Here is a 57,671-nt window from a genome sequence, read left to right on the forward strand (position 1 = left end):
AATGGTTCTTTTGAATAAAGAAAGAATTTTCTCGGGTAAAAGAGAGGTGGTGAGATCAAATTCTTTTGGAACTTTAGAAAGTACTAAATCTCGTACGGAACCTCCTACCAGATAACATTCTCCGCCTTCTTTGCGAATGGTTTGTGTAATATGAAGTAAATCTTCCAGAAAAATTTTAGGAATTTTTTGAATCAATAAAACTGGATCTACGTTAGTCATTTTGAATCATTTTTTTCCAGAGATTTCCGTATCGACTTTTTAAAGTTTGATCGTTTTCAAGAATGGTATCGATTTTCTTTTTCCATTCTGGATCTACTGTGATCTGACTGAAGGGAAGTTCGATTTTTTCGGAAAGGATTTTATCGATTTCATAAGTAGTCTTTTCCGTTGCGAGTTCACAAAGTTTTTTTGTATCTTGTGTTTCTTTTTCGGAAAGGCAGAGTAAAAGCATCTCTTCGAATTTTTCCTCTTTTTGTAGAGTAAGTAGTTTATCCTTTAGGGATTGTCCACAATGAAAGATCGGATAAAATAAAACTATATAAACCAACAACGTTTTTACCCAAAGAAAAAACGTCTGTTTGAATTTGTTTTTTGTTTTAAAACGAAAGTTTATCAAGAATTTCTCCTAAAACTTTTTTAATGTAAGAGTTCCCACAGATTAAGTCTCTTACGGTGGATTATATCTTTTTAAATCATTTATTCGTTGTTATATCCGTATGAGTTCCCACATTTATTACTCGGACGTATGAAAATAATACGATTCTTAAGTCTGTTTCAAACTTAAAATGTGGGATCTCGCACAAAAAAAACAACGATTTCAAGTTAGATATAATTTTTTGAGTCTTTGTAAAATTGCTCATTCATTTTCTGGTACTATTTTCATACGTTTGAGTCGTAAGGACCAGATAAATTCCAAACCATACTTCAATTTCAAAGTAGTTTTTTATTTTCGAAAGGCTTCGTTTGCGAGTTTATCTGCGACCGAATTTTTTTCGCGAGGAACATGGGTGATCTGGAAACTTTGTAAGGAAGAAATGAGTTTGTCCACTTCCTTTTTATATTCTAAAAGATTGGGATGTTTTACTTTGTATTTTCCATTTACCTGTTTGACTACAAGTTCAGAATCCATGTAAGCGTGAATAGAATCGAACTTCCTGGAAATACATTCTTCGATGCCCCTTTTTAAGGCGCTCCACTCCGCTACGTTATTCGTTGTTTCCCCGATCCGTTCGGAGATTTTAAATTCTTCCTTTTCATGAACGTATGCCACGACTCCGATCGAGGACGGACCTGGATTTCCTTTCGAAGCTCCATCACAGAAAATAGTGATCAAGAATTTTTTTCTCCTCGAAATAGATTGATCAAAACTTGAATCGGCTTCCAGAGAATCATATAAACGATCAGTAAACCAACTTTTAAGATCCCGCTGAAAAAAATTAAAATCCATTCTAAAATCAGATTCGTAAAAAAATAAAACGTCTCCGGTTGAACCAAAGTAAATACGAAAGAAACAAGTCCAAGCCCTAATAGAATAAATTGTAGGATTGTGTTTCCGATGAAAAAAGAAATCAGACTTACGATTGTAAAAAATAAAGAGATACGAAGACCTCTTTTTTTTATTTCGAAGTTATTAAGTAGTTTGTACATCTGAGAGAGTTTTTATTCCTTAGATTCAAGATTATCTCTATATAAAAAAGTACCCAATCCTTTGTATTCAAACAAAACTTTACATAAAACACGGTACTCGATTTTATAGAGATCAGCAATTCTAATCTACATCCTGTATTGATCCGTTGAACAATTCAACTGATAATAACTTACTTTGTTTTTCAAAAAAACTTGGACTAATTTTAAGAATCAGTTTTATCATTCTTTAGATGAGGTTCTACAACGTAGAAGATCAGCTTCTAAAAAACCATCTTGAAAATGGGCGTCCTTTTCGTCGAGTTTTCCCTAAAAAACTTTACGAGTTCAATACGATCTGTCATCCTTTCCTGAATGATTCAGAATAAACTTCAAAACTTTGTAGATACTCTTCCTATCAGTCCTGAGAAAAGTTGTTCTTATTATTCGGATCGTTTGAGTCAGATTCAATACTTTCCTTTTCCGGAAGAAATTTCAAAAGAAGTTTTGCAGTTTTTTTTCGATTCCGGTTTTAGAAGAAACGGAAACGTTCTTTATCGTACGTCTTGTTACGGTTGTAAAGATTGTCTGAGTTATCGGATTCCTTTGGATCGGTTTGTTCTCAGTCGAAATCGTAAAAAGTTACTAAAAAAAAATTTGGATCTTAAGATTTCTTTTGGATCTCCCAATTTGACTTCTGAGAAAGAAATTCTTTACCTTCGTTACCAAAGATCTAGGTATCAAAATTTTGTAATTCAAGAATCCGATCAGGAACTTTTAGAAGGAATGCGTTGGAATCTTTTTGAATATACGGAAAACTCTTTAGAGATGAATTTATCGTTAGATGGAAAGATTCTTTGTTTTATGATTTTAGATTTTGCTTCCGATTCACTTTCCGCGGTATATTCCGTCTATGATCCGGATTATCCGGATAGAAGTTTGGGAAGTTTTGCTATTCTTTCTTCTATTCTTTATGCAAAGGAATTGGGAATGAAATACTTTCATCTGGGTTATTTTCTTCCCGGTCATCCTAATATGGATTATAAAAAATATTGGATCCCTGCACAAATTCGGGAACCGGTTCCTAATGAAAATCGTTGGATTGAAACAGAAGAGTTTCAAAAAAGATATTCTGACTTTTCTTGGTAAGAATTTTCTACCTTTAAATCATACTTGTCAGTTCCGTTTATTCCCGTAGAACGGACTGATATGGCAAAAAAAATCATCGTAGTAGGCGCGTCTAGCGGGATCGGAAAAGAATTAGCTACTCTACTTTTAGAACAGGGACACACAGTCACTCTTGTGGCTCGTAGAGATAAGGAGTTAAAGTCTATCTCGGCATCCGGGAAGACGAATGCATTTGTAATTAAACACGATGTCACAAACTTTGATCAGGCAGAAGCTGCGTTTCAAAAAGCGGTCAAGTCCATGAAAGGTTTAGATGAAATCTATTATGCTTCTGGTATTATGCACAATATCAAACCGGATGAGTTCGATGTAGAAAAAGATATTTCTATGTTGAACACTAATCTTTTAGGATGTGTAGCGTGGCTCAATCCGGCAGCGAATTTTTTTCAAAAACAAAAAAGCGGAAAGATCATAGGAATTTCTTCTATTGCGGGAGATCGTGGTAGAAGAGGAAATCCGGTTTACAATACTTCTAAAGCGGGAATGAACACATATCTAGAAGCTCTTAGAAATCGTCTTGCGGTGTTAGGCGTTCAAGTACTTACCGTAAAACCAGGTTTTATAGATACTGCCATGACAAAAGGTATGAAGGGACTTTTTTGGCTGATCTCCGCAAAGGAAGCCGCGGAGATCATTTTGAAAGCGGTGGATTCCGGAAAAGAAAATATTTATGTTCCGGCTCGTTGGGGGCTTGTAGGTTTGATTATCCGTTGTATCCCTTCTTTTATTTTTAGACGTCTTTCCATTTGATGATTGAAAAGGTAATATTATGGCAACTTTATCCAAGGCCAAAACTTCTCCTAAAAAGAAAACTTCCGCAAAAACTTTGAAAGTTAAGAATATAAAAAAAGTTCCGATTGAAATTCAACTCCCGGAACCTACCAAAGTAGAAGCTTGGGGGATGAATCATCATTCTATCTCTCCGGTTCTTTTTCCGGAAAAGGAAGAGGATTTTAAAAATATATTTTCTTATGCGAATCAAAAAGAACTCAAATTGACTTTTCGGGGAGGAGGTTGTAGTTACGGGGATGCAGCCACCAATACGAAAGGTGCGGTGATCGATATTTCTAAGTATAATCGAATTTTGGAATTCGATTCTAAAAATGGAATTATCAAAGCGGAATCCGGAACTACGATCAAACAACTTTGGGAATTTGGAATCGAAAAAGGTTATTGGCCTCCCGTCGTGAGTGGAACCATGTTTCCCACGTTAGGCGGGGCTTTGTCTATGAACATTCACGGAAAGAACAATTTTGCCGTGGGTCCGATTGGTGATCACGTTCTAGAATTTACGTTTATGACTCCGGACGGTAAGGTTCATATTTGTTCCCGTAAAAAAAATCAGGAATTATTTTTTGCTGCGATTTCCGGCTTCGGAATGTTAGGCGTTTTTTTAACGGTTACGATTCAATTAAAACGTATCTACGCTGGAAAGATGAAGGTATGGCCCGTTGTCAGCGCAAACCTTCAAGATATGTTTGATTATTTCGAAAAGGAATATAAAAATTCAGATTATCTTGTGGGTTGGGTGGATGCTTTTGCCTCTGGAAATTCTCTCGGAAGAGGTTTAATTCATAAAGCGATTCATTTAAAAAAAGGAGAGGACCCGGATTTTCCTGAAAATTGTAAATTAGAAAAACAGAATTTACCTAGTACTTTCTTAGGAGTGGTTCCAAAAGCTTGGATGTGGATGTTTATGCTTCCATTTGCCAATAATTTAGGAATGAGGTTTGTCAACTTTGCAAAATTTATCTCCGGTTATTTGACAAATAACAAACCGTATCTACAGGGTCACGCGGAATATGCATTTTTATTGGATTACGTTCCGAACTGGAAATTTATGTATAAACCAGGTTCTATGATCCAGTATCAAAGTTTTATTCCCAAGGAAAATGCAGTGGATGCGTTCTCTGAAATTTTACGGATCTGTCAGAAAAGGGGGATCGTAACTTGGCTTGCAGTATTCAAAAAACATAAACCAGATTCGTTTCTTTTAACACACGCGTTAGACGGTTATTCAATGGCAATGGATTTTCCGGTAACTTCTATAAATCGAAAAAAACTCTGGGAGCTTGCAGGAGAGTTAGACGAAACCGTTTTGAAATTCGGTGGTAAGTTCTATTTTGCGAAAGACAGTACTCTGAGACCGGAAATTGTACAAAGGGCATTTCCAAAAAAGAATTTGGAAACATTTCATTCTTTAAAAAAGAAACTAGATCCAAAAGGAATTTTGGAAACAGACCTCTACAGAAGAATTATGGGAATTTGGTAATTGGTGTTCGGTTTGAGTTCGTTCTTGGCGGAAATCAAAAAGAATAAAGATCTTAAGATTTTTCTTTTTGTATTTACGTTAGGCGCTTTCTTTAGACTTTTTCGTTTGGATTTACAAAGTCCCTGGGAAGACGAACTATTTTCGATCCGGGCTTCTTCTGCAACTTCTTTAAACGATCTTTGGAATTGGATGAAGGACGATCCTCACCCACCTTTGTATCAAACTCTCTTGTATTTTTGGTTTCAATTTTTACAGCCGACTGTTTTTGTAGGCAGGTTATTGAGTGCAATTTCCGGCCTTTTGGTGCCACTTGCGTTTTACGTTTTTGCGCCTGTGGAACTCAAAGAAAGAATCAGAGTTTCCGTTTCCGCTTTATTGAGTTTGTCTACGGGGCTCATTTATTATTCCCAAGAGTTAAGATCCTATAGTCTTTTGGTTTTGTTTTGTACGATTCAACTGGCTTTTGTTTTAAAATTGGTTTATGGAAAAGAAAAAAATCTTAAATTATGTTTAAGTTTATTAGGAATTTCTTTATTAGCTTCTTATACTCATTTTTTCGGATTTATTTGGTCGGCTTCTATTTTTTTAGGAATGTTTATAGAGGAACTGATTTTCGAAAGGAAATTTCCTAAGGAGTTTTTCTTTTTCGGAATTTCTTTCGGTTTGTTGTTTTTACCAGTGTTTTATCTATTATTCAATTCGGATAAGATAGGAATCGCCTCTTGGATACCGGAGGCTGGGGCGACTGCGTTTATCGTGTTTTTCGATTTGATCTTTCATTCAGGAATTCTAAAGAAGTTTATTCCTGGAATTGTGGCTTCTGTGGCTTTGTTCGTGGGATTTGTTTCTATTTATTTTCAAAGAAATTCTACGGAAACGAAAATGGAGGTTTTAGATTTCGCTCATAAAAAATCTGTAATATTATTTGGGATCGTTCTTACCATTTTTTCTATTGTACTTTGTATTCTTTCTTCAATTCAGCCATTGATCACGGCTAGAAATCTTTTGGTTACGGCGCCGGTTTTATACTTCTTGATTGCAACTGCATTTTCTGTTTTTCCGATTTATAAGGGAAGAAGACTCGAATTTGTCCTTATTCTAATTTCTTTTGTATCTTTGTATTATTTTACTCGTTATTATTATAAGCCGTACAAGGAACAATGGAGAGAAAGTTCTCAGTATATTATTTCTACTGTTGTAGAACACCCAAAAGATTTTACCCTTCTTTGTTCTTCTCATGCTTATAACATGGAATACTTTCTAAAAACTGCAAAGATTACCGGTCTTGTTCCCAGACTTTATACTAAAGAAGAAGTAAATCTTTTTCTTCAGGATTCTTCTAAAAAGAATTTAGTGATCTTAGAAACTTCTTGGAAGTATTTGAATTATGAAGAATTGGAATCATTATTTGCGCGTAGTAACATTGATCGAAAGGATCAATCGTTTTACGGGATGAGAGTCGTTACGATTCGTAAAAAGTAAATTCCGGAATTTTAAACTATGAAAAAAAAGAATATCACCTATGTAATCCCGTGTTTGAACGAGGAAAAAACGCTTCCTCTCGTTTTAGAAAAATTAGTTCGACTCAAAAAAGAATTAAAACAATACAATGTGGAAATCCTGGTTTCGGACAATGGAAGCGAAGATAAATCCGTATCCATTGCCAAAAAATACGGAGCTAAAGTGGTTCATTGTAAAGAAAGAGGTTACGGAGCTGCTCTCAATTTCGGAATCGTAAACGCAAGCGGAGAAATTGTACTTTTTGCAGACGCAGATGATACCTACGACTTTTTGGAATCACCAGCACTTCTTGCCGAAATGGAAAAGGGCGCGGAGTTTGTGATCGGTTCTAGACTTGACGGAACTATTCATAAAGGGGCGATGCCTTTTTTACATCGTTATTTGGGAACGCCGGTTATTAATTGGATTATTAATTTATTATATTCTAAAAAAGGAAATCGTGTTAGAGATTCAAATTCTGGCTTTCGTTGTTTTCTAAAAAAGAAATATCTAGAATGGGAAATAGAAAGTACTGGAATGGAATTTGCTTCTGAGATGTTGGTAAAGGCGCTTAGAAGTGGAGTGAAACTTTCTCACGTTCCGGTTAGTTTACATCCAGACGTGGCGGGAAGAATTCCTCATTTAAGAACTTGGAGAGATGGAATGAGGCATCTACTGCAGATTCTTATCCATTCTCAGCAACTATTTTACTACACCGGTTTTACTCTATTCTGGATAGGTTGGGCGGTCACGATTTTAGGATATTTTACTGGAATTATCACCATTGGGCCTTTTCATATTTTTGGAATGCACTCTCTTACCGTTTCTTTATTAGTCGCTACTTTGGGTCAAACCGTTTGGGCGATCGGGTTATTTTTGGCCGCTCGAAAGATTCCAGAACTTAGATTGTATTCGAAACTGATTCACTTATCCGAAGATCTTTTGTTTTGGTATTCAGCGAGAATGATATTGATTGTCATTTTACTTTTTGCTTTTATCGTATTTCGCTGGTGGAGAAATTCTTTTCAGCTTTTGGATTTAGAAAAAGAAATTTTAATGATCAGTTTTTTAAGCGTCCAAATTTTAAACGCAATTGGACAAACGATCACCGCACACTTGTTGAAAAGAACATAACGAAATGAAGCTCATATAAAATGACTTAATCAATTATGTAGAATCGGATCTGAGAGAACGTATTGTTTATCCTACAAAATGGTCACTTTCTAAGTGGATAAAGGAAGCTAAAAATCGTAAAGTGATTGTTAAAGCATTAAAAGAATTGAATCAGAAGTTGCAAAAAAGTATCAGTGTTTTTGGCTAATTTCTTTTACGTGCTCTATTTTAGATTTTTACAATATGATCTAACTACTATCGAGTTAAAAATTTATTTTATAAATATTTCATAACTAATGTGAGTTTTCTGTAAGAGATTCGTTTTATAAAAAACTGATTTTTCCATAAAAAATAAAAGTTTAAGAATTTATAATGTGATTTAATTTGTGGGAACTCTGACTTTTAGAAAATTTTTACTCGTGCCGAATTCACGTTAAAATGGGATTTAAATTTTGATGATGATCGCAAAACAGCGATTTATGCAAAATCTGATTGTACGATGATTCTTTTTGTATTCCCTAATAGTTCCCACAATTTACAAAATTGAATTGGTAAATCCACAATTTGTAAGAGTTCCCACATTTATTTTTTTACGAAAAATTGATCTAAGATAAAACGGGTTTCTTACGTTACGCCGAATTCTATCTTAGAGCCTTGTTTTAGTAAAAAATATTTGGGAATTTATTATATAGTTTTGAGTAAAATTTAAGTTAAGAGCTTGTCCAAAACCTCAAAAAATTTTACGCAATCATTCTTTAGAAATTTTTAATAAAATGTAGTAGATCCTACGTTTTTGTGGAACTAAAGTGCATCGCTTCTATGGTCGGTGGAAACTCAGCGTCTCGCTTCTATGGGCGCTCGATAGGTCACATTTGGCAATTTGCAAACTTTCCAGCAGTTTTAATCTTGTTAAATTTTCGTAGTAGTTCCCGCATTTGTGAAACTCAATCGGATCGTTCAAAGTAACGTAAGCAAACAGCTTCTTAAAAGGGATGGTGGAAATTCAACATCTCGTTTCTATGGGCGCCATTTTGTATAAATAAAAAATAATCTTTGAATATTCAATTATTTGGAAGTTGATAGGTTTTTAATGTAAAATTTAGGATTTTTTTGGAATCTTTTTGTTTATAAAAACGGTTTGGGTCTGTAAGACGAACCGCGATCTTTTCTTTAAATTGTTTTTCTGGAAGATTAGGGTCTCTAGGTGGTTCCAAATCGTATTCTAAAGTGGAATAAGACTTTACTTGATTTTTTTTGAAAGTTTCTTCCAATTGAATCAAATCTTTTTCCATAACTGCCGCAAAGTGAATCGAGTTTAAATAAGAATAACCGATTAAATAATTTGTAAACTGCCCTTTGTGAACGATGATCCTTCTGGATTGAAATTCATTTTGAATTTCTGTATAAGGTTTTATGGCGCTGAATAAAATTTTAAAACCCTCTCTCGTGAATTTATAATTGTAGTATAAACTAAAAAAGGCCAAAAGAACTAAAACTTTTCCAGCGTTCGGAAACTCCATATTTCTTTGATAAAGAAATATAAAAATTCCTGCAGATAAAAATATAAAACCGGATTCTAAATAACGAAGACCGAAATGATGAACCCCTGCGGTATAAGGGCTTAAAAAAGAAATCGCAAATATGGTTCCGATCCCTACAAGACCGAAAATTGTTTCGCCAGAAAGTGTTCTTTTGCGAACTAGGTTGGAAAAAATTCCTAAAATCAAAATTGTATAGGGAGATGCTTTTAAAAATCCGGATTTAGTTTCATCTCCCAAAAGATAACCTTGAAAGATTAAGATTTGTTTTCCAAATGAGAATTGATTCATAGCGTCACTCGAACTGACTACAAATCGGATTCCCATTGGATGACCAGAATAAATAAAATTTAAATAACCTATCAATCCAAATGAAACGATTGCTCCGGTTCCGGAGAACATTAGATATTCCTTAAGTTTTTTTCTAGTCGTTTCGGAAAATAAAGAAAGAAGTCCGAACAAGAATACAGGAAACGCGGATTCGGTTCTTAAAAAAAATGCGGTTGTTGCTAAAATTCCGGAAACAAATGAGAATATCCTAAAATTCGAATTTTTAATTTCAATTTTGATTTTGTTCGAAAAAAGAGATCGGATCACAAAATATCCAAATGACAATAACAGTAGATTATTGAGAGGGACTTCGGAAAATTCCACGGAAGATAAAACCGGAAAACTAAACGCAAAAGGAATCAAGGTAGAAATCAAAATGATCCCTGTCTTATCTATAAACAAAGAAAGTATTCTGTCAAAAAATAGAAAACATCCAAATAAACAAAGAAGAGGTAATAACGTGATTATCTTTGTTCCAAATAAATAGGCAGGAAGTCCGTTTAAAAGAGCGAAAATAGGAGGGTATTGGAAAAGACATTTTTGATTTTTGTTTTCTTTAAGAAATGCCCAGGGATAATCGAATGGAAAATATCTGAATTCTGGATCGTAAATTTTTCCGGGATAGTGGCACTCTGATTCTTGAATTGCTCTAACCCCTTTTTCTGCAAATATTATTGTTTGATAATATTTGATTTCGGAATCGCTGGAAACAAATGGAACTTTATCGTCTAGTTTAGAACGGTTAAAAGCCAGAAATAAGACTATCAGCATATAGATACAATAACGGGAGTAGGGTTGAAGCAGACGATTGAACATGGTTGTTTATTCCGTGAATATGATATGAAAAGGATCCGTTTTTTTACCCTCTTCTAATTCTCTTGTAACGTTTTGATCTTTTTTACTAAGGGCGTCCGCTTTTTCTTTCCAACAAACGGATGAATACGGATTTTTAATCACACATCGATTCAAAAGAGATTCTACCGAATCCTGATAGTCCGGACTTTTACGAAGGACTAAAGACGCCAAAATTATATTTTCTTCGGAACGGATCCAGAATTGGTTTTTTAAAATTTCTTCAAACGGATGAGAAAATTTTTTGCGACTTACGGAAGATTTTTTCTCTTTATAAATTAGAAAATTATCAAGTTCTATTTCGTCTTGAGTGGAAGCTAAAATTAAATTTCTAAGTCTTTGTTCCCAGATCAATTGAAAAGAAAGAAAACCTAACAAAATCAATACGATCGTGTAAACTGTTTTAAACGAACGGTTTTGTTTGAACTTTCGGACCGGAAAACTCAATCTCATTCGAATCAAAGATAAAGAAAGTACAACAGGAATAAAAAAATGCTGTTCCCCTAGATTATAATCGAAGAATTCGTGAATGGCAACAAACGCTAAAACGCCGGAAATAAATATTCCTGAATTTGTAACTTCCTTACTTTTGGAGATTAACATCTGATAGGCGATAAATAGAAGATAGGCCGCAATCCATAAAAAAAGTAATGAACCTAATATTCCTAAACTTGTAAACACCTCCACATAAAGATTATGAGCTTGGGGATAAGATCTAAAAGAATGTAAAAATCTATAAAAGTCTTCGTATCCAACTCTTTCGGAATTTGTTCCTGGAAGATGAGCTAAAAGAGAATCCGCGTCTAATCCGATTCCGAAAAGCGGAAAATTTTGAAGTACTGATTGAAAGTGAAAGTTCCAAAGTGAAAATCGAATTAGAAGAGTTTCAGCGTTGAAATAACGAGAAACCGTTTCCAGAGGTGTAAAAAGGATACTTCCGATTAAGAATAAAAGAATCAGAATGGATGTAGGAATTAGAATTCTAAGTGGGATTCTTTTTTTGTTCCAAAAAAATAATACGATATAAAGCGCCGCAAGTATAAAAGCCAATAAACTCGCTCTAGAATGATTGAAAAATACTAGATAGATAGAGATAACACCGCCTGGAATTAAGAACCAAGAATATATACGGTACTGGAACGCAGTATAAAAAGCGACTAACGCAGAAAATGCGGATATGACCGCGATCGCAGATACTGGAAAACCTGCGTAGGTAAGAAAAAGAGGAGGTGCAAAAAAATTAAAAGGCCAGATTAAATGAACCGCAGAAAATAAATTTACTGTATTTAAAAATAGATTTAAAGAAAGAATCAAAAGAAGTCCTTTTTTAATCAATCGGCTTGGGTAAGAGGAAAGTAAAAAGAAGATCAAAACCCCGGAAAATAAAAGACAAAGTTGTAAAAGTGCAGATTGAGATTTGTAAGAAAGTAAGGAAGAAATCAGTAAGACGAAGAAAAAAAACGAAATGATCGCGTGTAGTTTGTGGATTCGGATCCGTTTTGGAACCAGATAAAAAAAAGAGGCAATTACAAAAAGTAAAAGAGGAACCGATTTGATACTAGAAAAAAGAGGAGGGGAGCACGAAAAAGCAACCGTGTGAATGAATAAAAAAATCGGATGAACGTTTTTGAGAAATAAATAAATTGTAAAACATAGAGAAACAACATAAAGAAGTTTTAAATTTAACTTTTGAGGAAAATAGACGACAGGGGCTCCGTTGATTCCATTAATCGTAGAAAGTCCGATTAATAAGATACATGCTAATTGGAAAATAGGATGAATTTTACGTTTCTTTTTTCGAAAGGAAATTCCTAAACATACGACCCAAATAAAAAAACTAAATACAATGGAATCTTTAGAAAGAGAAGGGTTGGAAGGATCGAAAAAAAATAATAAAGAAAGGGAAAAGGCGAGTATTAGAAGAGGAACGGTTTTTAAATTGAGATACTGACTCATTTATCTTTTGTTAGTTCTTTTTTTGGACAATGATAAATGCAGACTATCTTCGCTCCCCGATTTTAGCAATCAAGATTCTATGAATTGTAAAAAGGTTACGTTTTGAAAAATTATAAATTATTTTGATACCATTCCCGTCTATTTTTATCTTCTCCATTCTTAAAATAATAAGAATCAAATTCAGAAAATTTTTCTTTTCGTTGTGTCACATTTAATTTCTTATATTCGTATTTATAGGTGTCCAAATAGGATTCAAAATCTACCGCATGAAAGGATGGAATTTTAAGAAGTTCTTTCATTACGGAAGGTGAATACGTTAAAATCCTCCAAGGTGTGGAAAAGTTTCCAGTGAGAAACTCGTTATATTCCGTTTTTTCTGGAAGTCCATTTGAATAGAGAATGAGATGTACGTTTCTTTCTTTTAGATATTCGAGAGGAGTTGGTTTTCCGTGTCCTACTCTTTCCAGATCTTTAAATTCCATTTTTGCGATTACCGGATCTGTAAGTCCGGTTTCCGTTTCGATTGCCAAAATCGGATTTAGATAATAGATCAAAATACATTCGGAACCCGCAAAAGCAACTCTGACTTTGGATTTTTCAAAATGTTTTTTCCAAGTAAGGATTTGATTTCGGACTCTTTCTACCGATTCTCTTTTATAGACTTGACTTTCATCTGCGATTCCGGATACAACCGGTAATGGAAGACCCTTGTAGATGTCCCAGCGTAATAAAATTAAAATAGGAACAACATAAAGAATCAAGTATGCGATTTTTTTATATTTAGAGTGTGATTGAAGTAGGTAGAGAATTTCCTGTTCAGTCCAGACAAAAATGAGAGGAAGTATAGGAAGATAAAATCGAGAAAACATAAAATCTCCTCCGATCCAAGTATAATAACCAGTATAAAGAATTGGAAATAGAACGAGTAAAATCCAGCGAAAGTCTTTTTCTATATTTTTATGAATCCATTGTTTTCGAATCGTCCATAAAAAAGAAACAAGAACAATTCCTAAGATCGGTATCATACCGTAATACATTTTTAAAAAGTACCAAAGATATATGAGGCCTTGTAGAATACGTGGACTTCCTCCTGATTTGGCGTAGAACGTATTTGGAAGTAGATTTCCATAATATTCTAATTTCCAAATATAAAAAAATACCGGGATTAAATAGGTTATACAAAGAATCACTGAGGAAAAATTGAAACGTAATTTCGTATGATTTGATTTAGATTCTTGTAGAAATTTCAGAGTTACATAAATGCCCGCGAGAATGTGAAATAAAATTCCGTCCGGTCGGTTCAGACAACTTAGAGAAGAAAGAAAGATTCCGGGTATAATTCCATAGAAGTTAGTCGCTCTAGGATGTATTAAATGATATGAAGCTGATAAAAATATAAATCCGTGTAATGAAGTTTCCAAACCTCCGGTTGCAAAAACTCGATTGTGATAGAGTAAAACAAAACAAGAAAGAGCAAATGGAATAGGAGATAACTTTTTACAAAATAAAATCAGATAAATACAAATTCCAAAAAAAGAAAGAATTCCAAAAAGATAACAGGCTTCTACGGGATCAATTCGATCGGAAAGATGAAATGGAATGAGTAGAATCGTCCAAAAAAAATTTGTATACCCTTCTACAAATTCTCCTTCATTGAATACCAAACCTTTTCCTTCGGCGAAATTCTTTGCGTATCTAAGACTAATGAATGCGTCATCCGAAATCCAACGCATTTTATAAGAGGTGATCACTCCGAATAAAATCAGTAATATACTAGTTGAAAAATATAAAATACGTTTCAAAACTGTGTTCCTTTTTTTATAAGTAATGTCAGGAAGTAATGTTGATTTTTTATATTTCACGGAATTTCCTTGTAGGATTGAGACATTCCAAAAACGTGTTAATCTGAATGACCAGCATTTCTCCAAAAACGAAATTGGAATGGGATCTTTGGTTCCAATCCGGAGAGATTGTTCCTTTTTTTCAACCAATCCTTTCTGTAGAAAGGGATTCTATTTACGGTTATGAAACTCTGGGAAGGTTTCGAGATCAATCCGGAAAAATCCATTCTTTAGGTCCTTTCTTTTTGAATGCGTTATCCGGAGTAGAAGACCTTCAAGAAAGAAGAGATATCTACATTCTTAAAAGAGATATTGATCGTAGTATTCGTAAAAAAGCACTTCTCCATCTTTTAAAAAATCAGAATCGATTTCCGGAAGCAAAATTATTCGTAAATATTTCTCCCGCGTATATGAGGGATCATATCGAAGAAGAAGAGATAGATCCATATACGATCCGACTTGTGAAAGAATTCGGTTTAGATCCTTCTAAAATCGTTATTGAAATTGTAGAAGAACATTTTGACGGAAGTATAGAAAGTTTAAGACCACTCATTTTTCGTTATAAAGAAGAAGGATTTTTAGTAGCGATTGACGATTTGGGTTCTCGTTCTTCTAATTTAGATCGAATTGGAATTTTCCATCCGGATATTTTGAAAGTAGATCTTCAGATGCTTAGGCATTCGGTCATTTCTAGAAATTTTCAGGAAATTCTTTTTACGATTTCTAAACTTTCCGAGTCTTTAGGCTGTTCTCTATTGTTCGAAGGAATCGAAAATGAGACAGAACTTTTTCAATCTCTTACTTATAGTGCACGTTTTTTACAGGGATTTTATTTTGCAGAAGCGCTGCCAAATATGGTAGGTCAAGAAGAATTAAAACTTAAATTTTCTACTGTTCATGAATGTTTCTTAAACCACAAACGAAATCAGTTGGTAAAAAGAATTCAGTTGGAAAAGGAACTAGAAGAAAAGTTGGATCTTTCCGGAATTATAGTAAACGCGGAAGAAGAACTTTGTTCGATTCAAATCCAGAACCCTAACTTATTGAGTAATTTTGTATTTCGAATCTATGCCACTAATCTGATTGGAAGCCAGGTTTCTCCAAACTATATGAAAATTGGAAATGTTTCTATAGACATAGATCCTTCTTTTGTAGGAAGGAATTGGAGTTGGAGACCATATTTTTTGGAACAACTCTATAAATCAATGAAGGATACTAGAGCGGAGTGGATCATTAGTAATCCGTATTACGATATCAATTACGGAATTCTTCTGGTAACTTATAGTAAAAAGATTTCTGAGCAAAATGTACTGTTCGTAGATGCTCAAGTTTTTGAATATTAGAAATATATAATTCTTTAATGTTTCTTTTATGGGATTCTCTCGAAATTTTTTAAACCTTTTTGTAAAATCTAAAGATAACGATCTTAAAATCGAATGTGAACTAGGAAATACAAAAGAATCATCGTCCAATCCGATTTTTGCACAAAACCGCTGTTTTACGACCATCATCAAAATTTAAATCCCATTTTAATATGAGTTCGGCGCGAGTAAAAATTTTCTAAAAGTAGTAGTTCCTACAATTTTAGAATTTGTTCGTAAGATCGTGATTTGCAGTAGTTCCTACACCATTTTACAGACAGGCCTAAGTTTTGTGGTAGTTCCCACAACTTGAACACGACAGATTCAATTGTTATAAACTTCTATTTGAGTTTGTCCCAAAACCGTCCAATGTGGGAACTACTCGAAACTTCACAAATTGCAAATGGGACTTAATTTGTAGGAACTACTGCATTTTATTAAAAATTTCTAAAGAATTATCGCATAAAATTCTTAGAGGTTTTGAGACAAACTCTTTATAAATTCTGGTAATTCCCATATTTAAAGAATCAATTTGTAAAGTTCAGATTCCAACTTTTTCCAGAATCATGGGTTTCTTACGTCGAACTTTAGGTTGAATAATAAGAGAAGCCTACGGTATTCGGATATATAATAAAATACTAACATTTTGCATTGAAACACGATTTTCCAATAATATAATAGAGTTGTTGAAAAATTCCATAGTGAAGATTCGTAAAATTGCTTCAATTGTCCATTCAATCCAATACAAACAGATCAAGAATTAATTTTCAATAACTCTAATATTTAATTTTGTAGGAATGAGTATTTGAATTTTTAGGATAGCGCTTGAGTTCAAAGTTGGTTTTGAATTGGGTTCGCTTCTACAAGAAGTCTATTGACGTTATCTATATATTTCTTTCTTTCTCCCGGTCTATAAGAGTTTCCTTCGATAGAAAGACCAACGTATAAGTTTCCTTCCATATCTTTTGTGACCGAACGGATGACTCCAAAAGCAGTAAGTGGTGCCTGCATCTTGAAAAAAATGTCGAAGGTAAATCCGGCTCTTTTGATAAAATCTTGATTTAAATCCGGGTGATTGATTTTTACCTTCAAACCTCCCGTAGAAATATTTACGATTGGGAATCTTTCTTTTACAAGGATGGTGTTTGACTCTCGAATTCGATCCACCATTTCGAAAGTAAGAGTTTTGATTTCCATTACTTCTAAAATATCAATTTCTCTGTTACGGTTTTGAGCGTGTACAAATCCGATCGGAATCGCTTGCTCTTCATGACTTAAGTAAATTACAGGAACGATCAATTCTGATTTTATTTTCTGATTTGCATATTCAATGATTCGTTTATGAACGTCCTCGTCGTCTCCCAGCTCTGCAGCGTAGTCTATAAAATCTTCTTGATTGTATGCCGCATAACTTTGTTCTTTTTGAGTATTTGAGATATAAAGAATCTTACGAGTTTTTTTTACCAGATCGAACTTATCTCCGATCGTTCCAAATACGTCTACTTTTAGAAAATCGTATTTTGACTTCAGCTTTGTTTCGTAGTCTGCAAAATTCACTTTTACCGAAGTGGGAATGTTAAATAGGTTTGCGTCGATTGTAGTTTTGCTTGTACGTATATTCGTAATCCAAACGGTTCCTTCTGGAGGTACGATTCGGTTGAGACTTCTTTCTTTGCTCGCGATCGAAATTTCCGAAACGGAAAGAATGAATTGATTGTTAGGTTTTTCATCGATAACTTCACAATTGAGTTCTACGTATTTTGCCAATAGTTTTGCGAGTGTGACATGAGAGTTTAACGGAAGTGCATTTGGCGTTTGTGTTTGAACCAGTATTTTTGTGGCGTCTTTAGAAACTTGAAGGATCTTAACGATTTGTTTTAAGGAGTTGGAAGTTTGTGCTATAATATCTGTTTGTACTAAAAATTTAGAAATAATATGAAACTTTTTAGTAGGGTCCGAGATCGTTTCCTTCTCTCTTTTTTTTCTCTGAATCGTTTCCATAGTTTTTCAAAGCGAACGAGGGGAAATTTCTTGATCTTAGTTCTCAGTTTACCTTTTATGTACTAGGTAATGTCAAACCAAACTTACCGCGACTCCGAATATTTAGACGGACTATCTGGAGAAGAATTATTCAATCTTCAGATTGGTCTAACTTACAGAGATTTTCTCGTTCTACCTGGATTTATCGACTTCCATCCTTCTGAAGTTGAGCTTGAAACCAGACTGACCAGAAATATAAAATTGAAAAGACCTTTTATCAGTTCTCCTATGGACACAGTCACCGAATCTCAGATGGCGATTGCTCAAGCACTTATGGGAGGGATCGGGATCATTCATTATAACAATACGATTGAAGAGCAGGTTGCACTTGTAGAAAAGGTAAAACGTTTTGAAAACGGATTTATCACAGATCCAGTGATTTTAGGGCCAAAGAACGTCATTCGTGATTTAGATGCGATTAAAGAACGTAAGGGATTTACTGGAATTCCGGTCACTGAGGATGGAACAAGAAATTCTAAACTCATCGGAATCGTAACCAACAGAGATATAGATTTTGAAAAAAACAGAGAAATCACTTTGGACAAAGTGATGACTACTGATCTAATTACCGGAAAAGAGGGAATCACTTTACAAGACGCAAACGAAATCATCAAAAAATCTAAGATCGGAAAACTTCCGATTGTAGACTCTCAAGGAAAATTAGTGTCTCTCGTAAGTCGTTCCGATTTAAAGAAGAATAAAGAATTCCCCGATGCCTCCAAAGATGAAAGAAAGAGGCTTCGTTGTGGAGCTGCAGTTTCCACTTTATTAGAATCCAGAGATAGAGTGGCTGCTTTGTACGAAGCGGGAGTAGACGTGATCATCATCGATTCCGCACAAGGAAATTCTAATTACCAAATCGAAATGATTCAATTCATTAAAAAGGAATTCAAAAACCTAGACATAGTTGCAGGGAATGTAGTGACACGTGCTCAAGCGGAAAATTTGATTCGTGCGGGTGCGGACGGGCTTAGAATCGGAATGGGGCCTGGATCTATTTGTATTACTCAAGATACGATGGCCGTAGGACGTGCTCAAGCGACTGCAATCTATCAAACTGCAAAACATTCCGCAAAATACGACGTTCCTGTAATTGCGGACGGTGGAATTTCCAACATAGGTGATATTGCAAACTCACTCGCGATCGGTGCGTCTACGTGTATGATGGGGTTTATGTTTGCTGGAACCACGGAAGCTCCCGGAGAATATTTTTATGAGAATGGGATTCGTCTTAAAAAATACAGAGGAATGGCGTCCATCGAAGCTATGAAAGCGGGTGGAGATAAACGTTATTTTAACGAAGGTCAAAAAGTGAAGGTGGCTCAAGGAGTCAGCGGGTCCGTAGTGGACAGGGGATCGATTTTGAATTTTATTCCTTATTTATCTCAAGGTCTCAGATTGTCTTTTCAAGATATGGGTTATAAATCCATACCCGAAATTCATAAAGCTCTTAGGGATGGGAAACTACGTTTTGAAAGAAGGTCCGAATCCGCACAGGCTCAGGGTTCAGTACATGGTCTTTATTCTTTTAGTGCCCCTACCATGAGGGCGGAGTAAATTGGATCGGATCTTTGCGTTTACGTTTGGTTTTTTAGCTCTTGTAGTATGGAGCAAAGAAACAAACTCACAAGGATCCGCTATAAGAGTTGCTCAGGAATTAGTTGCTAGGCTCGATCAGGTTCTAGTAAAATCAAATCAAGGTTTGATCAAAGGAAATTTGATTCTAATTCGAAGAAACGGAGAAACCTGGAATTGGGACGTAAGTATATTCAGAAAGGAAGATGATACACTTTATTTATTTGAAAGTAGTGGAAAAGGACTCGAATATAAAATTTTAATTAAGGATGAAGGGGAGCAGATTTACGTATTTAACGCACTTTCTAAAAAGATTTTTAGAAAAGTAGACGAGGAAAAATACGAATCTCATTTAGCGACAGGATTTAGTTTTATGGATCTATCCGGGTCGTCCTATCAGGCAAATTATAATCCTATTGTAAAGAGTGATCTTAAAACTGCGGATCAATCTTTTAAAAGAGTTTCTCTCAAACCAATTATACCGTATTTTTATTCTAAGTTGATTTTGCTTTTGAGTTTGGATTCATTAAAACCTACAAGATTGGATTTTCATGATCGGGACGGAGTATTATTTAAGACGATGAATATCAAATACGGACCCGTAAAAGTGAAACAAAATCAAAAGACTACAAAAGAAGAACACGCAAATCGGCTCGAGATGTTGGATCTAAATACGGGATCTGTTAGTGTATTAGAATATACTGAAATAGATAAAGAAGTAAAGCCAGATCCTTCTCTTTTCGATCTAGCCAATTTAAATCGATAGGGTTTTATCTTGAAAGAAGCGATTCTTTTCAGAAGAGAATGGAATGAAGAATATACTTTCCACTTAAACAAAGAAGAAATTTCCCATTTAAAAGCGCTTCGAATTTTTTCCGAAGATAAAAATTTAAGAGTATTGAACGGAATCGGAACCGAGTGGATTTATGAGATTCCGGGAAATTCAGTTCAAGGAATTTTCAAAAAGACGGTTACTCATTTAAAACCGGAAAAAATTTCCGCAGTTGCGACAGCTATTCCTAAAGGAAATCGATTGGAATGGTTATTACAAAAAGGAACCGAATTGGGTTTGACTCATTTTTATTTTTTAAAGTTCGAACAATCAGATCGAAAGGATTTCAATTTGAGTCGGGCTCAAAAGATCGTGGAAGAGGCGTCGATTCAATCAAAAAGAGTTTTTCTTCCGGAAGTAGTTGCCCCAGTTTCTTTGAAGGAATTTTTGATTTCGCAAAAAGAACAAAACCTTTCTATCTATCGATTGGATCCTAAAGGAGAATGGAAGCTAAAGTCTGAATTTTTTCAAAATGCGATTTGGATCATAGGTCCAGAAGGTGGTTTTCGGGAGAAGGAAATTCTTTTGCTCCAAGAAAGAAATATACCTGGGATCAAGGTGGGGGATACAATTCTAAAAATAGAGACCGCTGTAGTTTTTGCGGCCTCGTTATTTCGTTATTCTACTATTTGTTGAGATTGTTGAATTGAATGAGCAAATTAAGAACATTACAGTTATTAGAACAATTGCTCGTACATGTATTGAGTGCCTGTAAATTTGCGTTGGTTACGGTTTCTCCGTAAGTGGCTCCACAAGCTGCGTTACAAGAATCGATCGTTCCGCCTGGACCACAAGATAACATATAGTTTATAATCGCTTTTTCTTTCGTGGTATCCTTTCTTGCGTTACAGTTTGACATCACGATGAAAAAGAAAAATGAAAGAAGTAGGATCGAAAATAATTTCCTCATAAATGTATAGTTGCCGATGTAGGAATTCTACGTAAATCAAAAAAGATTGGACGTCTAAAGATTCCTAAACCAAACTTTCTAGAAACCATTCCATGAATGGAATTAAAAACCAATTCATTTTTTTAAACCTAAATTGAAGAGTATTTTATCTTATATAAAGTTTTGGAATAGAGTTTTACTTTAAGTCTGTCCCAAAATCGTCGATGTGGGAATTCATACAAAAATTATAATGTATATTTATAAATTCGATGTAACAGTTTAAAAGATTGTTTAGAATCATAAGGTTGAATTGAGTGAGAGCAAAAAGTTTTTCTTGGAGAGTACCCGGAATTTATCCTATTCTTGATTTAGATTTTTGTAAAAGTAGAAATTTGGATTATTTCAGTCTTCCAAAATTTTGGATGGAATATCCGGATCTAATTTCTTTTGTACAGATTCGGGCCAAGTCAGCTTCTATAAATGAATTAGAATTTATAGTGAAATCGTTACAGGATTTATATCCGGATTTACTTTGGATCGTAAACGACTTCTGGAAACAGGCGATCGAATGGAATTGTTTTGGGGCTCATGTGGGAAAAGAAGATTATGAATCTTTGAATTTAGAAGAAAAGAATACACTCTTCGAATCTAAACTTTATCTGGGTACGTCTTCTCATACTCTGGAAGAAGTAAACGAATTGGATTCATCTCTTTGGAACTATACTGGGTTAGGCCCCATTTTTCCGACGGAGAATAAAGAGGACGCAAAGTCTGCAATCGGGACGAAAACTCTAAATAAAATCAAGAACGGAAATTATTTACCTGTAACCGTGATCGGTGGAATCAAAGTTGAAAATTTAGGTCTGATCTTAAAGGAAGGATCCTTTTTAATTTCGAGTATATCTATGGCTTGTTTAGAAAATGAATTTAGGACCGCTGCCACCAAATTACGGAAATAAATTTAGGTAAGTTTCAATTGACTCTAAGTTTATGTCGTATAGTATGCCTTTAAGATGAAAAAGCCAGGTGAAATTATACATCTATCCGCAAAGGATGACAGAGATTATCTTTTGGATTATCAGGTAATTCAAACGGAGACGTTAGGAAAAACTGATATTTTAGGAGTCCAGTTTGATAATGTAACCCAGGATGAATCCGTAGCTAAAATTTATAGACTTATGGAGGAAAAGGAAAAGTTTCATCACATTCTTTTTTTGGATCCGATTAAAATCATGTCGGTTCGCAAGGGAAAAAAACTCCATAGAATTACCGAAAAAGCGACTATGATTCTTGCGGAAGGTGCGGGGTTGCAATGGGCGGCGACTCGTCTTAAAAAAGTTCTTAAAGAAAGAATTTCTCCGATTGCTTTGATGATGGATTTGGTTCGTCTTTGCGAACTTAGAAATTATTCTATTTTTATGTTAGGCGGTAAAGAAGACATTATTGAAAAAGTGTATTTTACTCTTTCAAGACATTTCCCTGGAGTGAGAATTGTAGGAAGGCACGCAGGTTATATGAATCCTCAGAGGGAGTTGATGGTAAAGGAATCCATTCGTAAAACGAGTCCGAATCTGATTTTTCTTGCCATGGATTTTCCGGAACAGGAAATCTGGATTGAAAACAACACTGCATTCTTTGGACATTCCGTGATCATTGGAGTCGGCGGTTCTTTGGATATTCTTTCCGGGAAAGTAAGAAAAGCTCCTAACTATTTCAAACTCAAAGGACTTATTTGGTTATGGAGAATTCTTTCTAAACCTTGGAGACTTTTTCGTTTTTTTAGAATGTTTCAATTCTTTACTTTAGTATTTTTTAAATCTCTTTTTCAAAAAAAATCCTAATCTACTTTTACAATTTTAGATTTCATTGTGAATTTGTAATTGTAGGAACTCTTACAAGGATTCAAGAATTTTACGGATCTCTATAAAATTGAGTACCGTTGATTTTATCACAAAACACTGATTCCATGCAAAATATTAGGTACTTTATTATATAGTTAACGTGAGTTCGACGTAAGAAAATTGGGCGAATAATAAACTCAGGTGCTGCTCTCTATCATAACCAACTCCACAAGTACCTAGATTTCAATATAGATCTGTCGGAATTACGACAAATCCTCTGTAAAACTGAGTTTCCAGAGCGACCCTTAGGGAGCCATAACCTTACCCACAAGTCAGGCTTTGGTAAGTAATTTGAACATAAATCCGATTTCAACAGCTCTCATAAGGCCTTTAAAAATTACAAGCGGTCCAGGGGGAGCATCGGACTTACGAGCCAAGTGGCCACCTAATTTGGCAATCCAGCTCAAAACCGTATCCAAATCTGGTTCTTTGTTAGGTGGTTTTGGAGTTTCAAAAATTCGACAATAAATGCCCTTCCATTCAAAAGACTCGAATAGGATGGACGCTTTTAAGCCTGGAATATTTCTACCTAAGAATGTTAACATCATAACTCTCCAAGCAACGATAGCAGAGACTGCAATACAAGCTTTGAATCGATCGCCAAATTTAAATTGAGTGGATTCAATATTACATCCCGACTTTAAAACCTTGAAGAATACTTCAATACCCCAACGGCTTTTGTAATATGCGATCATTCTTTTTGCATCGTCTGAATTGTGAATAGGAATGGTGGTTAGAAATTTCCAATCGATGGATTCTTCCTCGGGTCCGTCTACTTCAGTTGCGGTTAACGCATACATATCAATATTTTCTAATTTCTTATATTGAGAGGTTTTATCGTTAGCTTTTCAAATCGAAGTTCAATTATTGCTTCTCTTGCTTCTTTGCCTTTCTTCCTTGGAACAGTAATCGTATATGTATGTGCAGGCTCCAAAGTTTCAAGATAGGACCAAGAACATCCTCCACCTTCTATCCTCCTTTCGTGATTTGCACGTATAAGCATATCAGGGGCGTTTTCGCCAGCAACTACGTATTCCTGGAATAGCTCGTATATATCCGCTTCTCTATCGCAGATATATACGTATTTAGAATCGGATTCTCTTGCAAATTCACAGAGGGCCCTGTATCCTTGGAGCCACTTTACGCTTTCCTTATTTTCTATGGATGTTTTTCTTCCGTCTTGAGTTTGGTTAGCGCCTAATTCCGTCCGCGACCACATTTTTAAGTCCAATATTCCTAAAGGAATTCCATCAGGCGTAAACGCTATCGATGGATGCAAAAGAAGACCCTGATTGTATTCAGAGTTCATCGGTCCCAAGCCTTCAACGTGATCCCTTTTTCTATAATAGACTTCCGTTGTGTCGCTTAATACCAATACTGTTTCTTGTTTTTGAATTCGTTTCTTTGTGGATTGGCGATGAGGAAATATTATCTTATCATAACATACTTTCGGATTTGAAAAAAAACGATATGCGCCTTTTGTGTCTGACCAATTGCCAAATATATCTGGCAAACTCGTTCCGCCTCGCTTTGTCATTACACTTACAATTTTCTTAAGTCGTTGATCTAATCTTTTATCTCCTAAGTTCAATGACAGATATTCTTCTTCCACCCAATCTAATTCCGTTCCAAGTGTACTACTCCAATGTTTAGTGTTCATTATAAGTCCCTTTACTATTTTGGAAGATTGGGGTTTTAAAATCTAATTTTTTATGATATTTGTGGGTAAGGTTATGATAGAGAGCGTTCTGCTTTAGTTCATTCATCGATCCCTTTTACGTTAACTCACGTTACTTAATTGAATATGTGTTAGGTTTCGTCCGTTTTTAAAAGGTTTATTTTAAAGTAAAAAATAAGAGTGTGGGAACCCCCATATTTAACTTTGATATACTACCATAATTATAAAAGCAAAACTGCTTAATATTTTGTTTTACAATAGAGTTGTTGAAAAATTCCAGAGTGAAAATTTGTAAAATTGCTTTAATTGTCCATTCAATCCAATACAAACAGATCAAGAATTAATTTTTCAACAACTCTAATAAAAACTTAAACTAATTTTCTAAGAATCAATCAAAGTAAAAGATTGATAGAACTAATTAACGTTAGTTTTACGCGAGAAAATGAGAAAATTTTTTAAAAGTATGAGTTCCTACAATTTTAGGATTTATTTGTAAAATCCTAATTCGTGAGAGTTCCCACATTTTAGGAATCGATCTGCAAAATTCAGATTTCAACTTTTTAAGAAAAATGAATCATGAGAATTCCTTACGTCGAATTCAAGTGAGATTAATATTTTTGAGTAAAGTAGAATGGATGGGAGTTTCGCAGAATTGAAAAAATAATTTTAAAGGAAACTTTTTTATAAAACTCAAAAAAGAATCGTCGTCTAATCAAGTTTTTACGTAAAGTCACCGTTTTGCGACCTTTATAAAAACAATTATTTTTATAGAAATCCCTGACTTATATCGGAAATAAACTTTGATAAAAATGTAATCCGCGAATCAACTTTAAATTTTTAAGATAAATTTAAAACCATTTCTTCCAACTCGAGAGTCTGGTCAATATACCCGAAAATTCCAGACCGGCCTTTGAATCGATTTGGAGATGGATTCTTTCCAAGTCCAGAGGTTGGAGTCTTACCGAAAACCCTTCTTCTCCGTTTTGAAAACGAAAAAAGTCTGGAAGAAACTCTAACTTATTTCTTTTCTTTCCATTTGTATCTGTAGAATTCAAAGGAATTAGAAAAGATTTCGAATTTTTTTTTCCTTCGAGAAATACAATGAGTTGTCCCTCTTTCCATTCTAACCTTGCTTTACAATCCGTTTCCGATAAATAAGGTTCTTTTTGTTCAGGTATAGAAATGATTCCGGAGCCGACAAATCGATCATTTTTAAGATAGGATAAGAATTCTTCAAGATTCGAGAAATAATTGTAAAAAACAGGATTCACTGGAGTGACTCCAATTTTTGCGAATGGGTTTTACTGAAAAGATTTTTTCCTTTTGCTTTCTATTCGTTTTTTTGAATAAGATGAAATCATGTGGAATTTGCGTTTAATTTTTCTATTTGTTTTTTTTCTGTTATTTTCTTGTAGCCTTTCCAAAGAAGAATCGATTCTTTATCAGCTTTCCCTTTATGATCTGGATAAACATTCTGTTTCTTTGAAAGAATATAAAGGAAAAGTTTTGCTTTTAGATATTTGGGCTTCTTGGTGTGAACCTTGTAAGGATGCTGTTCCTGTTCTGGAAAGACTTTCTAAAGACTTAAATGGAAAAAATGGGGTTTTGTTAGGAATCAATACAGAGCCCGAACTTTCCAAAGAAGAACATTTAAAAGCGGCTAAAGAGTTTGGAATGACTTATCCGTTTTTTGTGGATCGGGATTTTACTTTGATCAACCAATATAAAGTGGAAGGTCAACCTGCTTTGATTGTCTTTAGCCAGTCTGGAACTCTTCTGAAAATTCAATATGGCATTCGGGAAAAAGATTATCCTAAACTCAGAGCCAGCTTTTCAAATTGGTTTTCTGCACCTTAATTGTGTTAATGAATGATTTTGCAAAACAACGATTTTATGCAGATATTTGATTCAAGATTGAAACTGTAAAATCGAGATTTGTAAGAGTTCCCACACCCAACTTTTACGGAAGAATTTATTTTTGAAGCGGATTATTTACACTGAAGTATTGAAAAACTTCTGGATTCAAAAAAAGAGCCACAGATTTCCGTTTGCAAAACAAATACACAGGTAAGAATACTTTTCTCATAGATTGATTTTAAATTTATATATTACATAACAATTCAAATAAAAAGAGAACCTTCTCAAAAGCATTTTGAAAAAAAAGGGTTTATTTCTTAGGTTCCCTATTTACCGTTGAATCCTCGCCGACAAAGATCTTTGTCGGAATTCCTAAGTTTTAATAATGAAAGATACCAGGAGTTAAATGAAGTTTGATGGCGGAAAACTTAGCGCAGCTATTTCGTGAATCCGCGGAAAAATACAGAGATTTACCTGCTTTTTTTTCCAAGGATTCTAAAAAAAATTATTATCCAACGACTTACAGTCAACTGTACGAACAGGGAATTCAACTTGCGGAAGCTCTGATTGAATTGGGTGTTCAACAAAAACAAAAAGTTGGTTTGTTAGCAGACAATCGGATTGAATGGATTATCGCTGATTACGGTGTGATTCTTACGGGTGCGGCCAATGTTCCTCGTGGGACTGATATTACAGATTCTGAAATCGTCTATATTCTCAATCATTCGGAAGTGGAAGTTGTTTTTATCGAAAACGATAAAATGTTAGAAAAATTTAACAGAAACAAGTCCCAACTTACAAACGTAAAAACGTTGATCATGATGGACCCTACGAGTAATTCTCCTGGAGTCTTGAAAATGCAAGAACTGCTTGAAAAGGGAAAATCACTTCGCGCCGGTGGATCTAAAAAGGCAGAAGAAAGGATTGCTGCAATTCATCCCGAGGATCTTTTTACGTTGATTTATACTTCCGGAACGACTGGACTTCCCAAAGGAGTTATGCTCAAACATTCCAACATGATGCATCAGGTAAACTATGTAAGTCCTATGTTGAATATTAAAGCGGGGGCACGTCTTTTATCCATTCTTCCGATTTGGCACGTGTTTGAAAGAGTAGTAGAGTATGTTTGTATCGGTCTAGGAGCGGCTACGTATTACACAAACGTAAGAGATCTTCGTCAAGATTTGGCTACAGTAAAGCCTACTTTTATGGGTTCCGCCCCAAGACTTTGGGAAAATATCTACAACGGAATTTATACAAGAATCAACGATCCGGCTCAAACCCCAGCGCTTCGTAGAGGACTCTTTAAACTTGCGTATTTCTTTTCTAGAAAGAAAAATCAGGCGCTTCGTTTTTTAAAAGGAATCGAAGTGGATTATACAGGAAGAAATCCGATCGTGTCTTTCTTTTATGGAATTCTAATGTTCTTTCAGTTCCTACTAACCGGGCCGTTCACTCTAACCGTTCTGGCTGGTGCGTTAGGCGCTTATTTTGCTGGAACCGAGTTGTATTTCTTGACGTCGCCTCTTTACAGCGTTTCTGGTTTGGCGTTTGTTTTGAATAGTTTTACCTTGGACAAAATCGTTCTCGCTAAGATCAGAGCTGCAACAGGCGGGCAATTGAAAGCTTCTATTTCCGGAGGAGGGGCACTTCCGAGACACGTGGATGAATTTTTCGGAAACATAGGAATCAACGTGTTAGAAGGTTATGGAATGACGGAGACTTCACCTGTTATTTCCGTAAGAACCTTTGAGAAACTCATTATCGGTTCGGTGGGTGTAATCGTTCCTAAAACGAGACTTCAAATTCGTAACGATAACAATGCAGTTTTAACCGAAGTAGACGAAAGTGGAAACATTACTCAAGGTAAAATGGGATTGAAAGGAGTGGTTTTTATCAAAGGACCTCAGGTTATGAAGGGTTATTTTAAAAACGAAGAAGCCACTTCCAAAGCGATTTCGGACGGTTGGATGAACACCGGGGATATGGGTATGATCAATTTCAAAAAAACCCTGACTCTTACCGGTCGTGCAAAAGATACGGTAGTACTTCTTGGAGGGGAGAACGTAGAACCGGTTCCGATTGAAAATAAACTTCAAGAATCCGCATACATTAGTCAGTGTATGGTGATCGGTCAGGATCAAAAGAATTTAGGAGCGATTGTAGTTCCAGATTTCGAAAAACTTCAGGAATGGGCAAAAGAAAACGGGATCAACGAATCTAACAACGAAAAGCTGATTGAAAATTCGAAAGTTTACGATCTTTACAGAAAAGAAATCAAAGCTTTAAACAATACTAAAAACGGATTCAAGTCTTTCGAGCAAGTGACTCCTTTTATTCTGATTTCTAAACCTTTTGAAGTTGGAGATGAACTCAACAATATGATGAAGATGAAACGTCATGTGATTACTGAAAAATACAGCGATAAGATTAAAAAAATCTATTCTACGAATCAAGATTAGAATTTTCTAATTTTCATTTCCTTTTGAAAGCCGGCCTTTGGTCGGCTTTTTTATTTCTTGGGGGAATTTGCCGTCGAACCGATAAAATTTGTATGACCGGTACACAAAAAACCCAAAAACATTCCATATTTTCACCTTCCGGACACGGGGATTTATATGCCCTCGATAATCTATATCTTTCTCCCTTGAGAGAGAATGAGGTTTGGGATTTTTCCAAATTGGTTCAATTTTCTCCATTCAATTTTGGTTTTTTTTGTATGAGAGCCGCATTATCGGTTCGTTGTGAGCAAAAAATTATTGCACAAGGATTCAGTCCGGGATTCGTTCTGGGACTTTCTAAAATCGATGAATTTGAACATTTGAATTTATTTCAGACGAAGGGTTTTATTCCTAAAGTTTTCGGAAAAGAATTTCCTATGAAAATAAATTCTACAATTCATCCAATTTTGAACCCAGTTCTTGCTACTTATGAAAAGATGTTATTTGAAGAATGGGATCCGCAAGCGTTTGCCTTAGAAGGTCATTTTGAAAATCGTGAAATTTTAATCGCTGGGGTAGTTCTTCCGGAAGAGGAAAAAAATCTTCCAAAACTTTTAAAACATCTGATACAGCTTCTTTCCGGAAAATCTGGAAAATTTTATTTAAGAACTGGGAAACATTCTTATCTATGTTTAAAAAAAGAAAAAGAAAGTTTGGGACCTATTTTTTTTCAAGGGAAGGAAAAAATTTGGAGTTCCTTTGTGTTTTTAATATTAGAAATCGAAAAGTTTTAGCTCAAGTGTTTACTAAAAAGGAATGCTTCGATACTTTCGTAATTTTCTTGTTCGGAAAGTTCTAAAATTTTTTTTACCAAGATCCCTGCTTGATGTAGTGAAATTGATCGAATGATTTTTCGAATTGGATTTAAAAAAGGAATCGAAACAGAAAGTTCGCGGATACCAATACCGACTAAAAAAATGGTAAAATCAGTATCCGACGCAAGTTCTCCGCAGAGCCCCAGAGGTTTATCGTAATCTCTAGAAACTTCTACGATTCGAATCAAAGCTCTTAAAAAAGAGATATGGTATGGATTGTATAAAGAAGAAACGTGAATGTTGTTTCTATCCACTGCCATGATGTATTGTAGTAAATCGTTCGTTCCTACGGAAAAAAAATCGGCCTCTCTTGCGATTAGGTCTAAGGCGGCAACTGCTGCAGGGGTTTCAATCATGGCGCCGATTTTGATTTTTTTATTGTATCTTTCTTTTTTGGCGCTCAACTTACGTTTGCATTCTTCTAAAAGTTTTCGTGTGCGGGTAATTTCTACAGGACCTGTGATCATAGGTAGTAAAATACTTACATTTCCGAAAGCAGACGCTCGCAAAATCGCTGTTAGTTGTTCGGAGTACCACTCTGGGTTGGATAAAGAATACCTTATTCCTCTATTTCCTAAAAAAGGATTTTCCTCCAGTTCTCCTGTTGAAAATTTGTCGGCTCCGATGTCAAACGTACGGATAATTACTGGTTTATCCTGCATTCCTTCTGCAATTGCCTTATAAGCAAGGAACTGTTCTTCTCCGGAAACGTTACTATCCTGATATTTTAAAAATAAAGATTCGCTTCTAAAAAGTCCTACACCTTCTGCTCCAGACTTGATTGCTTGTTCACAATCTAATTCTGTTTCTAAATTACATTTGATTTTAACTCTGATTCCGTCTTTAGTTATCGCCCTTATTTTTTTGGTTTCGTTTTCTTCCGTGGGATAAGAAGAAGAGAATCCATAGTATTTTATTTCTTCAAGAGTGGGAAAACGAATCGCGTTTCCGGATTCTGCGTCTAAAAAGATAAATTCGTTGTCTTTGACGTGAGAGGAAAAATCTTTCAATCCTACGATCGTAGGGATTCCATAGTTTCTGGCTAAAATCGCCATGTGTCCAGTTTTTCCACCTAAATCGGTTGCGATTCCACGGATGCGAGTTTTATCCATGAGAATCATCTGTGAAGGTGTAAGTTCTCTTGCGACTAAGATCAAATCTTCTTTTAAACCGGATAAAAAAGAGTCCTCTTCTTTTTTACCTGCGATAAATTCAATCAGTCGATTAGAAACGTCTTGGAAATGATCTACTCTTTCTCGGAAGAATTCGTTCTCCATGGCTTTGAATTTTTCAGATATTTCATGGGTGACGTTTTGAACCGCTAGGATTGCATTTTCTCCAAGTTCTAGGATTCTTTTTCGAACCGAGGAGGTAAGGCTAGGATCCGAACAAATCATAGCTTGTGTTTCTAAAATCTCTTGGATTTCTTTTTGATCCGGTCCGGAAGTTTCCAGGGAAGTAATTAAAATTCTTAGGCTATGAAGGCTTTCTTCTAAAGCGACAGAAAACTTTTCTACTTCAATTTCTTTTTCGGATTCGTGAACGTAGGTTCCAGTGAGAATGGTATTTCTTTTCTTTCCGGTTTTTAAGACCTTACCGTATAGTTTTCCCGGAAAGGCTGTAATTCCTGGAAAAGCTGTACGTTTGGAAGGGATCATTCTAGAACGAGTTTCAAACTCGACTACAGAATTCACTAAAAGAAGAATCTGACAATTCTTTTCTGAGTCGGAAATAGAATGAATAAAAGAGACTACAAAATTGTAGTAACTAGATGAAAAAGTTTAAACGACGACAGCCTTTCTTTTGAAGAGTGGAATTCTACGGCTTTTGTATTTGCTGATTTCGTCCCCTGTGACGTTGCTCATCACTAATTTAGCCATGGAAATATCCAGTGCGTGTCCCGCTTTAGAAGCCAAATAATGTCCTATGATCGGACGACCGGCGATGGAAATATCTCCAAAAAGATCTAAAATTTTGTGACGAACGCATTCATTTTCAAAACGGAGTTGCTGGTTTAGATAACCATCTTGAGTGAGTACAATTGCGTTGTCTAAAGAACCGCCCATGGCAAGTCCTCTGGCTTGAAGCGCCTCTACGTCTTTTAAAAAACCAAAGGTCCTTGCAGGTAGAATCTCCTGTTTGATTTTTTCTCTGTCTAAAGAGACAGTAATACTTTGTCCTTTGAGTAGAGGATGATTGAAATCTATCGTATAAGTCACTTTGAGTTCATCACTTGGAAGTAAAACCAGATATTTATCACCGTCTACGACCCAGAGAGGGCTTTGAATATAAATGGGTTCTACGATTTCGGGGTATTCTATGATTCCTGCTGATTCAAGTGCTTGTAGAAAAGGTAGAGAGGAACCGTCCATGATCGGGACTTCTACTGCATCTATTTCCAGAATTAAATCTGTCAAACCGAGTGCATAAACCGCAGCTAAAAGGTGTTCTACGGTTTGGATTTTATGGATTCCATCTCCTAACGTAGTCGCGTTACTGGTATCTACTACATTGCTGAGTTCGGCCGAAATGGATGCTTTTTCTAAACCTTTTCGATATTCAAAAACAATTCCTGTTCCAGACGGGGCGGGGTGAGCGATTAGATTGACTTCTTTGCCGGAATGAAGTCCGATTCCTTTGATTCTAACTGTATCTTGTATTGATCTTCTATATAGAATTTCTTTCATAGTTTTAAATTCTCGATTTCCAATAACGTTCCATCTAAAAGACGGTCTATTTAGGATTTGAAGTTCGTTTTTAACTCTGTTTTTAGAGAGAAAATCGAAAGTCTCCATTTACTATTAAGCAAACTCTATGCCAAAAGATCTATGAAAATTGGTTTTTTAATGTGTTTTAACCCATTGATTTGGGCCCAATCCGACATAATTCAGGTCCCATTTCTTTTATTCTGTCTCATTTTTACAACTGTGTATTTCAAGGGCCACAGGTTATAGTCTCATTGCATTTACCAAGGAAGTTCTTCTCCATTTTGGTGGAAAAACTTTCCGGAATTGCGCAGATTTAAGGATTCAATTCGTTTGATTAAACCTTCAACACTTTCGGTTGTAGAAATTCCTTGTCCACCGCTCATCCGAGTTGCGACCATTCCAGGATGAAAGATTCCGACTGAAATTCCTTGAGGACTTAAGTCTTTGGCTAAACTAACTGCGATTGCGTTCAGTGCGGCTTTGGAAGCACGGTATCCGTAATAAGAGCCAGAGTTATTGTCTGCGATCGAACCCATTCTACTCGTTAAGAAAATTAACTTTGCATTTTGTTTCAAAGAAGAAAGCAAAATCTTTACTACTTTCAAAGGTCCTAAAGCGTTTACTAAAAATTGAGTGAAAACGTTTTCTTCGTCTAAACTTTGTAAGTTGTCCGGGATTAATATTCCGGCGTTATTGATAAGTATATCTATTTTCGTATCTAAAAGTTTAGAAGGTAGATTCTGAATCGAGTTGGAATTTAAAACATCCATATCTTCAAGGATACGAGTCGGTTTTAAGTGAGTTAATTCAGCGGAAGATTTTCTACACAAAGCAAAAACTTGATCTCCTTTAGAAAGAAATTGTTTGGTAAGTTCCAAACCGATTCCTCGATTAGAGCCAGTAATTAAAACGTTTCTTTGAGTCATATTCTAAACTTAACAATATGGATTTGTTCTAAAAGCACTTTTCGATTGACGTTTCGTTCAATTTATTTACATTACTGCTTCTATGAATTACGAGATCATTCACAAACCTTCGTATTCTTTTTTAAAAGTAAAACTATCACCGGGTCAAACTATCAAAGCAGAATCAGGCGCTATGGTTTATATGACTCCTGGAATCGATGTCGAAACAAAAATGGGGAGCGGTTTTTTATCTGCAATTTCCAGAAGATTTTTTGGTGGAGAATCTTTTTTCTTTAACGTTTTCAAAGCTCCCGTAGCAGGAGGAGAAATTGGACTTGCTCCTGAACTTCCGGGTGACGTGGTAGGAGTGGATCTTACAGATACGGGACTCATTGTGGAATCGGGTGCATATCTAGCGTCGGATGAAACAATTTCGATAAAACCTATGTTCGGAGGAATCCGTTCTTTTTTAGGAGGAGAAGAGGTTTTTCTTTTAGAAGCGATTGGAGTTGGAAAATTATTCTTAAACGCGTATGGTGGAATTGTTCCAATAGACGTTCAAGGATCTTATACGATAGACACGGGACATATAGTCGCATTTGATAAAAGTCTTCAGTATAAAATCGCAAAGGCGGGAGGAAGTTGGAAGTCCACTTTTTTCGGAGGGGAAGGACTGGTTATGGAATTTAGCGGCCATGGAAGGGTTTTGATCCAAACAAGAGTTCCTTCCGGATTTTTATCTTGGCTTACGGCTCTTCTTCCTAATTAATAAAAAAGGAATATTATGAATATTGAAATTATTAGTAAACCGTCTTATAGTTTTGCAAAGGTTCTTTTAAATGGAGGAGAATCTATCAAAGCGGAATCTGGTGCTATGATGTCTATGAGTTCTGGAATTACGATTCAAACTCATAAAGCACAACAAGGCGGATTTTTTAAAAGTTTAAAAGCAGCTTTTTTAGGTGGAGAATCTTTTTGGATGAATACTTTTACGGCTTCTTCAGGGAACGGAGAAGTATTACTCGCACCAACTCTTCCGGGAGACGTAGAAAGAATAGAATTATCCGGAACAGTTTATGTACAATCCAGTTCTTTTCTTGCGTCTTCACCGAATATTGAAATGGATACAAAGTTTCAAGGGCTCAAAGGATTTATCAGCGGAGAATCTCTATTTTTCCTTCGGCTTTCCGGAAACGGTTTTCTTTTGATTTCGAGTTATGGTGGAATCGACGTCTTAAACGTGGATGGAGAAATGATCGTAGACACTGGGCATATCGTGGCCTTTGAAGAAGGTTTAAACTACGAGATGACTAAATTTGGGGGTTGGAAGTCTTTCTTTTTAGGTGGAGAAGGATTTGTGGCCCGTTTTAAAGGCAAAGGAAAGGTCTGGATTCAGTCTAGAAATGTTCCTTCTTTAGGAAGTTGGTTTAGAAATCAATTGCCTCCGATCAAAAGATAAGGGAGAAAAATCTTGAAACACGAAATATTATTAAAACCTGATTTTCCGATTGTTCAAGTTCAGTTGAATGATGGAGACTCGATACGCGCGGAATCGGGTGCGATGGTTGCAATGAGTCCCACCGTCAAAATGCTTACAAAAGCAGAAGGTGGGATTTTTGCTTCCGCAAAACGCGCGTTATTGGGTGGTGAATCTTTTTTTCAAAATACGTTTAAATCGGAAGGTGGAACCGGAACTCTTTTTTTGACAAGTGCAACTCAAGGAGATATTGAATATCGTAAAATGAACGGAGAAGAACTGATCTTGAGCCGAGGAGCTTACGTAGCCGGTTCCGAATCTCTAACGATTGATAGTAAATGGGGAGGATTTAAAGGTTTTTTTTCCGGAGAAGGTTTGTTCTTTTTAAAAGTTAGTGGAACTGGGGATTTATTTTTTTCGAGTTTTGGCGCGATTCATACGATCGACGTAAATGGACAGTATGTGGTGGATACTGGGCATATCGTAGGATTTGAAGGAACTTTGGATTATACAATTCAAAAAGTGGGAGGACTGAAGTCTCTTTTTCTCAGTGGGGAAGGTTTAGTAGCGGTGTTTTCCGGAAGCGGCAAATTATACATTCAATCTAGAAATCAAAATTCGTTTGTATCTTGGGCCAACCAATGGAGAAGGGTGGAAAAATCTTCTTCTGACTGATTTTACACAGAACTATATAAAACATCTATTAAGTTCAAGAAGTGAGACGCTTTTAGTTTGAAAGAGCGCTCTGCTTGAGTTCCTTACGCTTCAATTACTTTCGCATTTGTTATGCCGAACTCACGTTAAATAAAAGAATGTGAGAATTTCTAAGTTTTAATTGTTTAGAAAATCCTTAAATCTGAAATCGTTATCTTAGATTTTGTTTTTAAATTTGTTCCGAGTTGTTTTGAACTATTTTCTTTAGTTAACGTGAGCAAGGGCGTAAGGAATCCATGATTTTGAAAAAGCCTCTTTTCATTTCTTACACCTTAGATTACCTGGAAATCGATTTTGGATTTTAAATTTCCGTTGATATGTATTTCCAAAACGTGTTTTCCGGGAATGTGAACTCTGGTTGTCATCTGTTTAAACGATTGTTTTTTTTGATAAGAAGTAGATTCGTTAGGTTGGAAAAGCCGTTCTTCCACTTGAAAAACTTTTTTAGAAGTTTTTCCGGAAATTTTTGCGTATTGAATTTTATATTCGATCCTAAGACGGGTTTGTTTTGATTGTTCTGATCGGACGTTAAAGCTGAAAAAAAGGTCTTCTCCGATTTTGACAGTTTTGGATTTTAATTTTAGATTTGAAATTTTTACTTTTACGTCGGAATCAAACTCGAAAATTGCAAGGGCTTTTGGATTTCCAGATTTTAAAAGACCGCGTAACGCATGTTTTAAAAGTGAATCTCTTTCTTTTGAAAATCCTACCCATTGTTGCGCGATTTTTAAAACTAAATCTGGATGATCTTTAGAAATATCGTTTAAGTGATTTGCTACACTTCTTCGCACCACTTCATCTTTGTCGTCTTTTAAGTTCTCCAGTATCGGAAGCGTTTTTTTAGGATCTTGTTTTAAACCTGGAATTCCCATTCCCCAGGGAAGTCTTGGTCTACTTCCTTCAGAGGACAATCTGCGAACGCTGGGATGTTCATGAGAAGACCATTCCAACATCTGTTTCCAAGTGAGTTCTGGATGTCGTATTAAAAAAGGACGAATCGAAAATTCGCAAGAGATCAATTTCGTGATTCTTTCTATTGCTCGCATCGATTCTTTGGGACAATCGATCCCAAGTATTTCGACAACGTCTCCCAAAAAAATTGTAAGAAAGATTTCTTTTCCCTTAAAGGATTTTTCAAGAGAGTCCGTAATTTTGAGCAGACTTTGGGGAAACGGTTTTGGTAATACTTCCGCTAAAACTTCCCCGATTCTTCGAATTCTTTGTTTTAGTTCAAGTTGTTTCCAATCTTTTTGTTTGAATTTTTGAATCCATTCCTTCTCAGAAACGGAAGGAATTTCTTTCGAAAAAGAAATTGCAATTCTTTCTAACACATTTTTTGAATATAGGTCTTTGAGTAAATCAGGCATAAAAAAATTCAGAAAGTATTAAAAATTTTACTTTGTATTTATAAAGTTCTTCTCTTTTACAAATGCAATCGTTTTGTTACTCAGAAATATATATCAGAGTATCTGTGGTCAGATTTCGGTGATAAGGTTATTACTCATATCGAAATCATTCTAATCACTAGAAGGTGATAAATAATGACAGATAGGTATACGTGCCTTTGAATAGGTTTCATAATTTCGGAAGACCTTCTAAGTAAAAATTTTAAAAATCCGTTCTTAGTAAATAAAGCCGATATAAAATATTCAAATTTATGAATGCTTTTGAGTTTAGGATTTGTTCCAGGATCTAATCTTAAACTTGGAACAGGTTCGTATGTTTTCAATTTCTACCCGGATAACCGATTACGTCCATAAAAGCGGAAACGGAAAATACCGCTTTCCCAGGGCCTGGCTCACCGTAACCCGGAGGAACCGGTAAATTATATTTTTCGAATGTAGCTTTCCATACAGTCAAAAGTTCACAGAAATACTCTAAAGGTGGACCCGCTTGTGTTCCTAACGTTGTATAGGGTTCGGGACACCAAGCTGTAAATCGAGGCATGATTCCCTTGGACATAAAAAAATCCAAACCCTCTCCTGTGGAGGCAATCGCTTCTGCAACAGTTGAAAACCCGTAAGGTTTGGAAAGTTCTACTCCGCCTACAAAATTTGGAATTACATAAGAAGGGCCAAACACTTCTGCAGAATCTACAACTCTTCGAATCCAATTGTCTCTTCCTATATAAGCTTCCTTACCGGGACAGATTTTTTGAAATAAATTTTTATCCCAGACCTCGTAGTTAGGGTGATAGACTTGGATTCCTACGTCTTTAAATTTTTTACAGTCTTCTATTTCCCATGCCTGAGAAACGATTTTACCCATCCATCTACCTGGAAATTTAGATTCGATCGCTTGTGCATAATCTAGATAAAAATCGATTTCATTTTTTTTCTTTAGGGAAGTGATCACACTTCCACCGGTGATCGTATAAACTTTTGCTATATGATCTTCCGAGTCGATCCATGATAAAACTTCTAAAATATCTTCTATGTCTTTAACGCCAGTGTAAGGACGGCCAGCGTTTTTTTGCTGACGATAGTTGTGGTTGATATCACAGTAAGCACATTCCTCTTCCTTACCGAAATACTGACAGTTTCTAAAAACTGTAAGGTAGATCAAATAACCCCATTCGATTACAGGTGCAATTTCTCCCGGAATTTTTCCGTTTTTAGTTTTATGACGATACCAAGCGGGAAGAGGAGGAAATTCCAAATTTCCTAAAAACGTTTCTCCAAGATAAAGAGCCGGTTTGCCATCCGAAGATTTTTTTACTTTATATGGGGAATTTAGATTATTCCGAGTAGAGATTACTGTAGGAAGCAGATCAAAATGACCACCGGAAACTTTGATTTCTTCGGGAGCTTTTACGTCTCCCAGTTCGGAAAGAGGAATATGATCAAAAGAGAATATGAAATAATCCTTGGTTTTGTACGGATCAGTTATTTCAAAAACTTCTTTAAGAAAATGAATTCCTTGTCTAAGTATGTCTTGTTTAACGATTGCTTCGATCGGAATAGATTTGTATTTTTTTTCCATTTCTTCGAGAAGCGAAATAGTAGAAATTTGGCGGACTGAATCTGTAACTTCCATCTCGATCGACATTTTCTCCGAAGATACTGAAATGACACGCAGTTTTTTAGGGCTTTGTCACTGATCTTTATAAAATTAAACGTTTTAGTTTTTATCCCAAAACCCTATTTTAGAATAAAAGATTAGATACTTTTGTTGTATAATTCTGAATGTTCACACATAGTCTGATTTTGTTTGAGCAAAACTGGACATTAACTATTATATAACATTGTGGTGGACTGTAAAATCCCTTCAAAAGGCAATATTTACATAAATTCCTATCATATAACGTGAATTTGGTATCGCTAATGCGAAAGGGATCGATGAATGAACTAAAGCACAACGCTCTCTATGAATCGCGTTGGAAACTCAGTAAAACGCTTTTTACGAAAGCGTTTTAGGATCAAGTTATTGGTATTTTATAAAAACTGAATCTGATTCTGTAGTTTTACAATAACTTGACCAAAGAGGAGAGCCCGGTCCAGCCTTTGTTTGCAAAGACTGGATTCGTCCCAATTTTATTACGTAGAATTTACTTTATAATAATAAAAGAATGCTTAAAAATTATATAGATCATTCGATACAACGGTTTCTCTGAGGACTTACATTCACGCTTTTTATTAAAACTTTAAAACTCTCGAAATGAAGACTGGCTTCTAAATTCAAATTGACTCACGAACAAAAAAAACGCAAATCAGTACCATGTCTCAGATTTGTGAAATTTGTTCTGTTTTTTTTAGAATCTATTTTTATCGATTTTGTACTTCAAAATGGATCTTGTCGTCGTTTCTATCTAAATTGTTCTCCCTTTTTTGCAACCTTGAAAATTTTATAACTCGTTTTATCCGATTGTATTCTTGTATTTTTTTATTCAGAGTTCTTTTGATGATTTTTACTTTTGGAGTCATTTTTGTTCTTATATTTGATTCTTCATTGATTGCAAATAAGAAACAATCTAAAAGAAACATCGTAAAAACAAAAGTTGAATCGATTGGATACGTTTCGGTTGCGAGTGGATTTCAGGAACCAACGGATATTCAATTTTTTCCAGGGGATTCAAAACGGATGATCGTTTTGGAAAAAAGAGGAAAGTTGATAGAAGTTGATTTAACTACTAAGGTCAAAACTCTCAGAGCCGATTTTACTGGTCAGATAGAAACTCGTTCTGAAGAAGGACTTTTAGGTCTTGCGTTTTCTCCGAATTTTCAAACGGATTCTAAATTTTTCGTAAACGTAATCGTAAAAGAAGGGGGTAAAGATTATTCTAAAATTTTAGAATTCGAATGGAAAGATCAGCTAATTCAAAAAATTGAACATTCAAAAAGAATGATATTAAAGTTGGAACAACCTTATTCGAATCATAACGGAGGACAACTTGCGTTCGGTCCGGATCGAAAACTATATATAGGTTTTGGAGATGGAGGTGGCGCAAACGATCCATATAAAAACGGACAAAATCCAGATACGTTTTTAGGAAAATTATTGCGAATTCTTCCCAATCCCCATAGCGCAGGAGCCGCTTATAAAGTTCCGGAAGACAATCCATTTGTACATCGTCCCGGTTTTTTACCCGAAATTTGGAGTTATGGTTTTCGAAACCCTTGGAGATTTTCTTTTGATAAACTTACCGGTGAACTGTATTTAGCCGATGTAGGACAAAATGAATTTGAGGAAATCGACCTGATCCAAAAGGGAGGTAATTACGGTTGGAACATTCGAGAAGGATTTCATTGTTTTAAAAACAATCCGAGTTGTGTAGAAAATTTTTTAATCGATCCAATTCATGAGTATTCCAGAGAGGAAGGTCAATCGATTACGGGTGGTTATGTGTATAGAGGAAAAGAAATACCGAAACTTGTAGGCTCCTATTTATATGGAGATTTTGTAACCGGTAAAATTTGGGCTTTAAAACAAAAAAACGGTAAAAAAATTTCCAATGAATTGGTAGTACAAGTTCCGTTTCAAATCAGCACTTTTGGTCAAGATATATCCGGAGAAGTATATTTTGCCGACTTTGGTTCAGGAAATATCTTTCATATAACAAAAAAAAATTGAAAGATTTGCGAAAAATGATTCTATTGCTTGTTGAGAAACAATAGATAGAGGCTGCCCCACCGCAGTCCTGTTATCAATCCAATCTTAAGGAAAATGGGTATGAAGAAGTTCTTAATCGTTTTCTCAAGCGTATTGACCATTGGTCTTCTCGTGTTTAACGCTTGTAAGAAACCTACCGAAAGTTCCAAAGCAGCCGCTACTAAAGGAAATAGTCCTTCTGCCGTTGTTGTGTTTAGCGTGGGAGAAGCTAAAATTCTTCACGCGGATCTAACCGAAGAAAAAGCTGCTTTAGGCGCCAGTTTGAAAACCGGAGATAAAGTCAGCACCAAACAGAAGTCTAAAGTTGACATTCAATTTGCAGACGGATCTGCAATTCGAATCTCCGAAAATTCAGTCATCGACTTTGATGCACTTTCCATCAATTCCCATGGCAATTCCGATACAAGACTCGCACTTGTTTCCGGAAAAGTTTTTGCAAAAGTCAACAAGGCTTCGAAAGAAGATCAGTTTTCAGTGGTCACTCCAACTGCGATCGCTGGTGTACGAGGAACTTCCTTTATCGTAGACAGATCTAAATCCGACAAAGCGGTCGTGAAGGTTTTAGAGGGAGCAGTGGCAGTGGCCCCACGTGTTGTGGTTTTAGAAGGATTGAGCGATGAAGAAATTGCAAAGGATGAAGAACTGAAAAAGATTCAGCAAACCGTTGCCTCTTCAGAGATCGTTTTAGAGAAAAACCAAGCTTCCGTGATGAAGGCAGATGAAAAATCTTTGGATGTAAAGGATACTTCTAAAATCAGTGAAAAGAACATTACCAGCGTTGTAAAAAAGTTGGATAATTCTGGAATTTCCAAGAAGGAAGAAGAAGAGATCCGTACGATTGTAACCGTAGATAAAGACACTACGGAAAAGATGGTTCGACTGAATGAAGAATCTTCAGGAAAGGTTGACGAACAAAAAGCAGCCGCTCTAGAAGCTGAGAGAAAAAAATTAGAAAGTGAAGTAGCGGCTCGTCAAGAAGAAGAAGCTAAGAAATTCAAACAAGTATTGATCTCGGCTCCTAAAGAACTGAAATCCAGCAAAGACATAGTAAACTATTATGAAAGAATCGAAAAGATTATTATGATGGATGGATCTTCTATGATTGGCGCTATTGTGGATCAACAAGGATCAACAATGATCGTTCATACAGAACAGGGAATCAAAAAGATCAATCAAGCAGATGTTCAAGAAGTAATTTATGACTTTCAAACAAAAGCTAAATTCTGATAACAGAGACTGAAATTTACTCTGGTGGAAAAAACTCGGGCTTTTATGCCCGAGTTTTTTTGTTTTTGTACATTCTAAAATTTGTTGGAATGTCCGACAAAACTTTTAAACATCGAATCTCTGGTTCCAGAGCCAATCGATAGATTCTAAAATTTCTTCCATATCGATGAGCATAACTTTTTTTTTCCAATGAAGGATCATTTTGTTTTTTCCAAATCGATTGATTTCCGCCCAGTGAGCTTCCAAATCTGGAATCAAATTGATTGTTTGTTCTAAAAGTTCCTTAATTTCGGATCTGCTGATTGGAGTTTCTCTGTTGGAAAGAAATCGAATTATGGAATGATAGATGAGTTTTTTAATTTCTTCGGAAGGTGGACCTAGCTGAGAACTTTCTACTGGTTCCATGAGATTTGTTCGTCCGCATGATAAGAACTTCTTACAAGAGGTCCCGAAAAAACTCCCTTAAAACCGATGGACTTTCCGTATATTCGTAAATCCTTAAATACTTGTGGAGTCACGTATTCTTTTACGGGAAGGTGAGTCGAGGTTGGCTGCAAATACTGCCCCAGTGTCAAAAGGGAAACTCCAACACTTGCAAGATCTTGCATACATTCTTTTACTTCTTCTAAAGTTTCTCCCATGCCCAAAATCAAACCGCTTTTTGTCAGAAACCCTCTTTGGGAAGCAATTTTCAAAACTTCTAAAGAACGTTCGTATCTTTTTTGAGGAGCCACTTCCGGAAAAAGTCTTTTTACCGTTTCTAAGTTATGATTGAATATATCAGGATTACATTCGAAGATAATTTCTAAAGCTTCTTGTTTTACCTTTAGATCTGGAATCAAAAGTTCTATTTTACAATCTGGAAGTACTTTACGGATTTCTTTTACGGTTTTTGCAAAATGAGCCGCACCTCCGTCTTCAAGATCGTCTCTGTTGACCGCGGTGATGACTACGTGTTTGAGACCTAAAGCGATCGAAGATTCCGCTACTCTTTTGGGTTCTTCTGGATCTAGAGGAAAAGGTTTTCCAGAAGCTACGTCACAATACGAACAACGTCTTGTACAAATATCTCCGCCTAACATATAAGTAGCCGTTTTTCTGGACCAACAGTGATTTAGGTTGGGGCAAGAAGCGCTTTCGCAAACCGTATTGAGTTTTTTTTCTTCTAGGGAATCTCTTACAATTGCGACCGAATTGTTTTTTGGATCCGGAAAGGTAAGTTTTACCTTAAGCCAATTTGGTTTTTCAGGAGCATTTTGAAAAGAATGAGTACGAGGTTTTTTTTTAAGAGGATTCATACAATTCTATACTTTTTACGTGATAAGCGGTAAAGTCTTTCCCTCTATCCTTGAATATTTGTAGAACTGGTCAACGAAAGTTTTAGGTGGAAGATTTTTTGAATCTTTCTGAAATGGAAGAATTTATGCGGCATTTAGAGATTCGATTGAATCGTTTTCTTGCGGATTGTGGTCTTGGTTCTCGTAGAAAAACGGAGGAATTGATTCAAAAGGGTCTGATCGAAATCAACGGCAAACGAGTAACAAATTTAGGGACAAGGATTGATCCTGAAACGGACGTCGTTTCTTATTTAGGAGATGTAGTAAAACCGATCGTAGAACCTAAAAAGATTCTAATTTTTAATAAACCCATTGGGTATCTTTGTTCTCATGCAGATCGTTTTCACGAAAAAACGATTTTTTCCATTTTACCTTCTACTTATAAAAACTTTAAAATTGCAGGACGTCTAGATCTCAATTCGAGAGGACTTTTGATCTTAACCAACGACGGTGTATTGGCTCAAAAAATTGCACATCCTTCCCACGGTTCGGAAAAGGAATATCTCGTGACTTTAAAATACGATCCAGGAGAAAAGTTAATTCAAACCGCTTTTCAAAAAGGGATTTTGGATGCAGGAGAAATTCTACATGCAAAGATGGTTAAACTCGTCCCTGGAAAAAAATATATGTATCGAGTGATTCTCGAAGAAGGAAAAAAAAGACAGATCAGAAGAATGTTTCACTGGCTTGGGGCGAATGTGGTCGATCTTCAAAGAATTCGAATTGGTCGGCTAGAATTAGAAAAATTTAATTTGGAAGAAGGACAATACCTTCTAACTGAAACTGGAATTTGGAAATGAACTTTATCAGTATTGAATTTCTTTTATTTTTTTTAGTGTTTTATTTGATCTACTGGAATATCCCTGAGAAAAGCAGAAAGTATCTTTTGATCCTTGGGTCCGCATTTTTTTATTCTATATTCAGTTTGAATTTTTTATTTCATCTCATTTTAGTCGTTCTAATCAATTGGTCTCTATATAGATATTTTTATAAAAAATCTTGGTACGTTAAATCCGTTGTTATATTCAATCTTTTGAATTTAGGTTTATTCAAATATTTTTATTTACTTATGGAGTTTGTCGGTTTTGTATTTTCGATTTCTACACTTCAAGAAAAAACGTCCTTGGATGTTAAATTTTCGGCTTTGTTTGGATTGGCGGGATTCGAAGTTATTCTTCCGGCAACGATCAGCTATTACACGTTTCAATTGATTTCTTTTGCGGTGGATTCTAAACGAGAAGATTTTGATGTAAGGGTCTCTCTGACTGGATTTTTTTCTTTTATCTTTTTCTTTCCGGTGATGATTGCGGGACCGATTCTAAGGTTTGATCAGGTTAGAAAACAATTTGAAAATCCTACGATGACTCCTTCTAAATTGATAGACGGTTTATGGCTTTTTTTAAGAGGTCTGGTTAAAAAAGGATTGTTATCGGCTGCTATTCTTCCTCTGATTGCGCCAGCGTTTTTATCTCCAAAAGATTATTCAGGGATTGCGCTTTTACTGACTTGTTTTCTTTTCGCAGCTAACCTTTACTTTGACTTTTCGGGACTTACCGATATGGCAAGAGGGATCGGAAAATTGATCGGATTTGAATTACCCGAAAACTTTAAGGCTCCGTTTTTCTTTCAGAATTTCGGAGATTTATGGCGTAGATGGCACTTAACGTTCTCCCTTTGGATACGGGATTATATTTATATTTCGTTAGGCGGATCCAGAAAGGGAGAGTTTAGGACATCGATTAACTTGATCGTAACGTTTATGTTAGGTGGGCTTTGGCACGGAGCTAATTTAAATTTTCTGATTTGGGGTTTACTCACCGGAATTTATCTTTCTTTGGAAAGATTGTTTGAGGTTCGAAACTGGAAGGTATTCCCAGAAATTCCATATGTAAAACCAATTTTACGTTATTTATTCGTACTTTTAGTTTATTCCATTTCTTGGACTTTCTTTTTTACTCCGAATTTTAATTCTGCGATTTCTTCTATCGTAAGAATTTTGACGTTCCAAAAGGGGCAATCTTTAACCGGGCTTGAAACTGGAATGTATATGCTGTTTTTCTTATTTTTATTTCATGTTTCGGAAGAATGGCCAGAAAAATATTCGATTCCAGAAAGATGGAGGGTCGGACTTTTACCGATTTTAGGACTTCTGATTCTTTTTATTATGGTCGGAATGAACGCAGGGAATGCAGACTTTTTCTACTCTAGATTTTAACGGATTCTAATTGATGAAAAAAATTTATATCTATTATCCCATTTTATTTCTTGGATTCGTGTTTTGTTTAGATAAGGTATTTACTCTCGAATATTTTCAGAAGAATTTTATTCAGGCCGGAAATACAGTCTATTATACTCAGAGAAAATCACTTTTTGAAAAATTGATTCTGGATAAAGATTTAGAAGGTAAATCTTTGGCGCTTGCTTTTGGAGATTCTAGGGCTTATCCATACTCCTCTATGGGAATCGAACAGAAATTACAAAAAGATTGGGTGTTATATAATTTTTCGGGTCCTCAAGCGGTTCCTGCCTATGGTTTTTATTGGTTTGAGAAAATTATCAAACAAGGTCTAAAACCTAAATTAGTATTTTATGTAGTGAGTCCGGAAGGGTTTGATGATACCAAAGGAATTTTTTACGATCCATTTTTAAAATATGGAGCGGATGACGAATTCTTACTTAAATATATGGGCCAGATTCCGTTTGAAGATCGTAAAAAATTATTTTTAGACCGACTTTTTGCCGTTAGACGGATCAATCCGGATCTAAAACTTTTTATAAAAAGGTTCCAGGAGAAAAAACTTTCTGAATACGATCCTGCATTTAATACTGATTATATGGTTCTCAATTTGAAACGCGGAGAACAATTTGCTTATACAACTTTTGTGAATGATCCAGATCGTTTGGAAAAAGATGCGGTGAGAATTCGAAATTTATACCTTTCTACGTTTATTCTTGGAACGACCCAGTTCTTTTTTGTAGAACAATTTCTGAAATTGGCGAAAGAGAATGACGTAAAAGTTTATCTCATATGGCCAAAGGTTTATGAAACGTATCGAAAGCGTTATTATGAATTAGAGATGGAAAAAAACTGGTGGCCTAAAATTGAAAATCTTGCAAAACGTTATTCTGCCGTTCCCGTGGATCTAAATACACAAACTTCTTGCGATTTATTCTACGACGCGTCCCATCAATCGATTATGTGTTTTTTAGAATCCATGAAATTGATGATAGACGATTATTACGGTTTTAAAAAAATTCCTTTGTATCATCCCTGATTCGTTCATGGAACTGTCACATTCGTTATAAAACTCTAGATAATAGAAATTGTTGAAAAATTTCATAATTCAGATTAACAAAAACTGTTTCAATCGATCGTTTTCACAAAACAGGAAACAGGTGGAGAACTAATTTTCAACAATTCTAATACTCGATACTCACTTGATACTTTAGTGTTTGTTTATAGAAGCGTAAATTCGGTTTTAGAAAATCAAAAAGAACTTTTCTAAAAGTATGTATTTAGGTTAAAGATTGTGATCTTAAAACTCGCACGATTTAGAAAATTCTAAAATCGTGCGGTTCTATCGATTACCACTTTAGCTTTTTAGAATCTTCTAAAAATTTTTCCAAACCGATGTCGGTTAACGGATGTTTGAAAAGTTGTAAAAACGCAGAGTGGGGCATGGTCGCGCAGTCTGCTCCTCTAAGTGCGGATTCTTTTAAATGTATTGGACCACGAATGGAAGCGGCTAAAATTCTAGTATCGTATCCATAGTTGTCGTAAATTTCTCTGATCTCGGAAATGAGTTCCATTCCATCCCAGCTAGTGTCATCTACTCTACCGATAAACGGAGAAATAAAAGTAGCTCCCGCTTTTGCTGCAAGTAAAGCCTGAGGTGCAGAAAAACAAAGAGTTACGTTTGTAGGAATATTCCTTTTTGTTAATTCTACAACCGTTTTGAGTCCTTCTGGAATCAAAGGAACTTTGATCACTACGTTTTCAGCGATTTCTACGAGTTCGAGTGCTTCTTTCATCATTCCATCGAATTTTGTAGAAAGTACTTCCGCGCTCACCGGACCAGAAACGATAGAACAAATTTCTTTGATTACTTCTTTAAAACTTCTTCCAGACTTTGCGATTAGAGAAGGGTTGGTTGTGACTCCATCTACAAGTCCGTAAGATGCGATTTCTTTAATTTCATCTACGTTTGCCGTATCTAGATATAATTCCATCTATAAGCTCCATAAAAATAGAATGCTTAGATCATGGTTAAAAAGCTGGGGTAAGGTCAATAGAATTTTCTTTTGTACAGAAACAACACTTCTTAAACTCGGCATATCACTTTCTCAATCAGAAAATCCTTTTTATGGATGAACATTCAGATTGTGATTCAATTTGAGTATATAAACTCTATGAGCCTCTAAGTTTATGGAATCAAATCTCGAAGCGTTTTGATTTCTTCCGCGTTGAAAAATTCTTTATATTCTTTTTCGATCTGAAACTTGATCGAAGAACTAAAATAATCCACTCTTCTGGTAAAAGGCATTTTTTTATAAGCCTCTTTCCATTGAACTACATAGCCGCCTTTAGGAGGGGATTGTTTTTCGTCCGTTTTTTCCCAAAGAACCGCCCCTCCAATTTTATTCTCTGCCAAAGATTCTTTTTTAGGCTTTCCGTATTTTTGTTCTAATTTCTGTTGTACTTCTTTGCTGGGAAGATAACGAAATAAAACTCCTACGGAAAATAAAACTCCCGGAGCAGAATGATTTTCTTCTTCTATCTCTGATTTATTGTCAGAAATATTTGGTTGTTTTTGATCCTTGGGTCTGGATTCGGTTACAATTTTAGGAGTGGAATAAAAACGATAAGAATATAAAATCCCATTTCTACGAATCAGAATAGTTTTTTCTTTATCTTCGTAGACGATTTCCACCTTCTCGTCGTTTTGTGGATTTGTAGAAAGAGATAAAAATTTTTCGCGTAGGTTCGCATAACTTTCCCCCCAAGAAGATTCCGCAAACCCTTCTAATAAATTGATTGCCTGTTGTGTTGTATTGGTCGGCTGTCTCCGGTTTGGAGTTTCATCCGGAAGTTGTGCTAAAAGCCCGGTTGTAGAAATTAGAAATAAACAAAATAGAAGTGCGAAAATTCTCATATTCTACCTATCGGCAGTTTTTAGAGAAATTCATTCAGAATCTTCCTGGAAGGAACGGTTTTTCGAACCTGAAAATTGGATTCCTCCGATTTTTACTTTTCCGTTCCAACGTAAAACGAGTAAAACCGCAATGATAGATATATTCGGAAAAACGAATAAAAACGAAATTTCATGGAATAACCCGTAAACAGCAAGATTAGATGCAATTACTGAAATAGAACACCCGCTTAGAATGGCAACTTCCTGTTCTAAAAATCGAACTAGAAAATGATTTGGATTTGTAGAAGGAAGATCTTTTAACACCAGTTCTACAAGAATTCCATACGTAGTGAGTAGAGTCACAGGCAATAGAAACGATAGAAAGAAATAATTTCCAAATGAGTCTGCGTAATGAGGTGCACCTATCATTCCTCCTAAAAGTGTCCAAAGGTAGGAAATAAATGCAGAAACAAAAAATGCGATTGCAGCATATTGTAGACTTCCGCTGGATTCTAATAGTTTGATAAGTTCATCCGGAACGATCCGTATCCAATCGACTAACTCTAATCTTTCAAAAGATTCTCTTCCGGATAAAAAGAGAAGTTTAAAGTAATAACTCGCTAAAACGAGTAAGACCGAAACGATTCCAAAAAAGATTAGATAGAGTAAAAATTCCATAATCAGTGTCTAAAATGCCTCATTCCAGTAAAAACCATAATCAGTCCGTGTTCGTCTGCGGCTTGGATTACTTCTGCGTCTCTGACAGAACCTCCCGGTTGGATGATCGCTTTTGCTCCCGCTTTTGCAAGTGCGTCGACTCCATCTCGGAATGGAAAGAATGCGTCGCTTGCAACATAAGAACCCACTACGGAAAGACCTACGTTCAACGCTTTGTTGGCGCCTAACTGCACTGAGTCGACTCTGGACATTTGTCCCGCTCCAATTCCGAGAGTTGCATTTTCTTCCGTATAAACGATCGCGTTGGATTTGATAAAACGAACACAAGACCAAGCAAACATCAAACCACGAATATCATCGGGAGAAGGTTGTTTTTTAGTGACTACTTTTAGATCTTTTTCGGTGATCGTTGTATAATCTCTATCTTGTATAAGCAAACCGTGATGGATCGGTCTTAAATCTAATTCATCAAGTGCTTCTTTGAAATCTTGGATTTCTATTAAACGAATATTTGGTTTTTTAGAAAATATTTCAAGAGCTTCTTGACTGAATTTTTGAGCGATCACCCCTTCCACGAAGTTCTCAGTGATCAAAGTCGCCAATTCTCCGTTTACTTGCCCTTTGATTCCAATCACTCCGCCAAATGCAGAAATAGGGTCGGTTCTTCTTGCAAGTTGAAAGGCTTCTAATGGATCGTCCGCATAGGCAATTCCACAAGGATTGAGATGTTTGATGATACATACTGTATTTTCAGGAAGAAGACTAGAAATATGAAAGGCAGCGTCAAAATCTAACATATTGTTAAACGACAACTCTTTCCCTTGCAAAGGTGAAAAGTCGCTCTTTGTAAAAAGAGGTTCATAAAATGCGGCGGCTTGGTGCGGGTTTTCGCCGTATCTCAGCTTTTGTTTTTTGATAAAGGAAAGATTGAGAACATCTGGGAATACTTCTCCTGATTGTTTGTGAAACCAAGAAGAAATCGCGGCATCATACATTGCAGTGTGAGAAAATGCTTTTCTCATATAACCCGCTGAAATCTCTTCCGAAATTCCACCGGAAGAGATTAAATTTTGAATTTCCTTATAATCATTCGGATCGGTGAGCACTAAAGTATGTTTATAATTTTTAGCGGCGCTTCGAATCATAGAAGGCCCGCCAATGTCTATGTTTTCGATTGCTTCTTCTATTTGTACTTCAGGCTTAGAAACGGTTTTTAAAAAAGGATATAAGTTAACTACGACTAAATCTATTTTAGGAATTTTTAATTCTTCCATCTTTTGTTTATGAGCCGGATTGGAAATGACACCTAACAGACCTCCGTGAACTTTAGGATGAAGGGTTTTCACTCTTCCATCTAAAATTTCCGGAAAACCGGTGTAGTCGTCGATTGCTATGGCTGCAATTCCATTGTCTTTTAGAAGTTTTAAGGTTCCACCTGTGGAGATGATTTCTACTCCGTTTTGATTGAGAAATTGTGCAAATTCCGCTAAACCGGATTTATCGCTGACGGAGATGAGAGCTCTTTTGATTTGTATCATTATTTATCCAATCTTTACCTTTCTATTTTGAATCGTAAGCCTATTTTCGCAAAAGTATTGAACCGCGAGTGGTAGTATTTTATGTTCCTCTTTGAGAATCTCTAAAGTCAAATCTCTTTCCGTCATTCCTTCTTTGATTTTCACAACTCCTTGTAGAATGATCGGACCTGAGTCCACACCTTCGTCTACAAAATGAGCGGTGCAACCCGCAATTTTAACTCCGTATTCTAAAGCTTGTTTTTGTGCGTTTAACCCTGGAAAGGCGGGCAATAAAGATGGATGAATGTTGATGATTCGATTGGAAAACGTTTGAACGATTTGGTTTTTAAGAATTCTCATATAACCTGCGGTTACGATAAGATCCGGTTTGATTTCTAAAAGAAGTTCAAGAAGTTTTGTATGATATTCGGACTTATCCGAAAAAGAAGAGAAGTTTAATACTTGAGAAGTGAGTTCAAATTCCTGAGCAATTTCTAAAGCCTTGGCATCCGGATTGTCGCAAATCAGTGTTTCTGCAATTCCACGGATTTTTCCTGTTTTGATATTTTGTAAAACCGCTTTGAGATTGGAACCTCTTCCGGAAGCTAAAAATACGATCTTTTTTTTAGGTTTTGTAAACAGAGTTGCCAATAGAATTTTATCCGTATAAAATCGAATCGTTTTCGAATTCGTAAAGAAATGTAGTTTGGAAAACTTTAAGCGACAATTTGTCTAACCAAAAACCCATGGAATTTTTGATGTTAAAATTTGTTCCAGAACGTTAAAAGAAATTGAGTCTGATCTTTCGACGACTTCGTAAAAAAATGTGTTAGTTCCCACAGATTAAGTCTCTTTGGAGGATTTAGACGTTTTTGGATCATTTTTGATAGTATCGGAGTTCCTACATTAGGTTTGGTTGTTATTTTTAGATAAAATTCTACACTTTTTGAGTTTCCGGATTTTCAAAACCGTTCAAAGTTTTGAAAGAAACCGCAAGAATGTTTAGACCCAGCATTAAGGAGCCAAACGTTTTTGTCGAAAAGTATTTCAGGAGAGATACATGTCACTTGCCAGAAAATCCACAGCGACCGTTGAACAATATAAATCCAACGAAATCTCGACTGTCAGTCAGGGAAAACTGATCGTCATGCTTTATGACGGTGCGATCCGTTTTCTGAATATCGCTCTGGAGAATAATACTCCCCGGAAGTACGATGTGGTAAACAATCATATACTGAAAGCCGGAGAGATCGTAACCGAACTTATGCTTGCACTTAATTTAGAACAAGGCGGGGAAGTGGCTAACAACCTCCTAGGAATTTACGTTTATATTAAAAAACGTCTTCTAGAAGCAAATATGAAAAAAGACTCCGAAATCATCCAAGAAATAATTAAATATATGGAAGATCTAAAATCCGCTTGGGAAGAAATCGAGAAAAAAGAGAAATCCAATGTTGTTTCGGCGCCTTTCCAAAGTTCTAATCGTGGAAGTGGTTTGTCCATTCAGGGGTGAACTTTGTCGGATTTAAATTTAACCCATCCAGATCAAAGTTTAACCGTTCTTTACGGAGATAAGATTTTACTTTTAGATCAATTAATTTCTAACCAGAAAAGACAAATCGAAGTATTTGGTTTTGGAGACGGAGAAGGTGCAGCAAAAATCGAGGACTCTAATTTAAAATTGATCCACGAACTTTGTTCTTTGGATCGTTTGATAGAAAAGATGGAAGAGACAGTTCCACAAACTTCTCAATTGATTGAACTTACAGAAATTTTATTTCAGAAGATGGAAGAATCTAGGATTCTACATTCTCAAACCGAAAAAAAAATGAAGGAAATCCTTAAAGAATATCAGAAAGAATTAAATCAGGTGCAAGTTCAGATTCAATTAAAACGCCATCTCAGACAGGACTATTGGAAAACGGGGACTTGTTAGAAAGGGCACTTGAGTTCCTAGGATTAGAACCAGGTTTTCAAGAAGTAGATCTAAAAGAACGTTTTTACTTTCTTTCCAAAAAATACCATCCCGATACGGGAGAATTTTCAAATGATTCTCTATTTAAAGAATTGATTGAATACAGAGATGTACTTCAATCTTATTTAATTCAAAGAACATTCAAAAAATCAAATGTTTCTCCGGGGCCAAAAAATTCTGATCAAGACGACTATCATATTTATAAACACGCCAGGGAAATCTACGATTCCGCCATTCACGAATATTATAAAATTACAGAAGGTAATCCTATCTTTTTAAGAGGAGATGAAAATTCCGCTCTGCGTAAACTGAGACAATCTCTGGAAATTTCCAAATCTAAATTTGAGGAATTGATCGTTCTGTATCCTCAGAGTATTTGGATCGCTGACACAAAATATACTCTCGAAAAAATAGAGGTTTGGTTTAAGGAACCCTAAGCGAATTGGAAGGCATAGAAAACACAAAACCAGTAGCGGTTCCGTTTGTGATACTGACTACTAAAACCTGAGAACGTAAAGTCAGATACTGACCCGAAGTGACTGAAACTTGCATTTTACAGATTCGGTTTGTATTTTCTCCGGTTCCGATTGCGGCTAACGGACCTTCGGTCGGACTTAGTTCAATCGAATATTCTAAGGGTTGATTTGGTAAAATGTTTAGAATCCCGTTCATACATTCAATTCCTGAATTTAGATCTGCGGGAAATCTAGAATCATTTTCTGTATTACCCACATACAATTTATAACCGTCAAATAGAAGTTCTGGGTTTCCTGCTCTCAATCTGAGTTCATATCCAGTTGCAATGGGAACGATACTAATCAAAGTAGGTGGAGTGGAAATCAGACGTGTAGTAGAATAATGAGGACATCTGATAAAAAGAAAAAACATCGAAAATATAAGTAAAAGATAAAGTCGTTTCAAAAAGAAATATACTCCCTCCAGCCAAACTTTTCAGCCTGCTGATCCGTTATTGAAAAGAGTGGAAATCGTAGTTTAGGTGTCACCCGATTTTCTTCCGGTAAATTCCACTTCAGTTCTGCCAGAAGTTTATTTCCCTTTCGGGTATTACAGTTTTTACAGGCCGCGACTAAATTTTCCCAAGAATTAAATTCTTTGGGTCTTTCTTTTTTGGGAACGTGTTCCCATCTGCTTCTCGGAATTACGTGATCCAATGTGAGTTTAGAACTTGGAAATTTTTTACCACAATATACGCAGTGGTAATTATCTCTTTGGAATATGTTTTCTCTGGAAACTTTATCTTTTCTGGGAGGAACTTTATAATAGTCTCTTAAAAGAATAATTCTAGGTGCTGTAAATCTTAGTTTTTCGGATCGAATGAAGAGATTTTTATCATCTTTGATGAGTTGTGCTTTTTCAAGAATAATCAGGATGAGGGCGTCTTTGACCGACCGGATCCCGATGGGGACGTAACCGGCATTCAGCACAAGCACCGGCTGCGCAAGAATGTCCATAACTGGTCAAACAATATTCGGCGCTCGGAAGATGTAAAGAAATTCTCTAGTTTAGGAACGTTTCTTGCGAATCCAATAAACGATCCCGAACAATAAAAAAACAGTTCCTAAAAATCCAAATACTAAAAGTTGTCCGTTGTGAACCCAATCCATTAGAATATCAAAGTTATAAGCTCCGAAATATCCAAGATAAACCCAAACTGGAACAGAAATAATCGCTGCAAGAAAATCTAAAATTACAAAACGGTAAAATGAAATTCGGTCTGAGGTGCCTGCAGTCAGATAAATAGGCATTCTGAGGCCTGGCATAAAACGTGCCATAAATGTGACCCAGTTTCCATAACGAGAAATTTTATCTTGAACCTTGGCAAATCTTTCCGGCGTGACAATCCTAGAAATCATTGGAATTTGAAGTACACGAACTCCGTAGATTCTGCCGATCAAAAAAACGGAACTGTCTCCAATGAGTACTCCTGCCATTCCAATTAGAAACATAAAATGTGGATCCGCTTTTCCGAGTCCTGCGATTACTCCTCCGGAAACGAGAGAAATATCTTCTGGAACGGGGAGTCCAAATCCGCAAAAAATCAAAACCAAAAAGACGGCAATATAACCGTATTCGGAAAATACATTCACAAGAATATTTAAAAATTCCATCTTCTGAGCAGATCCTATTTTTTAGGATTCCAAAGTCAATAAAATGGAATGAGGGTAAAATAGCAGTAAACAAACAAAAAAAGTGGAGGGACTTTTCAGAAAACTCTCTAAATTTTGTAAAACGTGTATTTTTCCAGAGAAGATTTGCTTCAAAAAGAGACGGAAACGTTGGCTCCTTATGCTATTTCTAACGCGAATAATGGTGGTAGAATTTACGAAGAAGAGGAACATTCTTATAGACTTCCTTTTCAAAGAGACAGAGATAGGATTCTTCATTCCAGCGCATTTAAGCGTCTGCAATACAAAACACAAGTGTTTATCTTTTCCGTCGGTGAGAATTATAGAAATAGAATGACTCATACTTTAGAAGTTGCGGGACTTTCTAGAACAATCGCAAGCGCTCTTGGACTCAATCCTCTTCTTTCCGAATCGATTGCTTTGGCTCATGATCTAGGCCACACTCCTTTTGGTCACGCTGGTCAAGAAATTTTATCCGGACTTATGAAGGATTACGGAGGATTTGAACACAATAAACAATCCTTACGAATCGTAACTTCGATTGAAAAAAAATATCCGAATTTTCCTGGGCTTAACTTGTGCAGAGAAACTTTAAAAGGTCTTATGAAACACGGAACGGATTATGATTCTTCTGTTATACTTTTAGAAAGAAAGGAAAACGGTCCGTCTTTAGAAGGAATGATCGCAGATCTTTCCGATGAGATCGCTTATACCAATCATGACATTGAAGACGGTTGGGAAATGGGTTATCTTCATTTAGGAGATTTGTTGGAGAATCCTTTTTGGAAAGAGGTCTATGAAGAATGTAAAGATCAGTATAAAGAAGTAGGTGAAAAAATTCTAATTCGAACTTCGATTCGAACTCTCACCAATTTTTTGGTTTCGGATTTGATCCAAAGTATTTCTAGTGCGTTGGAAAAAAATCAAGTTCAATCTAATGAAGACCTGTCGTTTCTTTGGAAACAAGATATTAGAATCGCTTCTTTTTCAAACCAAGTGGATCTTAAATTTAGAGAATTAAAATTTTTTCTATACGAAAAGTTATATCGCCATGAGGATTTGATTCGTATGAGCGACTACGGAAAAAAAATCATAGAATCTTTATTTGATTATTTTTTAAAACATCCTGAAAAAATTCCGGAAACTTATAAAGAAAGAATTGAAGAAGAATCTTTGTACAGAGTGATCAGCGATTACGTAGCTGGTATGACTGACAGATACGCGGAAAAAATCTATCAGTCGCTTCCTTAATATTCAAAAATTAGAATGTTTTTTTTGTAGATTCTGGTTGTGTTTCCGTTTTTTGTTCCTGCTGCGGAGAAGAACTGGAACAATAATTCGCGACAAGCATAATTGGAATTGTATTGTTAGGACAATAGTTGATGATTCCGATTTGGAATTCTTCTTTATCGGATCCCGAATTGAAAAATCCTAAACTAATCGCCCGCTTCTCTTTAGACGAAACTTCCAGACTCGTTCCTATATTCACAATTAGCAAATCCACAATTAAATACAAAGAATACAAAAAAACAATGTTTATAAATTGGTATCATGGAAAGAAACAAAGACATTCTGTTGCAAATCAAAAGTCTGTCAATTTTGTTTTCATAAGAACCAAGATTGGATCCAATGAATTTGACTGAGATCCTTGGAAGTTGAAATGGGTAATCAAAAAATATTTTAAAAAATCAATATTGGAAGTTTACAACACGTTCAAAATGTTGATCTATGGAAAACGAGTTTTGGGTTTGTTCTGAGTCTTTGCGAAACTTTCTAAGGAGTTGTGGCATTTTTTTATCTAACGAATTCTTAAAAAGTGAAAACAAAAATCGAATTAAAATTATAGAAATTCTATCATATTTCCACAAGAATTTGAACTTTTGAGATCATTATTAGAGTTGTTGAAAAATTCCATAGTTCAGTTTAACAAAACTATTTCAATTGCTGTTTCCATGAAATAGAAACAGATGGAGAATTCATTTTTCAACAACTCTATTATATATTAATTCAGTTTATAAAATATTTATAATACTGATTTTTTATTCACAATGGTTTGCTCCTGTGGTAATTGAAAACTTTTTTCCGTGACAAACGTTGAGTAATCCAAATTGTACCATTGACTTCTTGGAGACGTTGGAAAGATTAATTAAGCCAATCTGAGTATCGCCTATTTCTTGATTTCCTATATTAAAAATTCCTAAACTTATTCCTTCTGAATATAAGTTTAGAATTCCAAAATTGAATCCAACTACATTCTGATTGTATAATGCGACGTTGATTCTTTTGGATAAAAAGTTGGAGATACCGATCGTTAAACTTCCAGTTTTATAATTTACTAATCCGATTGTAAGTTCTACACCGCTGCTTCTGTCCTTTCCTAAGTTTATAATACCTGCTTGTAGTCCAACGGAGCCTCCTTCTATATAATTTACGAGCCCTATTTGGATTCCGAATAATTTTTCACCCGATACGTTTACAACTGCAAGTTGAAGCCCGGTTGTTTGTCCGCTGGATTTGTTAAAAATTCCAATTTGAACTCCTATCATTCGTTCCTTAATTTTGTTGACGGTTCCGATATTAAGCCCATAGAGATTTTGAACTTCTCCATAAATCAAATTAAACCTGAAAAATTCTGAGTTCGTATTGGGAAAAATTTCTAAAGTTGTTTTAGGAGTTAAAGCAAAAGTGCAATGACAGATTAATAAACAAAAAGTAGAAAGAATTATAGAATATAACGTTAAACGGAATCGATTCATAAATTAAATAGAGATCCTTCTATTTAATTAAGGGTTGTCAATTTGATTTTATGGGTCAGTCCTAAAACTTGAAAAAGAATAACATAGAATTAACTGCATAGTTTCTTTGTTGTTAGTTCAAAAGTTTTAAATTGGTTTTTTATTACTGAAATTTTTGAATGAATTTTAACGATTTAAAATTTAGTAGCAGGTTCTGATTTCTTTTCCGAACAAACTAAATTGAGTTTAAAAATATCGTAATAATTGTAAAAATAATTTATGAATTTCAAATAAAGTTAAGTGAATCGGTCTTAGGTACAGGTTTTATTTTTTTGTCATAAATATTCT

General features: G+C 35.5%; 53 protein-coding genes and 3 pseudogenes (1 of these 56 only partly in view). 27 read left to right on the forward strand and 29 right to left on the reverse strand.

Features of this window, described 5'->3' with window-relative positions; genetic code table 11:
* From LEP1GSC049_RS221890 to LEP1GSC049_RS221875, 4 genes are all read right to left on the reverse strand, one after another.
* Window positions 1–219: the beginning of a CCA tRNA nucleotidyltransferase gene (locus LEP1GSC049_RS221890; RefSeq protein ID WP_016560524.1), read on the reverse strand. It extends 1,080 nt beyond the left edge of the window; the window shows 219 of its 1,299 coding nt (coding positions 1–219); the start codon lies at window positions 217–219; its stop codon lies off the left edge, out of view.
* Window positions 212–616, reverse strand: a complete 405-nt coding sequence (locus LEP1GSC049_RS221885) for a hypothetical protein (RefSeq protein WP_004782643.1) — start codon at window positions 614–616, stop codon at window positions 212–214. Before LEP1GSC049_RS221885 ends, LEP1GSC049_RS221890 begins: the two co-directional genes overlap by 8 nt.
* Before the next feature lie 327 nt (window positions 617–943).
* On the reverse strand, window positions 944–1,333 hold the full coding sequence (locus LEP1GSC049_RS221880) for a ribonuclease HI family protein (protein ID WP_004756080.1): 390 nt from the start codon (window positions 1,331–1,333) through the stop codon (window positions 944–946).
* Complete coding sequence (locus tag LEP1GSC049_RS221875) at window positions 1,330–1,647, reverse strand: hypothetical protein (RefSeq protein WP_004758631.1); 318 nt, start codon at window positions 1,645–1,647, stop codon at window positions 1,330–1,332. The genes LEP1GSC049_RS221880 and LEP1GSC049_RS221875 overlap by 4 nt, the downstream gene beginning before the upstream one ends.
* A 351-nt stretch (window positions 1,648–1,998) precedes the next feature.
* On the opposite strand from LEP1GSC049_RS221875, the gene LEP1GSC049_RS221870 reads away from it, so the two are divergent.
* The 6 genes and pseudogenes from LEP1GSC049_RS221870 to LEP1GSC049_RS2000000228460 all read left to right on the forward strand — a co-directional run.
* Window positions 1,999–2,772 carry an arginyltransferase gene (locus LEP1GSC049_RS221870; RefSeq protein ID WP_004763169.1) on the forward strand — a complete coding sequence of 258 codons (774 nt, stop codon included), beginning with the start codon at window positions 1,999–2,001 and terminating at the stop codon, window positions 2,770–2,772.
* Window positions 2,773–2,832: 60 nt separating this feature from the next.
* On the forward strand, window positions 2,833–3,561 hold the full coding sequence (locus LEP1GSC049_RS221865) for an SDR family NAD(P)-dependent oxidoreductase (protein WP_004755953.1): 729 nt from the start codon (window positions 2,833–2,835) through the stop codon (window positions 3,559–3,561).
* Between the two features lie 19 nt (window positions 3,562–3,580).
* On the forward strand, window positions 3,581–5,083 hold the full coding sequence (locus LEP1GSC049_RS221860; RefSeq protein WP_016560486.1) for an FAD-binding oxidoreductase: 1,503 nt from the start codon (window positions 3,581–3,583) through the stop codon (window positions 5,081–5,083).
* Window positions 5,084–6,565, forward strand: coding sequence for a glycosyltransferase family 39 protein (locus LEP1GSC049_RS221855; protein WP_004758911.1), 1,482 nt, complete (start codon window positions 5,084–5,086; stop codon window positions 6,563–6,565).
* Between the two features lie 18 nt (window positions 6,566–6,583).
* A complete protein-coding gene (locus tag LEP1GSC049_RS221850; RefSeq protein WP_004758860.1) occupies window positions 6,584–7,717 on the forward strand; it encodes a glycosyltransferase family 2 protein in 1,134 nt (377 codons plus the stop codon).
* Between the two features lie 3 nt (window positions 7,718–7,720).
* Window positions 7,721–7,904 (forward strand): annotated as a pseudogene (locus LEP1GSC049_RS2000000228460) (hypothetical protein); the annotation flags it as partial.
* A gap of 853 nt (window positions 7,905–8,757) precedes the next feature.
* Here LEP1GSC049_RS2000000228460 and LEP1GSC049_RS221845 read toward each other — a convergent pair.
* The 3 genes from LEP1GSC049_RS221845 to LEP1GSC049_RS221835 form a co-directional block, all read right to left on the reverse strand.
* Window positions 8,758–10,380 (reverse strand): LA_3751/LA_3752 family putative glycosyltransferase, encoded by a 1,623-nt coding sequence (locus LEP1GSC049_RS221845; protein ID WP_004769788.1) that lies wholly within the window; start codon window positions 10,378–10,380, stop codon window positions 8,758–8,760.
* Between the two features lie 6 nt (window positions 10,381–10,386).
* Window positions 10,387–12,372: an O-antigen ligase family protein gene (locus tag LEP1GSC049_RS221840; RefSeq protein WP_016560500.1), complete on the reverse strand. Its 1,986-nt coding sequence runs from the start codon at window positions 12,370–12,372 to the stop codon at window positions 10,387–10,389.
* 110 nt (window positions 12,373–12,482) lie between these two features.
* A complete protein-coding gene (locus LEP1GSC049_RS221835) occupies window positions 12,483–14,234 on the reverse strand; it encodes a hypothetical protein (protein WP_016748702.1) in 1,752 nt (583 codons plus the stop codon).
* Window positions 14,235–14,281: 47 nt separating this feature from the next.
* On the opposite strand from LEP1GSC049_RS221835, the gene LEP1GSC049_RS221830 reads away from it, so the two are divergent.
* On the forward strand, window positions 14,282–15,556 hold the full coding sequence (locus tag LEP1GSC049_RS221830; RefSeq protein ID WP_004755966.1) for an EAL domain-containing protein: 1,275 nt from the start codon (window positions 14,282–14,284) through the stop codon (window positions 15,554–15,556).
* 849 nt (window positions 15,557–16,405) lie between these two features.
* Here LEP1GSC049_RS221830 and LEP1GSC049_RS221825 read toward each other — a convergent pair.
* The gene (locus LEP1GSC049_RS221825; RefSeq protein ID WP_004755986.1) at window positions 16,406–17,575 is read right to left on the reverse strand and encodes a DUF1577 domain-containing protein; all 1,170 of its coding nucleotides are present in this window, start codon (window positions 17,573–17,575) and stop codon (window positions 16,406–16,408) included.
* A gap of 69 nt (window positions 17,576–17,644) precedes the next feature.
* On the opposite strand from LEP1GSC049_RS221825, the gene guaB reads away from it, so the two are divergent.
* Genes guaB through LEP1GSC049_RS221810 form a run of 3 tightly spaced genes read left to right on the forward strand, consistent with a single transcriptional unit; the run spans window position 17,645 to window position 20,657 of the window.
* On the forward strand, window positions 17,645–19,171 hold the full coding sequence (gene guaB / locus LEP1GSC049_RS221820) for an IMP dehydrogenase (protein ID WP_004756073.1): 1,527 nt from the start codon (window positions 17,645–17,647) through the stop codon (window positions 19,169–19,171).
* Window position 19,172: 1 nt separating this feature from the next.
* Window positions 19,173–19,955, forward strand: a complete 783-nt coding sequence (locus LEP1GSC049_RS221815) for an outer membrane lipoprotein-sorting protein (RefSeq protein ID WP_016560520.1) — start codon at window positions 19,173–19,175, stop codon at window positions 19,953–19,955.
* Window positions 19,956–19,964: 9 nt separating this feature from the next.
* Window positions 19,965–20,657, forward strand: a complete 693-nt coding sequence (locus LEP1GSC049_RS221810; RefSeq protein WP_004756041.1) for a 16S rRNA (uracil(1498)-N(3))-methyltransferase — start codon at window positions 19,965–19,967, stop codon at window positions 20,655–20,657.
* On the opposite strand, the gene LEP1GSC049_RS221805 is transcribed toward LEP1GSC049_RS221810, so the two are convergent.
* Complete coding sequence (locus LEP1GSC049_RS221805) at window positions 20,647–20,931, reverse strand: hypothetical protein (protein ID WP_001228480.1); 285 nt, start codon at window positions 20,929–20,931, stop codon at window positions 20,647–20,649. The genes LEP1GSC049_RS221810 and LEP1GSC049_RS221805 overlap by 11 nt on opposite strands.
* A 293-nt stretch (window positions 20,932–21,224) precedes the next feature.
* Here LEP1GSC049_RS221805 and LEP1GSC049_RS221800 point away from each other — a divergent pair, with 293 nt between their 5' ends.
* Window positions 21,225–21,869 carry a thiamine phosphate synthase gene (locus LEP1GSC049_RS221800; protein ID WP_004758711.1) on the forward strand — a complete coding sequence of 215 codons (645 nt, stop codon included), beginning with the start codon at window positions 21,225–21,227 and terminating at the stop codon, window positions 21,867–21,869.
* A 54-nt stretch (window positions 21,870–21,923) separates the two neighbouring features.
* The gene (locus LEP1GSC049_RS221795) at window positions 21,924–22,751 is read left to right on the forward strand and encodes a WecB/TagA/CpsF family glycosyltransferase (RefSeq protein ID WP_004755956.1); all 828 of its coding nucleotides are present in this window, start codon (window positions 21,924–21,926) and stop codon (window positions 22,749–22,751) included.
* Between the two features lie 332 nt (window positions 22,752–23,083).
* On the opposite strand, the pseudogene LEP1GSC049_RS2000000227750 reads toward LEP1GSC049_RS221795, so the two are convergent.
* A pseudogene (locus LEP1GSC049_RS2000000227750) lies at window positions 23,084–24,471 on the reverse strand (IS4 family transposase).
* A gap of 866 nt (window positions 24,472–25,337) precedes the next feature.
* A complete protein-coding gene (locus LEP1GSC049_RS221780) occupies window positions 25,338–25,760 on the reverse strand; it encodes a hypothetical protein (protein WP_004758861.1) in 423 nt (140 codons plus the stop codon).
* A gap of 88 nt (window positions 25,761–25,848) precedes the next feature.
* Here LEP1GSC049_RS221780 and LEP1GSC049_RS221775 point away from each other — a divergent pair, with 88 nt between their 5' ends.
* The 3 genes from LEP1GSC049_RS221775 (at window position 25,849) to LEP1GSC049_RS221765 (ending at window position 29,581) form a co-directional block, all read left to right on the forward strand.
* On the forward strand, window positions 25,849–26,346 hold the full coding sequence (locus LEP1GSC049_RS221775) for a TlpA disulfide reductase family protein (protein ID WP_004758813.1): 498 nt from the start codon (window positions 25,849–25,851) through the stop codon (window positions 26,344–26,346).
* Window positions 26,347–26,762: 416 nt separating this feature from the next.
* Window positions 26,763–28,808, forward strand: coding sequence for an AMP-dependent synthetase/ligase (locus tag LEP1GSC049_RS221770; RefSeq protein WP_025175874.1), 2,046 nt, complete (start codon window positions 26,763–26,765; stop codon window positions 28,806–28,808).
* Window positions 28,809–28,900: 92 nt separating this feature from the next.
* Window positions 28,901–29,581, forward strand: coding sequence for an LIC11631 family protein (locus LEP1GSC049_RS221765; protein WP_004751977.1), 681 nt, complete (start codon window positions 28,901–28,903; stop codon window positions 29,579–29,581).
* Here LEP1GSC049_RS221765 and ptsP read toward each other — a convergent pair.
* The 3 genes from ptsP to LEP1GSC049_RS221750 form a co-directional block, all read right to left on the reverse strand.
* Entirely contained in the window at window positions 29,578–31,320 is a 1,743-nt protein-coding gene (ptsP, locus tag LEP1GSC049_RS221760; RefSeq protein ID WP_042710050.1) for a phosphoenolpyruvate--protein phosphotransferase, read from the reverse strand. The genes LEP1GSC049_RS221765 and ptsP overlap by 4 nt on opposite strands.
* 123 nt (window positions 31,321–31,443) lie before the next feature.
* Window positions 31,444–32,457, reverse strand: coding sequence for a UDP-3-O-acyl-N-acetylglucosamine deacetylase (gene lpxC, locus LEP1GSC049_RS221755; RefSeq protein WP_004751897.1), 1,014 nt, complete (start codon window positions 32,455–32,457; stop codon window positions 31,444–31,446).
* A 170-nt stretch (window positions 32,458–32,627) separates the two neighbouring features.
* Window positions 32,628–33,296 (reverse strand): SDR family oxidoreductase, encoded by a 669-nt coding sequence (locus tag LEP1GSC049_RS221750; RefSeq protein WP_004758677.1) that lies wholly within the window; start codon window positions 33,294–33,296, stop codon window positions 32,628–32,630.
* An 82-nt stretch (window positions 33,297–33,378) separates the two neighbouring features.
* Between LEP1GSC049_RS221750 and LEP1GSC049_RS221745 the strand changes: the two genes are divergently transcribed.
* The 3 genes from LEP1GSC049_RS221745 to LEP1GSC049_RS221735 are packed head-to-tail and all read left to right on the forward strand — an operon-like array spanning window position 33,379 to window position 35,427.
* Window positions 33,379–34,044, forward strand: coding sequence for a TIGR00266 family protein (locus LEP1GSC049_RS221745; protein ID WP_004752136.1), 666 nt, complete (start codon window positions 33,379–33,381; stop codon window positions 34,042–34,044).
* 15 nt (window positions 34,045–34,059) lie between these two features.
* Window positions 34,060–34,734 (forward strand): TIGR00266 family protein, encoded by a 675-nt coding sequence (locus LEP1GSC049_RS221740; RefSeq protein ID WP_004752277.1) that lies wholly within the window; start codon window positions 34,060–34,062, stop codon window positions 34,732–34,734.
* 12 nt (window positions 34,735–34,746) lie between these two features.
* Entirely contained in the window at window positions 34,747–35,427 is a 681-nt protein-coding gene (locus tag LEP1GSC049_RS221735; RefSeq protein WP_004758891.1) for a TIGR00266 family protein, read from the forward strand.
* Window positions 35,428–35,738: 311 nt separating this feature from the next.
* Here the strand turns inward: LEP1GSC049_RS221735 and LEP1GSC049_RS221730 are convergent, their stop codons facing one another.
* The 3 genes from LEP1GSC049_RS221730 to LEP1GSC049_RS221720 form a co-directional block, all read right to left on the reverse strand.
* Entirely contained in the window at window positions 35,739–36,833 is a 1,095-nt protein-coding gene (locus tag LEP1GSC049_RS221730; RefSeq protein WP_016560378.1) for a DNA alkylation repair protein, read from the reverse strand.
* A 134-nt stretch (window positions 36,834–36,967) separates the two neighbouring features.
* Complete coding sequence (locus LEP1GSC049_RS221725; RefSeq protein ID WP_016560425.1) at window positions 36,968–37,195, reverse strand: hypothetical protein; 228 nt, start codon at window positions 37,193–37,195, stop codon at window positions 36,968–36,970.
* Window positions 37,192–38,502, reverse strand: coding sequence for a radical SAM protein (locus LEP1GSC049_RS221720; RefSeq protein WP_025179081.1), 1,311 nt, complete (start codon window positions 38,500–38,502; stop codon window positions 37,192–37,194). The genes LEP1GSC049_RS221725 and LEP1GSC049_RS221720 overlap by 4 nt, the downstream gene beginning before the upstream one ends.
* 681 nt (window positions 38,503–39,183) lie before the next feature.
* Between LEP1GSC049_RS221720 and LEP1GSC049_RS221715 the strand changes: the two genes are divergently transcribed.
* Window positions 39,184–40,536: a PQQ-dependent sugar dehydrogenase gene (locus tag LEP1GSC049_RS221715; RefSeq protein WP_016748708.1), complete on the forward strand. Its 1,353-nt coding sequence runs from the start codon at window positions 39,184–39,186 to the stop codon at window positions 40,534–40,536.
* 99 nt (window positions 40,537–40,635) lie between these two features.
* A complete protein-coding gene (locus LEP1GSC049_RS221710) occupies window positions 40,636–41,802 on the forward strand; it encodes a lipoprotein LipL45 (protein WP_004751952.1) in 1,167 nt (388 codons plus the stop codon).
* A gap of 105 nt (window positions 41,803–41,907) precedes the next feature.
* Here LEP1GSC049_RS221710 and LEP1GSC049_RS221705 read toward each other — a convergent pair whose 3' ends face one another.
* Both LEP1GSC049_RS221705 and lipA read right to left on the reverse strand, forming a co-directional pair.
* Window positions 41,908–42,207, reverse strand: a complete 300-nt coding sequence (locus LEP1GSC049_RS221705) for a hypothetical protein (RefSeq protein ID WP_004752100.1) — start codon at window positions 42,205–42,207, stop codon at window positions 41,908–41,910.
* Window positions 42,195–43,100, reverse strand: coding sequence for a lipoyl synthase (gene lipA, locus LEP1GSC049_RS221700; RefSeq protein WP_004752273.1), 906 nt, complete (start codon window positions 43,098–43,100; stop codon window positions 42,195–42,197). Before lipA ends, LEP1GSC049_RS221705 begins: the two co-directional genes overlap by 13 nt.
* Before the next feature lie 98 nt (window positions 43,101–43,198).
* On the opposite strand from lipA, the gene LEP1GSC049_RS221695 reads away from it, so the two are divergent.
* Genes LEP1GSC049_RS221695 through LEP1GSC049_RS221685 form a run of 3 tightly spaced genes read left to right on the forward strand, consistent with a single transcriptional unit; the run spans window position 43,199 to window position 46,414 of the window.
* Complete coding sequence (locus LEP1GSC049_RS221695) at window positions 43,199–43,939, forward strand: pseudouridine synthase (RefSeq protein WP_025177356.1); 741 nt, start codon at window positions 43,199–43,201, stop codon at window positions 43,937–43,939.
* Window positions 43,936–45,354 (forward strand): MBOAT family O-acyltransferase, encoded by a 1,419-nt coding sequence (locus tag LEP1GSC049_RS221690; RefSeq protein ID WP_016560357.1) that lies wholly within the window; start codon window positions 43,936–43,938, stop codon window positions 45,352–45,354. The genes LEP1GSC049_RS221695 and LEP1GSC049_RS221690 overlap by 4 nt, the downstream gene beginning before the upstream one ends.
* A gap of 13 nt (window positions 45,355–45,367) precedes the next feature.
* Window positions 45,368–46,414 carry a DUF1574 domain-containing protein gene (locus LEP1GSC049_RS221685; RefSeq protein WP_004751721.1) on the forward strand — a complete coding sequence of 349 codons (1,047 nt, stop codon included), beginning with the start codon at window positions 45,368–45,370 and terminating at the stop codon, window positions 46,412–46,414.
* Between the two features lie 310 nt (window positions 46,415–46,724).
* On the opposite strand, the gene fsa is transcribed toward LEP1GSC049_RS221685, so the two are convergent.
* The 5 genes from fsa to purN form a co-directional block, all read right to left on the reverse strand.
* Window positions 46,725–47,369 carry a fructose-6-phosphate aldolase gene (gene fsa, locus LEP1GSC049_RS221680; RefSeq protein WP_000424879.1) on the reverse strand — a complete coding sequence of 215 codons (645 nt, stop codon included), beginning with the start codon at window positions 47,367–47,369 and terminating at the stop codon, window positions 46,725–46,727.
* Between the two features lie 194 nt (window positions 47,370–47,563).
* Window positions 47,564–48,292, reverse strand: a complete 729-nt coding sequence (locus tag LEP1GSC049_RS221675; protein ID WP_004751887.1) for a hypothetical protein — start codon at window positions 48,290–48,292, stop codon at window positions 47,564–47,566.
* A gap of 30 nt (window positions 48,293–48,322) precedes the next feature.
* Window positions 48,323–48,949 carry a hypothetical protein gene (locus tag LEP1GSC049_RS221670; RefSeq protein ID WP_004758803.1) on the reverse strand — a complete coding sequence of 209 codons (627 nt, stop codon included), beginning with the start codon at window positions 48,947–48,949 and terminating at the stop codon, window positions 48,323–48,325.
* Between the two features lie 2 nt (window positions 48,950–48,951).
* A complete protein-coding gene (gene purH, locus LEP1GSC049_RS221665; protein ID WP_004752690.1) occupies window positions 48,952–50,487 on the reverse strand; it encodes a bifunctional phosphoribosylaminoimidazolecarboxamide formyltransferase/IMP cyclohydrolase in 1,536 nt (511 codons plus the stop codon).
* A gap of 3 nt (window positions 50,488–50,490) precedes the next feature.
* The gene (purN, locus tag LEP1GSC049_RS221660) at window positions 50,491–51,117 is read right to left on the reverse strand and encodes a phosphoribosylglycinamide formyltransferase (RefSeq protein WP_004752682.1); all 627 of its coding nucleotides are present in this window, start codon (window positions 51,115–51,117) and stop codon (window positions 50,491–50,493) included.
* A gap of 409 nt (window positions 51,118–51,526) precedes the next feature.
* Here purN and fliS point away from each other — a divergent pair, with 409 nt between their 5' ends.
* Genes fliS through LEP1GSC049_RS221645 form a run of 3 tightly spaced genes read left to right on the forward strand, consistent with a single transcriptional unit; the run spans window position 51,527 to window position 52,878 of the window.
* Window positions 51,527–51,979 (forward strand): flagellar export chaperone FliS, encoded by a 453-nt coding sequence (fliS, locus tag LEP1GSC049_RS221655; protein ID WP_000050477.1) that lies wholly within the window; start codon window positions 51,527–51,529, stop codon window positions 51,977–51,979.
* 3 nt (window positions 51,980–51,982) lie between these two features.
* A complete protein-coding gene (locus tag LEP1GSC049_RS221650; RefSeq protein ID WP_004758904.1) occupies window positions 51,983–52,402 on the forward strand; it encodes a hypothetical protein in 420 nt (139 codons plus the stop codon).
* A complete protein-coding gene (locus tag LEP1GSC049_RS221645; protein WP_004758646.1) occupies window positions 52,396–52,878 on the forward strand; it encodes a molecular chaperone DnaJ in 483 nt (160 codons plus the stop codon). The genes LEP1GSC049_RS221650 and LEP1GSC049_RS221645 overlap by 7 nt, the downstream gene beginning before the upstream one ends.
* Here LEP1GSC049_RS221645 and LEP1GSC049_RS221640 read toward each other — a convergent pair.
* Genes LEP1GSC049_RS221640 through LEP1GSC049_RS221630 form a run of 3 tightly spaced genes read right to left on the reverse strand, consistent with a single transcriptional unit; the run spans window position 52,865 to window position 54,570 of the window.
* Window positions 52,865–53,362, reverse strand: a complete 498-nt coding sequence (locus LEP1GSC049_RS221640; RefSeq protein ID WP_004752232.1) for an LIC11661 family lipoprotein — start codon at window positions 53,360–53,362, stop codon at window positions 52,865–52,867. The genes LEP1GSC049_RS221645 and LEP1GSC049_RS221640 overlap by 14 nt on opposite strands.
* A complete protein-coding gene (locus LEP1GSC049_RS221635) occupies window positions 53,359–53,913 on the reverse strand; it encodes an HNH endonuclease (RefSeq protein ID WP_004752359.1) in 555 nt (184 codons plus the stop codon). Before LEP1GSC049_RS221635 ends, LEP1GSC049_RS221640 begins: the two co-directional genes overlap by 4 nt.
* 51 nt (window positions 53,914–53,964) lie before the next feature.
* A complete protein-coding gene (locus LEP1GSC049_RS221630; protein WP_004752514.1) occupies window positions 53,965–54,570 on the reverse strand; it encodes a DedA family protein in 606 nt (201 codons plus the stop codon).
* A gap of 123 nt (window positions 54,571–54,693) precedes the next feature.
* Here LEP1GSC049_RS221630 and LEP1GSC049_RS221625 point away from each other — a divergent pair, with 123 nt between their 5' ends.
* Entirely contained in the window at window positions 54,694–55,839 is a 1,146-nt protein-coding gene (locus LEP1GSC049_RS221625; protein WP_004752485.1) for a deoxyguanosinetriphosphate triphosphohydrolase, read from the forward strand.
* 10 nt (window positions 55,840–55,849) lie between these two features.
* Here the strand turns inward: LEP1GSC049_RS221625 and LEP1GSC049_RS2000000225580 are convergent.
* Together LEP1GSC049_RS2000000225580 and LEP1GSC049_RS221620 are read right to left on the reverse strand one after the other, a co-directional pair.
* A pseudogene (locus tag LEP1GSC049_RS2000000225580) lies at window positions 55,850–56,035 on the reverse strand (LA_2272/LA_2273 family lipoprotein); the annotation flags it as partial.
* 592 nt (window positions 56,036–56,627) lie between these two features.
* A complete protein-coding gene (locus LEP1GSC049_RS221620; protein ID WP_016560428.1) occupies window positions 56,628–57,344 on the reverse strand; it encodes an LA_2272/LA_2273 family lipoprotein in 717 nt (238 codons plus the stop codon).
* Between the last annotated feature and the right edge of the window lie 327 nt (window positions 57,345–57,671).

It is taken from the genome of Leptospira kirschneri serovar Cynopteri str. 3522 CT (assembly GCF_000243695.2).
GTDB classification, from domain to species: domain Bacteria; phylum Spirochaetota; class Leptospiria; order Leptospirales; family Leptospiraceae; genus Leptospira; species Leptospira kirschneri.

Coding starts and splice junctions, on each gene's coding strand:
- LEP1GSC049_RS221875 (WP_004758631.1), bottom strand. CDS start 1,647: ATGTACAAACTACTTAATAACTTCGAAATAAAAAAAAGAGGTCTTCGT.
- LEP1GSC049_RS221870 (WP_004763169.1), top strand. CDS start 1,999: ATGATTCAGAATAAACTTCAAAACTTTGTAGATACTCTTCCTATCAGT.
- LEP1GSC049_RS221865 (WP_004755953.1), top strand. CDS start 2,833: ATGGCAAAAAAAATCATCGTAGTAGGCGCGTCTAGCGGGATCGGAAAA.
- LEP1GSC049_RS221860 (WP_016560486.1), top strand. CDS start 3,581: ATGGCAACTTTATCCAAGGCCAAAACTTCTCCTAAAAAGAAAACTTCC.
- LEP1GSC049_RS221850 (WP_004758860.1), top strand. CDS start 6,584: ATGAAAAAAAAGAATATCACCTATGTAATCCCGTGTTTGAACGAGGAA.
- LEP1GSC049_RS221845 (WP_004769788.1), bottom strand. CDS start 10,380: ATGTTCAATCGTCTGCTTCAACCCTACTCCCGTTATTGTATCTATATG.
- LEP1GSC049_RS221840 (WP_016560500.1), bottom strand. CDS start 12,372: ATGAGTCAGTATCTCAATTTAAAAACCGTTCCTCTTCTAATACTCGCC.
- LEP1GSC049_RS221830 (WP_004755966.1), top strand. CDS start 14,282: ATGACCAGCATTTCTCCAAAAACGAAATTGGAATGGGATCTTTGGTTC.
- LEP1GSC049_RS221825 (WP_004755986.1), bottom strand. CDS start 17,575: ATGGAAACGATTCAGAGAAAAAAAAGAGAGAAGGAAACGATCTCGGAC.
- guaB (WP_004756073.1), top strand. CDS start 17,645: ATGTCAAACCAAACTTACCGCGACTCCGAATATTTAGACGGACTATCT.
- LEP1GSC049_RS221805 (WP_001228480.1), bottom strand. CDS start 20,931: ATGAGGAAATTATTTTCGATCCTACTTCTTTCATTTTTCTTTTTCATC.
- LEP1GSC049_RS221795 (WP_004755956.1), top strand. CDS start 21,924: ATGAAAAAGCCAGGTGAAATTATACATCTATCCGCAAAGGATGACAGA.
- LEP1GSC049_RS221775 (WP_004758813.1), top strand. CDS start 25,849: ATGTGGAATTTGCGTTTAATTTTTCTATTTGTTTTTTTTCTGTTATTT.
- LEP1GSC049_RS221770 (WP_025175874.1), top strand. CDS start 26,763: ATGGCGGAAAACTTAGCGCAGCTATTTCGTGAATCCGCGGAAAAATAC.
- LEP1GSC049_RS221765 (WP_004751977.1), top strand. CDS start 28,901: ATGACCGGTACACAAAAAACCCAAAAACATTCCATATTTTCACCTTCC.
- ptsP (WP_042710050.1), bottom strand. CDS start 31,320: ATGATCCCTTCCAAACGTACAGCTTTTCCAGGAATTACAGCCTTTCCG.
- lpxC (WP_004751897.1), bottom strand. CDS start 32,457: ATGGAGACTTTCGATTTTCTCTCTAAAAACAGAGTTAAAAACGAACTT.
- LEP1GSC049_RS221750 (WP_004758677.1), bottom strand. CDS start 33,296: ATGACTCAAAGAAACGTTTTAATTACTGGCTCTAATCGAGGAATCGGT.
- LEP1GSC049_RS221745 (WP_004752136.1), top strand. CDS start 33,379: ATGAATTACGAGATCATTCACAAACCTTCGTATTCTTTTTTAAAAGTA.
- LEP1GSC049_RS221740 (WP_004752277.1), top strand. CDS start 34,060: ATGAATATTGAAATTATTAGTAAACCGTCTTATAGTTTTGCAAAGGTT.
- LEP1GSC049_RS221730 (WP_016560378.1), bottom strand. CDS start 36,833: ATGCCTGATTTACTCAAAGACCTATATTCAAAAAATGTGTTAGAAAGA.
- LEP1GSC049_RS221720 (WP_025179081.1), bottom strand. CDS start 38,502: ATGGAAGTTACAGATTCAGTCCGCCAAATTTCTACTATTTCGCTTCTC.
- LEP1GSC049_RS221715 (WP_016748708.1), top strand. CDS start 39,184: ATGTCTCAGATTTGTGAAATTTGTTCTGTTTTTTTTAGAATCTATTTT.
- LEP1GSC049_RS221710 (WP_004751952.1), top strand. CDS start 40,636: ATGAAGAAGTTCTTAATCGTTTTCTCAAGCGTATTGACCATTGGTCTT.
- LEP1GSC049_RS221705 (WP_004752100.1), bottom strand. CDS start 42,207: ATGGAACCAGTAGAAAGTTCTCAGCTAGGTCCACCTTCCGAAGAAATT.
- lipA (WP_004752273.1), bottom strand. CDS start 43,100: ATGAATCCTCTTAAAAAAAAACCTCGTACTCATTCTTTTCAAAATGCT.
- LEP1GSC049_RS221690 (WP_016560357.1), top strand. CDS start 43,936: ATGAACTTTATCAGTATTGAATTTCTTTTATTTTTTTTAGTGTTTTAT.
- LEP1GSC049_RS221685 (WP_004751721.1), top strand. CDS start 45,368: ATGAAAAAAATTTATATCTATTATCCCATTTTATTTCTTGGATTCGTG.
- fsa (WP_000424879.1), bottom strand. CDS start 47,369: ATGGAATTATATCTAGATACGGCAAACGTAGATGAAATTAAAGAAATC.
- LEP1GSC049_RS221675 (WP_004751887.1), bottom strand. CDS start 48,292: ATGAGAATTTTCGCACTTCTATTTTGTTTATTTCTAATTTCTACAACC.
- LEP1GSC049_RS221670 (WP_004758803.1), bottom strand. CDS start 48,949: ATGGAATTTTTACTCTATCTAATCTTTTTTGGAATCGTTTCGGTCTTA.
- purH (WP_004752690.1), bottom strand. CDS start 50,487: ATGATACAAATCAAAAGAGCTCTCATCTCCGTCAGCGATAAATCCGGT.
- fliS (WP_000050477.1), top strand. CDS start 51,527: ATGTCACTTGCCAGAAAATCCACAGCGACCGTTGAACAATATAAATCC.
- LEP1GSC049_RS221635 (WP_004752359.1), bottom strand. CDS start 53,913: ATGGACATTCTTGCGCAGCCGGTGCTTGTGCTGAATGCCGGTTACGTC.
- LEP1GSC049_RS221630 (WP_004752514.1), bottom strand. CDS start 54,570: ATGGAATTTTTAAATATTCTTGTGAATGTATTTTCCGAATACGGTTAT.
- LEP1GSC049_RS221620 (WP_016560428.1), bottom strand. CDS start 57,344: ATGAATCGATTCCGTTTAACGTTATATTCTATAATTCTTTCTACTTTT.